56 protein-coding genes, 1 tRNA gene, 2 rRNA genes and 1 riboswitch are annotated in these 56577 nt (G+C 61.5%); of the genes, 44 read left to right on the forward strand and 15 right to left on the reverse strand.

From position 1 onward, the window contains the following. The 5 genes from rrf (B5G03_RS11515) to B5G03_RS11540 form a co-directional block, all read left to right on the forward strand. A 5S ribosomal RNA gene (rrf, locus tag B5G03_RS11515) occupies nt 1–104 on the forward strand; the annotation flags it as partial. Between the two features lie 33 nt (nt 105–137). Continuing rightward, nucleotides 138–254: ribosomal RNA gene (rrf, locus tag B5G03_RS11520) — 5S ribosomal RNA — on the forward strand. 69 nt (nt 255–323) lie between these two features. Beyond that, nucleotides 324–398 (forward strand) — tRNA-Glu (locus B5G03_RS11525). A gap of 496 nt (nt 399–894) precedes the next feature. Next, a complete protein-coding gene (locus tag B5G03_RS11535; protein WP_087181852.1) occupies nt 895–1635 on the forward strand; it encodes a DUF5058 family protein in 741 nt (246 codons plus the stop codon). Nucleotides 1636–1649: 14 nt separating this feature from the next. Continuing rightward, nucleotides 1650–2333 (forward strand): hypothetical protein, encoded by a 684-nt coding sequence (locus tag B5G03_RS11540; RefSeq protein WP_087181853.1) that lies wholly within the window; start codon nt 1650–1652, stop codon nt 2331–2333. A gap of 71 nt (nt 2334–2404) precedes the next feature. Here B5G03_RS11540 and B5G03_RS11545 read toward each other — a convergent pair whose 3' ends face one another. The 5 genes from B5G03_RS11545 to B5G03_RS11565 all read right to left on the reverse strand — a co-directional run bounded on the left by B5G03_RS11545 (nt 2405) and on the right by B5G03_RS11565 (nt 7151). Next, the gene (locus tag B5G03_RS11545; protein WP_087181854.1) at nt 2405–2923 is read right to left on the reverse strand and encodes an ATP:cob(I)alamin adenosyltransferase; all 519 of its coding nucleotides are present in this window, start codon (nt 2921–2923) and stop codon (nt 2405–2407) included. Between the two features lie 7 nt (nt 2924–2930). Next, nucleotides 2931–3686: an ABC transporter ATP-binding protein gene (locus tag B5G03_RS11550; RefSeq protein ID WP_087181855.1), complete on the reverse strand. Its 756-nt coding sequence runs from the start codon at nt 3684–3686 to the stop codon at nt 2931–2933. Beyond that, complete coding sequence (locus B5G03_RS11555) at nt 3686–4720, reverse strand: FecCD family ABC transporter permease (protein WP_087181856.1); 1035 nt, start codon at nt 4718–4720, stop codon at nt 3686–3688. Before B5G03_RS11555 ends, B5G03_RS11550 begins: the two co-directional genes overlap by 1 nt. Further along, the gene (locus B5G03_RS11560) at nt 4717–5709 is read right to left on the reverse strand and encodes an ABC transporter substrate-binding protein (protein WP_087181857.1); all 993 of its coding nucleotides are present in this window, start codon (nt 5707–5709) and stop codon (nt 4717–4719) included. Before B5G03_RS11560 ends, B5G03_RS11555 begins: the two co-directional genes overlap by 4 nt. Nucleotides 5710–5936: 227 nt before the next feature. Further along, nucleotides 5937–6130, reverse strand: a riboswitch (cobalamin riboswitch). 73 nt (nt 6131–6203) lie between these two features. After that, a complete protein-coding gene (locus B5G03_RS11565; protein ID WP_087181858.1) occupies nt 6204–7151 on the reverse strand; it encodes a glycosyltransferase family 2 protein in 948 nt (315 codons plus the stop codon). Here B5G03_RS11565 and B5G03_RS17090 point away from each other — a divergent pair. The 27 genes from B5G03_RS17090 to B5G03_RS11690 all read left to right on the forward strand — a co-directional run bounded on the left by B5G03_RS17090 (nt 7135) and on the right by B5G03_RS11690 (nt 34235). Next, nucleotides 7135–7326 carry a hypothetical protein gene (locus B5G03_RS17090; RefSeq protein WP_140401685.1) on the forward strand — a complete coding sequence of 64 codons (192 nt, stop codon included), beginning with the start codon at nt 7135–7137 and terminating at the stop codon, nt 7324–7326. The two genes, B5G03_RS11565 and B5G03_RS17090, sit on opposite strands and share 17 nt — an antisense overlap. A 62-nt stretch (nt 7327–7388) precedes the next feature. Beyond that, nucleotides 7389–7646: an AtpZ/AtpI family protein gene (locus B5G03_RS17095; protein WP_140401686.1), complete on the forward strand. Its 258-nt coding sequence runs from the start codon at nt 7389–7391 to the stop codon at nt 7644–7646. Nucleotides 7647–7666: 20 nt separating this feature from the next. Further along, nucleotides 7667–8101: an ATP synthase subunit I gene (locus tag B5G03_RS11570; RefSeq protein ID WP_162613399.1), complete on the forward strand. Its 435-nt coding sequence runs from the start codon at nt 7667–7669 to the stop codon at nt 8099–8101. Further along, the gene (locus tag B5G03_RS11575; protein WP_087181860.1) at nt 8098–8862 is read left to right on the forward strand and encodes a F0F1 ATP synthase subunit A; all 765 of its coding nucleotides are present in this window, start codon (nt 8098–8100) and stop codon (nt 8860–8862) included. The genes B5G03_RS11570 and B5G03_RS11575 overlap by 4 nt, the downstream gene beginning before the upstream one ends. A gap of 121 nt (nt 8863–8983) precedes the next feature. Then, on the forward strand, nt 8984–9250 hold the full coding sequence (gene atpE, locus B5G03_RS11580) for an ATP synthase F0 subunit C (protein ID WP_058963458.1): 267 nt from the start codon (nt 8984–8986) through the stop codon (nt 9248–9250). A gap of 37 nt (nt 9251–9287) precedes the next feature. Further along, complete coding sequence (gene atpF, locus B5G03_RS11585; RefSeq protein WP_206406390.1) at nt 9288–9794, forward strand: F0F1 ATP synthase subunit B; 507 nt, start codon at nt 9288–9290, stop codon at nt 9792–9794. Then, nucleotides 9791–10327, forward strand: a complete 537-nt coding sequence (gene atpH, locus B5G03_RS11590) for an ATP synthase F1 subunit delta (RefSeq protein WP_087181861.1) — start codon at nt 9791–9793, stop codon at nt 10325–10327. Before atpF ends, atpH begins: the two co-directional genes overlap by 4 nt. Nucleotides 10328–10343: 16 nt before the next feature. Further along, nucleotides 10344–11858, forward strand: a complete 1515-nt coding sequence (atpA, locus tag B5G03_RS11595; protein ID WP_087181862.1) for a F0F1 ATP synthase subunit alpha — start codon at nt 10344–10346, stop codon at nt 11856–11858. A gap of 13 nt (nt 11859–11871) precedes the next feature. Further along, nucleotides 11872–12723 carry an ATP synthase F1 subunit gamma gene (atpG, locus tag B5G03_RS11600; RefSeq protein WP_087181863.1) on the forward strand — a complete coding sequence of 284 codons (852 nt, stop codon included), beginning with the start codon at nt 11872–11874 and terminating at the stop codon, nt 12721–12723. A 33-nt stretch (nt 12724–12756) separates the two neighbouring features. Continuing rightward, entirely contained in the window at nt 12757–14154 is a 1398-nt protein-coding gene (atpD, locus tag B5G03_RS11605; RefSeq protein ID WP_087181864.1) for a F0F1 ATP synthase subunit beta, read from the forward strand. Nucleotides 14155–14156: 2 nt separating this feature from the next. After that, nucleotides 14157–14564 (forward strand): ATP synthase F1 subunit epsilon, encoded by a 408-nt coding sequence (gene atpC / locus B5G03_RS11610; RefSeq protein ID WP_087181865.1) that lies wholly within the window; start codon nt 14157–14159, stop codon nt 14562–14564. A 103-nt stretch (nt 14565–14667) separates the two neighbouring features. Further along, nucleotides 14668–15921 (forward strand): metallophosphoesterase, encoded by a 1254-nt coding sequence (locus tag B5G03_RS11615; protein WP_162613400.1) that lies wholly within the window; start codon nt 14668–14670, stop codon nt 15919–15921. A gap of 138 nt (nt 15922–16059) precedes the next feature. Next, a complete protein-coding gene (locus tag B5G03_RS11620) occupies nt 16060–17094 on the forward strand; it encodes an ROK family protein (RefSeq protein WP_087181867.1) in 1035 nt (344 codons plus the stop codon). After that, the gene (locus B5G03_RS11625; protein WP_087181868.1) at nt 17081–18262 is read left to right on the forward strand and encodes an MFS transporter; all 1182 of its coding nucleotides are present in this window, start codon (nt 17081–17083) and stop codon (nt 18260–18262) included. Before B5G03_RS11620 ends, B5G03_RS11625 begins: the two co-directional genes overlap by 14 nt. Nucleotides 18263–18407: 145 nt before the next feature. Beyond that, nucleotides 18408–18854 (forward strand): MarR family winged helix-turn-helix transcriptional regulator, encoded by a 447-nt coding sequence (locus B5G03_RS11630; protein ID WP_087181869.1) that lies wholly within the window; start codon nt 18408–18410, stop codon nt 18852–18854. Continuing rightward, nucleotides 18847–20229 carry an MATE family efflux transporter gene (locus B5G03_RS11635; protein ID WP_087181870.1) on the forward strand — a complete coding sequence of 461 codons (1383 nt, stop codon included), beginning with the start codon at nt 18847–18849 and terminating at the stop codon, nt 20227–20229. Before B5G03_RS11630 ends, B5G03_RS11635 begins: the two co-directional genes overlap by 8 nt. A 273-nt stretch (nt 20230–20502) precedes the next feature. Continuing rightward, nucleotides 20503–21675 (forward strand): dihydroorotase, encoded by a 1173-nt coding sequence (locus B5G03_RS11640; RefSeq protein WP_087181871.1) that lies wholly within the window; start codon nt 20503–20505, stop codon nt 21673–21675. Nucleotides 21676–21793: 118 nt separating this feature from the next. Beyond that, nucleotides 21794–22660, forward strand: coding sequence for an orotidine-5'-phosphate decarboxylase (gene pyrF, locus B5G03_RS11645; protein ID WP_087181872.1), 867 nt, complete (start codon nt 21794–21796; stop codon nt 22658–22660). Beyond that, complete coding sequence (locus B5G03_RS11650) at nt 22641–23408, forward strand: dihydroorotate dehydrogenase electron transfer subunit (RefSeq protein ID WP_087181873.1); 768 nt, start codon at nt 22641–22643, stop codon at nt 23406–23408. Before pyrF ends, B5G03_RS11650 begins: the two co-directional genes overlap by 20 nt. Continuing rightward, complete coding sequence (locus tag B5G03_RS11655; RefSeq protein ID WP_087181874.1) at nt 23405–24316, forward strand: dihydroorotate dehydrogenase; 912 nt, start codon at nt 23405–23407, stop codon at nt 24314–24316. The genes B5G03_RS11650 and B5G03_RS11655 overlap by 4 nt, the downstream gene beginning before the upstream one ends. 239 nt (nt 24317–24555) lie before the next feature. Continuing rightward, nucleotides 24556–25149, forward strand: a complete 594-nt coding sequence (gene pyrE / locus B5G03_RS11660) for an orotate phosphoribosyltransferase (protein ID WP_087181875.1) — start codon at nt 24556–24558, stop codon at nt 25147–25149. 104 nt (nt 25150–25253) lie between these two features. Next, nucleotides 25254–26345, forward strand: a complete 1092-nt coding sequence (locus B5G03_RS11665) for a carbamoyl phosphate synthase small subunit (RefSeq protein ID WP_087181876.1) — start codon at nt 25254–25256, stop codon at nt 26343–26345. A 3-nt stretch (nt 26346–26348) separates the two neighbouring features. Next, entirely contained in the window at nt 26349–29555 is a 3207-nt protein-coding gene (gene carB, locus B5G03_RS11670) for a carbamoyl-phosphate synthase large subunit (RefSeq protein WP_087181877.1), read from the forward strand. A gap of 157 nt (nt 29556–29712) precedes the next feature. After that, nucleotides 29713–30408 carry a hypothetical protein gene (locus tag B5G03_RS11675; RefSeq protein ID WP_087181878.1) on the forward strand — a complete coding sequence of 232 codons (696 nt, stop codon included), beginning with the start codon at nt 29713–29715 and terminating at the stop codon, nt 30406–30408. Then, nucleotides 30401–30886, forward strand: a complete 486-nt coding sequence (locus tag B5G03_RS11680) for a hypothetical protein (protein ID WP_087181879.1) — start codon at nt 30401–30403, stop codon at nt 30884–30886. Before B5G03_RS11675 ends, B5G03_RS11680 begins: the two co-directional genes overlap by 8 nt. A 105-nt stretch (nt 30887–30991) precedes the next feature. After that, a complete protein-coding gene (gene ftsH / locus B5G03_RS11685) occupies nt 30992–32863 on the forward strand; it encodes an ATP-dependent zinc metalloprotease FtsH (protein WP_087181880.1) in 1872 nt (623 codons plus the stop codon). 193 nt (nt 32864–33056) lie between these two features. Next, on the forward strand, nt 33057–34235 hold the full coding sequence (locus B5G03_RS11690; RefSeq protein ID WP_087181881.1) for a DEAD/DEAH box helicase: 1179 nt from the start codon (nt 33057–33059) through the stop codon (nt 34233–34235). A gap of 91 nt (nt 34236–34326) precedes the next feature. Here the strand turns inward: B5G03_RS11690 and B5G03_RS11695 are convergent, their stop codons facing one another. The 6 genes from B5G03_RS11695 to B5G03_RS11720 all read right to left on the reverse strand — a co-directional run bounded on the left by B5G03_RS11695 (nt 34327) and on the right by B5G03_RS11720 (nt 40226). Then, entirely contained in the window at nt 34327–35280 is a 954-nt protein-coding gene (locus B5G03_RS11695) for an L-lactate dehydrogenase (RefSeq protein WP_087181882.1), read from the reverse strand. Nucleotides 35281–35477: 197 nt separating this feature from the next. After that, a complete protein-coding gene (locus B5G03_RS17100; RefSeq protein WP_162613401.1) occupies nt 35478–35885 on the reverse strand; it encodes a putative signal transducing protein in 408 nt (135 codons plus the stop codon). A gap of 131 nt (nt 35886–36016) precedes the next feature. After that, nucleotides 36017–37771, reverse strand: coding sequence for an arginine--tRNA ligase (argS, locus tag B5G03_RS11705; RefSeq protein WP_481808415.1), 1755 nt, complete (start codon nt 37769–37771; stop codon nt 36017–36019). A 97-nt stretch (nt 37772–37868) separates the two neighbouring features. Further along, nucleotides 37869–38312 carry a YwiB family protein gene (locus B5G03_RS11710; protein WP_087181884.1) on the reverse strand — a complete coding sequence of 148 codons (444 nt, stop codon included), beginning with the start codon at nt 38310–38312 and terminating at the stop codon, nt 37869–37871. A gap of 26 nt (nt 38313–38338) precedes the next feature. Continuing rightward, nucleotides 38339–39154, reverse strand: a complete 816-nt coding sequence (murI, locus tag B5G03_RS11715) for a glutamate racemase (protein WP_087181885.1) — start codon at nt 39152–39154, stop codon at nt 38339–38341. Then, nucleotides 39147–40226, reverse strand: coding sequence for a D-alanine--D-alanine ligase family protein (locus B5G03_RS11720; protein WP_087181886.1), 1080 nt, complete (start codon nt 40224–40226; stop codon nt 39147–39149). Before B5G03_RS11720 ends, murI begins: the two co-directional genes overlap by 8 nt. A gap of 321 nt (nt 40227–40547) precedes the next feature. Here B5G03_RS11720 and rpmG point away from each other — a divergent pair, with 321 nt between their 5' ends. The 9 genes from rpmG (at nt 40548) to B5G03_RS11765 (ending at nt 47977) form a co-directional block, all read left to right on the forward strand. Beyond that, nucleotides 40548–40697: a 50S ribosomal protein L33 gene (rpmG, locus tag B5G03_RS11725; RefSeq protein ID WP_058963484.1), complete on the forward strand. Its 150-nt coding sequence runs from the start codon at nt 40548–40550 to the stop codon at nt 40695–40697. A 17-nt stretch (nt 40698–40714) separates the two neighbouring features. Further along, a complete protein-coding gene (gene secE / locus B5G03_RS11730; protein ID WP_087181887.1) occupies nt 40715–40966 on the forward strand; it encodes a preprotein translocase subunit SecE in 252 nt (83 codons plus the stop codon). 36 nt (nt 40967–41002) lie between these two features. Next, entirely contained in the window at nt 41003–41524 is a 522-nt protein-coding gene (nusG, locus tag B5G03_RS11735) for a transcription termination/antitermination protein NusG (protein ID WP_058963486.1), read from the forward strand. 130 nt (nt 41525–41654) lie between these two features. Beyond that, nucleotides 41655–42080 carry a 50S ribosomal protein L11 gene (rplK, locus tag B5G03_RS11740; RefSeq protein ID WP_087181888.1) on the forward strand — a complete coding sequence of 142 codons (426 nt, stop codon included), beginning with the start codon at nt 41655–41657 and terminating at the stop codon, nt 42078–42080. Between the two features lie 61 nt (nt 42081–42141). After that, a complete protein-coding gene (rplA, locus tag B5G03_RS11745) occupies nt 42142–42837 on the forward strand; it encodes a 50S ribosomal protein L1 (RefSeq protein ID WP_087181889.1) in 696 nt (231 codons plus the stop codon). A gap of 304 nt (nt 42838–43141) precedes the next feature. Further along, the gene (gene rplJ, locus B5G03_RS11750; RefSeq protein ID WP_087181890.1) at nt 43142–43654 is read left to right on the forward strand and encodes a 50S ribosomal protein L10; all 513 of its coding nucleotides are present in this window, start codon (nt 43142–43144) and stop codon (nt 43652–43654) included. A gap of 89 nt (nt 43655–43743) precedes the next feature. Then, nucleotides 43744–44118, forward strand: coding sequence for a 50S ribosomal protein L7/L12 (gene rplL, locus B5G03_RS11755; protein WP_058963490.1), 375 nt, complete (start codon nt 43744–43746; stop codon nt 44116–44118). Nucleotides 44119–44359: 241 nt separating this feature from the next. Continuing rightward, nucleotides 44360–46180, forward strand: a complete 1821-nt coding sequence (glmS, locus tag B5G03_RS11760) for a glutamine--fructose-6-phosphate transaminase (isomerizing) (RefSeq protein ID WP_087181891.1) — start codon at nt 44360–44362, stop codon at nt 46178–46180. A gap of 105 nt (nt 46181–46285) precedes the next feature. After that, complete coding sequence (locus tag B5G03_RS11765) at nt 46286–47977, forward strand: alpha-glucosidase (RefSeq protein WP_087181892.1); 1692 nt, start codon at nt 46286–46288, stop codon at nt 47975–47977. Between the two features lie 88 nt (nt 47978–48065). On the opposite strand, the gene B5G03_RS11770 is transcribed toward B5G03_RS11765, so the two are convergent. From B5G03_RS11770 to B5G03_RS11780, 3 genes are all read right to left on the reverse strand, one after another. After that, a complete protein-coding gene (locus tag B5G03_RS11770) occupies nt 48066–48458 on the reverse strand; it encodes a putative ABC transporter permease (RefSeq protein ID WP_087181893.1) in 393 nt (130 codons plus the stop codon). 60 nt (nt 48459–48518) lie between these two features. Beyond that, nucleotides 48519–49985 carry a nicotinate phosphoribosyltransferase gene (locus tag B5G03_RS11775; protein WP_206423621.1) on the reverse strand — a complete coding sequence of 489 codons (1467 nt, stop codon included), beginning with the start codon at nt 49983–49985 and terminating at the stop codon, nt 48519–48521. Nucleotides 49986–50085: 100 nt separating this feature from the next. After that, complete coding sequence (locus B5G03_RS11780; protein ID WP_162613402.1) at nt 50086–51441, reverse strand: D-alanyl-D-alanine carboxypeptidase family protein; 1356 nt, start codon at nt 51439–51441, stop codon at nt 50086–50088. 232 nt (nt 51442–51673) lie between these two features. Here B5G03_RS11780 and B5G03_RS11785 point away from each other — a divergent pair, with 232 nt between their 5' ends. Beyond that, nucleotides 51674–52333: a metallophosphoesterase gene (locus B5G03_RS11785; protein ID WP_242962441.1), complete on the forward strand. Its 660-nt coding sequence runs from the start codon at nt 51674–51676 to the stop codon at nt 52331–52333. A gap of 130 nt (nt 52334–52463) precedes the next feature. Here B5G03_RS11785 and B5G03_RS11790 read toward each other — a convergent pair whose 3' ends face one another. Then, on the reverse strand, nt 52464–54320 hold the full coding sequence (locus tag B5G03_RS11790) for a right-handed parallel beta-helix repeat-containing protein (protein WP_162613403.1): 1857 nt from the start codon (nt 54318–54320) through the stop codon (nt 52464–52466). 183 nt (nt 54321–54503) lie between these two features. On the opposite strand from B5G03_RS11790, the gene B5G03_RS11795 reads away from it, so the two are divergent. Beyond that, nucleotides 54504–55391 (forward strand): helix-turn-helix domain-containing protein, encoded by an 888-nt coding sequence (locus tag B5G03_RS11795; RefSeq protein WP_087181897.1) that lies wholly within the window; start codon nt 54504–54506, stop codon nt 55389–55391. A gap of 68 nt (nt 55392–55459) precedes the next feature. After that, nucleotides 55460–56542, forward strand: coding sequence for a GGDEF domain-containing protein (locus B5G03_RS11800; RefSeq protein WP_140401688.1), 1083 nt, complete (start codon nt 55460–55462; stop codon nt 56540–56542). Nucleotides 56543–56577 lie beyond the last annotated feature (35 nt).

The raw sequence follows: 56577 nt of genomic DNA on the forward strand, positions 1-56577 counted from the left end.
ACGCAGAGGTCCCACCTGTTCCCATTCCGAACACAGAAGTTAAGCTCTGTTGTGCCGAAGATACTTGGTTGGAGACGACCTGGGAAAATAGGTAGGCGCCGGCTTTTCTCTTCTCTTTATCCTTTTCATTCGCATCGGCCGGTGTCGATGACGCAGAGGTCCCACCTGTTCCCATTCCGAACACAGAAGTTAAGCTCTGTTGTGCCGAAAATACTTGGCTGGAGACGGCCTGGAAAGATAGGTAGACGCCGGCTTGCAAATGCGAATAAAGCCGAATGCTGATGAGCATTCCTGCTTTTGGGATTCGGCTTTTTTATATAGATGGCCCGTTGGTCAAGCGGTCAAGACGGCGGCCTCTCACGCCGCAAACGGGAGTTCGATTCTCCCACGGGTCACCACGTCGGAATGGACTACATTCCATTCAAAAAGCCCAGCCATTCGGCTGGGCTTTTTTCATACCATTTCGTCATTCCTCCTTCTCCCCACAAAACTTTGCAAGGCAAATTTTTGCGGGGGCCCCGCTTCCGAAAAGGTTGACGTGCACCCCGGCAGAGTGGACTGCATTCCATTCGAAAACTCAACCAAGTAGCTGGGCTTTTTCTTATTCTTATTAGTCAAACAATAGAGCAATATATGATTTAGAAAAGCCTGGTCGTTGACCGGGCTTTTCTGCTTAAAAGGGCCACCTTGCTTTTCCACGGTGCTGGGAGCTTTTTGTTGAAAAGCAAGGAACTGTAGTTTGAGCGTTCGGAGCGGATTTTCCACAAGAAAAGCGCGATCCTGTGGAAAAGAACAGCCGGAAAGAGCGGCTTGCCATCATAAGTTTCAGGTGCGTACTGTTTAAAAATATGCTATGATAAAGCAGTACACAATCGTGTGATAGGAGGAAGCAATATGTCATTGTTGGAGCAGCTGAACAGCCTGCCCATGTTTGCGATCGTGGGCGTTATGATCCTGTTCATTCTGGGGCTCAGCGTTGTGTTTATGGTGAAAAGCTACCGTGCGGGAGTAGCTTTGGGAATGGACCGGGTCAAGATGCGCCGGGCCATCACCTCCAGTGTCACCTTCACGCTGCTGCCCAGCATTTCGATCCTGCTGGGAGTCATTGCATTGAGCGGCAGTTTGGGTATCCCACTGCCCTGGATGCGGCTTTCGGTGGTGGGTGCACTGCATTATGAAGGAAACGTGGCGGACATCGCCGCCCGCGCCGCAGGCATGAGCGGAGGCCTGGGCAGCCAGGAGCTCACCCCCTCGGTGTTTGTGACCATCGGCCTTGTGATGACTGCGGGCATCCTTTCCGGCTGCCTGCTCTGCATCTTCTGCCTGAAGCGCTATATGAAGCGGCTCAAAAAGGCCACAGCCAAGAAGGAAAAGGGCCAGAAGAGCTTCGGCGACTATATGTTCACCGCCATGTTCGTGGGCCTGGTAAGCGCCTATATCGGCTCTTATCTGGGCGAGGGCGTGCGTCTGAACAACTTTATGCCCCTGATCGTAGCGGTGGTGAGCGCGGCCGCCATGGCGGTATTTGAGTATTTTGCACGGGTAAAGAAGGTCAGCTGGCTGGATAACTTCTCCATGGCCGGCAGCATGCTGGTGGGTATGGCCGCGGCAGTGCTGCTGGGCGGCGTGATGTAAGGGAGGCGCAACGTATGAATGAAATGGAACGCAGCGCCTTTTATGAGCGCTATGAAAATGGAATCCATGTGATCGGCCGGGTGGGTCTGAGCCTGGGCATTCTGCTGATGCTGGCGGTCCCTCTGGCCATGGGCTGGGTTCTGGGGGCAGCCCCGGACTGGGCAGCTTTCGGTATGGGCTTTTTCCAGGTGGCCATTATCTACTGGACCAGCGGCGTGGTGGAGTTTCTGGTCTATTCGCCGCTGCTGGGCTCCGGCGCCAGCTATCTGACCTTCATCACAGGCAACGTGCTGAATCTGAAGGTTCCCTGTGCGGTGAACGCCCGGGAAATCTGCGGCACCGAGGTGGGCACGCCGGAAAACGATGTGATCTCCACTTTGTCGGTGGCGGCGAGCAGCCTGGTGACCACCCTGGTGCTGGCCATCGGCGTGCTGTGTCTGGTGCCCCTCACCCCGGTGCTGGAGGCTCCGGCCCTGCAGCCGGCGTTCAACAACGTGATCCCGGCGCTGTTCGGGGCTCTGGCCTTCAAGTATTTCTACCGGAATATGAACATCGCCATCATTCCGCTGGTGTTCATGTGCATCCTGTTTGTGGCGGCGCCCGGGCTGATCGGCAGCGTATCCTTCCTGATTTTGCTGTCCGGCGCAATGGCCATCGGCATTGCATACTGGCTGTTTAAACACGGAAAATTAAACTAAAAGGAAAAGCCGAAGGGCGCGTTTGTTTTGCGCTCTTCGGCTTTTCCTGTATGAAATGGGATGAGGATGGTTTAATAATTCCGGCTGACAAACTCCGCTTCCTCCTGCCCGGCCCGGGCATTGAGAACCAGGGCCAGAAGGAAGAAATAGCCGGAAAGAAGATTGGTCAGATCCAACAGAGCGGGCTCCATCGGGTGGCCCTGATGGGCGTGGCGGTAGAGAAGACGCACCAGGGCCTTGCACTGGACGCGAAGGATGTGCGCGGTGCAGGCAGCAGTGCAGCCCTGGGGCAGCACGAACCGGGCACAGCGCCCTTCGCTTTGGCTGCGCAGCCGCTCGACTGCGGACGCCAGCCACTGAATCTCATCCGGCGTCACGGTGAAGCGGGTACGCAGTGTGGGATTGGCATGGTATACCAGCTCGCATACCTGAAGCAATTCCGCCCGCAGCGCTTCGTCCTCCAGCTGAGAGCGGAGCAGACCGGTGCGGCTGGCGATCTCATCGGTGAGCAGCTCGAAGTCACAGCGAAGGTCATCCGGAGCGTCGCTCAAGAAGGGATAGGCCTCCCAGGGGCTGTGATACAGTTCCATTTAAAATTCACTCCCATCGTTTTAAGGCGCTGCGCATGTAGCCGCGCACATCCAGACCGTAGATCTGATCCAGCAGAGCGGGGTCCAGCGCCTGGGCGCTGGTCTGGCACAGGGCCCGGCCCTCCTGCATGAGCAGCAGCTGGTCGGCATAGTTCAACGCCAGATTCACATCGTGCAGCACGCCCACCACACAGCGGTCGCCCGGAGCCACCCAGCGGCGAAGCTGCTCCATCAGTTCGATCTGATATTTCAGGTCCAGATGGTTGGTGGGCTCATCCAGCAGGATGATCTTGGGGTCCTGGGCGAACACCCGGGCCAGAAAAACCCGCTGCAGCTGACCGCCGGACAAAGCGGTGATGGGCTGATCCCGCAGCTCCCAAAGACCGGTCTGTTCCAGGCAGGAACGCACCATTTCACCGTCGCCGGGCGCGGCCCCGCCAAACAGGCCGGGAGAGCGGTGAGCATACCGGCCCATCTCTACTGTTTGATATACAGTATAGGAAAAATACAGATTGGATAACTGGCTGAGAAAGGCAACCGTCTGTGCCACCTGACGGCGGGGCGCGGTGCGCAGATCAAGCCCTGCTGCGGTGATGCTGCCGGTGCTGGGCAGCAGGCCGGACACTGCGCGCAGCAGCGTGGTTTTGCCGCAGCCGTTGGCACCCAGGATGCAGAGAATCTGTCCGCTCTGGGCCGAGAAGGAGAGGTCTTGCACCACGGGCTTGTCCCCGTAGCCGCAGGTGATATGTTCCGCGTGCAGCATCAGCGGGCCTCCTTTCGGCTGGAAAAGAAGATATAGAGGAAGAAGGGGGCGCCGATCAGGGCCGTGATAGAACCGATGGGGATCTCGGAGGGAGAAGCCAGGGTCCGGGCGGCCAGATCACACAGGGACAGAAAGCCTCCGCCGAACACGGCGCAGGCCGGAATCAGCATCCGGTGCGAGGGACCGAAGATTCGCCGCACGATGTGGGGCGCTACCAGGTCCACAAAGCCGATCACACCCACAAAGGCCACTGCGGTACCGGTGAGCAGAGCCACCAGCAGCACCAGCAGCCACTTGATCCGCTTGCGCTCCATGCCTATGGCAGAAGCCTGCTCTTCGCCGAAGCTGAGCAGGTCCAGCTCCGGGGCCAGGCGGCAGAAGGCCAGGATGCAGACCAGCGCTGCCAGCGCCACCGGCCCCAGCTGCTGCCAGGTCTTCATGGAAAGACTGCCCAGCTGCCACAGAGTGATGCGCTGGGTGTAGTCTGGGTTGGCGGAGGAAAGGGTGGTCATGATGGCGTTCAGGAAAAGCGACAGCACCATGCCGATGAGGATAATGGTGTTGTTGGAGAGGTTGCGGTCCAGCCGGGTGGAGATGGACAGCGCGCCGCCCATGGTAGCCAGACCACAGCACAGGCAGACCGCCGGCAGCAGGAAGGTGCCGGCAGCGCTGTCCGCCACGCCGGTGACGATGAGCACCGCAGCGCCCAGACCCGCGCCGGAAGAGACGCCAAGGCCGTAGGAGGAGGCCAGCGGGTTTTGCAGCAGCGACTGCATCACAGCGCCGCTCACCGCCAGGGAAGCTCCCACGAAGAAGGACAGCAGCACCCGGGGCAGGCGGATGCTCCACACCAGCCCCGGAATCACCGGGTTCATCTGTTCGGGCAGTGCCGCACCCCACAGCTTGTTGGCGAGCACTTGAAAAATCTCACCGGGGGAGATGGGCACGCTGCCCACACCGATGCCCAGGAGCACCGCAGCCAGCGCGGCCAGGCACAGCAGGCCGAACCGCGCCGGGCGGGAAAACCGGCTCATTTGCCGAACACCTCAGGATAGACAGCCTTGCCCATCTCTTCCAGAGCGCTCACGATGTTCTCGTTGGGCAGGGAAGAGGCCATGTTGTCGATCTGGTAAACGTCGCCGTTCTTCACGGCGGTCACGGCCTCCCAGCCCTCACGGCTCTTGATCTCGCCCACGGGGTCCTCCAGGTAGTCCACGTTGGTGAGGATCACATCCGGGTTGCCGCTGACAACCACCTCGCTGTCCACGCTGGTCCAGCCCTCAGCCTTGTCGGCCATCATGTTATTGGCGCCGATCAGGTTGATCATCTCGTCCATGTAGGTGCCGGAGCCGGTGCTGTAGGCGGAGGGGGCGGCGGCGATCTCGAAATAAACGGTCTTGCGCTGATCCTCGGGGATGGAAGCGCCCAGAGCGGTGATGCGGTCGATCTCGGCCTTCAGATTTTCGTTGATCTCGGCGGCGCGCTCGGTCTTGCCCATGACCTGACCCAGGAAGGTCACGTCCTCATAGATATCCTCAATGGAGGCGCTGGTGGGGATGCACACCACGGTGGTGCCCAGCTCCTGCAGGGGCTGGAAGGGGTTCTCGCCGCCGGAGGAGCTGATGGAGGACACAAAGATCACATCCGGAGCCAGGGTGGCCATCTGCTCAGCATCCGGGGTCATCATGTCAAAGGCGGGCAGGCCCTGGGGCGCGCCTTCCATGGCGGCGCTGTTGGTGTCCAGCGCGATGATCTGGTCGGTGCAGCCCAGATCCATCAGAGTCTGGGTGATGGAGGGGGCCATGGAGATCACGGTCTCAACATTATCCGGCAGGGTGATGGCGGCGCCGCTGCGGTCCTGGGTGGGCTTTGCCTCGGTGGCGGCCTCGCTGGAGGCGCTTGCCGAAGCGGCAGAGGATGCGGCGGAAGAAGCCGGGGTGGAAGTGCTGGCGGCCGGTGCGCCGCAGGCGGCCATGCCAAAGGCCAGGGCCACAGCTACAAGGGCGGAAAGAATGCGTTTCATAAATGTTCCTCCTGAAAAGATTGGAATGAGGGAGCTATTTCCATGCGGCCGGATTGCCGCAAAGAACAAAAATACGCCGCCCCGGCAAAGCGGAGCGGCGCAGCAGCAATACAGGTACGGCAGAAAAGCCCCCGTGAGGCGAAATGCCCTCGGCCGGACTGCCGCCCTGCCGCGTGTTTGGTCCGTCCACGAAGCGGGGATCCCGCGTCAGAGAAAAGATTTCCCTGAGCGGATGCGAACGGCAGGCAGGTCTTCCGGCTTGTGGACGTTAAGCGCGTACCCGGCCGGCCTTCCCATTCCTTTCGGAACAGTGGCAGATGGCCGGGACGCTGGTCCACCACGGCGGCGGTCCCGCACGGGATTGATTACCCGTTTCCCTTTTCATTCAGACAGGCTGAACACCTGCCGTTCGATTTTTTATGAGCTGACACGCAAGCGTATCAGAGAGAAAATGCAAAAAAGATCAGGCCCGGCGGCTGCGGTGAAGTGATCGGTCAGCCGTCCAGATCCTCTTCGGTCTCTCGGGTGATGTAGACCGGGCGGTGCTTGGTTTCCAGATAGGTCTTTGCCAGATACTGACCCAGAACACCCATGCAGAACAGCTGCACGCCGCTGCACAAAAAGATGATGCATACCATGCTGGGCCACCCGCTGGTGGGGTCGCCGAACAGAAGGGTGCGCACGATGATCACCACGATCATCACGAAGGCCAGCAGGCAGAAGAACAGGCCCATCAGGCTGGCAATGGCCAGCGGGGCGGTGGAAAAGCCGATGATGCCTTCCAGCGAATAGAGGAACAGCTTCCAGAAGTTCCACTTGGTCTCGCCGGCCACCCGTTCCACATTCACGTACTCCAGCCATTTGGTTTTGAAGCCGACCCAGCCGAAAATTCCCTTGGAGAACCGGTTGTATTCCGGCATGGACAGAATGGCGTCCACCATTCTCCGGCGCATCAGCCGGTAGTCCCGCGCGCCGTCCACGATGTCCGCGTCGCTCATTTTGTTGATGAGCTTGTAGAACATCCGGGCGAAAAAGCTGCGGATGGGCGGCTCGCCCTGGCGGGTGGTGCGGCGGGTGGCGGCACAGTCGTAATCCTCATGCAGGAGTGCATCCAGCATCTGGGGCAGAAGGGCGGGCGGGTCCTGGAGATCCGCGTCCATCATGGCCACATAATCGCCCTTGGCGGCCTGCAGGCCGGCCAGAATGCCAGCTTCCTTGCCGAAATTGCGGGAAAAGCTGATGTAGCGCACCCGTTCATCCTGCCGGTGAAGCTCCCGGGCGATGGCAAGGGTATTGTCCTTGGAGCCGTCGTCCACAAAAATGAACTCGAACTCCGCGCCGTGGCTCTGCTTCATCTCCGCGGCGACCCGGGTGATCTCCTTATAGAACAGCGGAAGGGATTCCTGCTCATTGTAGCAGGGCACAATGATGGAAAGAAGCATGCAAATACCGCCTTTCTCAGGTAAAACCCGGCCGCATAGCACGGGCAGTATATATTATATCACAGAGCGGGAAAAAGAACAAACCCTGCAAAATATGCATGAAAAATCATGCAGTCAGGATGAAAGATTTCATAAAATAAAACGAAAAATTATTGTTCTGGCGCTGGGTTTTTGATATACTAGGTATACGATTGTTTGCCGGATTTGTAATATAAGCACGGCGAAAGGAGCGGCGCGGTGAAAAGCTGGATGAAAGTCATGCAGGATGTTGCCTGGCTGACTCAATTGGGCATTTCGGTCACTGCGCCGCCGCTTTTGTGTGCCGGCGCCGCCTGGTGGCTTTCGGCCCGGGCGGGCCTGCCCGCATGGGTGATGCTGCCCGCGCTGTTGCTTGGCTTCGGCGGTTCAGGGGCCAGCGTGTGGGGGTTCTACCGCTATATGCAGCGCAAGGCTGCCCGCAAAAAGGCTCCGCCGGCCTTCAACCGGCATGTATAACAATAGAGGGAGGGCGTTCTATGAAGATAGCACCTGCTGTAAAAAAAGAGACCGGGCATATCGCCCTGGGCACCGCGGTGGGCGTTGCAGTCATGCTGGTGGTATTCGCCGTTCTGGGGTATTTCAGCGCCGGTGTGGCGGTGAGCGGCATTCTGGGCGGCGCGCTGGCCGTGGGGAATTTCTTCCTGCTTGGCCTGACGGTGCAGAAGATGGCCGACGGCCAGCCGGAGGACCGGGCCCGCAAGTGGATGCAGTTTTCCTACAACATGCGCATGCTGCTGATGGTGGTGTGGCTGATCGTGGCGCTGGCCGTGCCGTTTTTCAACTGGGTGGCGGCGCTTGTGCCCCTGCTGATGCCCCGGCTCACCATCGGGGTGATGCAGGCCACCGGAATGTATCACAAGGAAAAGGGCGGCACGCTGCCCGTAAATGAAGGGGGGAACGCAAAGGAATGAACGTTTCGATCAACGGCCCGCAGATCTACTGGGAATCCAGCTGGTCGGCACCGCTTTTGGGCAAGCTGCAGATCACGGCAAGCCTGGTGGACGCCTGGATCATCCTGGCGCTGATCGGCATCCTGTGCTGGTGGCTGGGCCGTGGGCTCACGGTGGAGAACATCAGCAAAAAGCAGGCAGTGGCCGAGCTGCTGGTGACCACCTGCCAGAACTTCGTGAACGGCAACATGGGCGAAAAATACGCCTACTTTGCCCCGTTCATCGGTGCGCTGTTCAGCTATTCCGCGCTGTGCAGCCTGTCCAGCCTGGTGGGGCTTTATCCCGCCACCAGCGATCTGTCCACCGAGCTGTCCTGGGCGCTGCTGGTGTTCGTGATGATCACCTACACCAAGATTCGAACCAACGGCGTGGGCGGCTATCTGAAGGGCTTCACCACACCCATCCCGGTGTTTACGCCCTTCAACATCATCAGCGAGCTGGCAACCCCCATCTCGATGGCCTTCCGTCACTTCGGCAATATCATGTCCGGCGGCGTCATCAGCACGCTGGTCTACGCGGCTCTGGCGGTTTTGAGCCAGGCGGTGTTCGGGCTGCTGCCCGGCGCGCTGGGCGAGATCCTCAGCCTGATCCCGCTGTTCCAGCTGGGCATTCCGGCCATTCTGTCGGTGTATTTTGATCTGTTCAGCAGTCTGATGCAGGCATTCATCTTCTGTATGCTGACCATGCTGTATATTGCGAACGCAGCACAGACCGACGATTGATCTTTTCGGATTCCATTGCGGCCGACCGCCGCGATCAAAGCGCTCCGCCGCCCGCAAGCAGCGGCCGGGGCAGAATAACCACAAGCGATTCCATTTGAACATTTTTTAGGAGGACATTATTATGTTGGACAAAGCTATTGTATTGGCCGGCTGCGCCATCGGCGCGGGTCTCGCCCTGATCGCCGGTATCGGCCCCGGTATCGGTGAAGGCTACGCGGTTGGTCAGGCCTGCTCCGCCATCGGTCGCCAGCCCGAGTGCAAGGGCGACGTGACCAGCACCATGCTGCTGGGCTGTGCCATCGCCGAGACCACCGGTATTTACGGCTTCGTGACCGGCCTGCTGCTGATCTTCGTGGCACCCGGCATGTTCACTGGTATGCTGGGCTGATTTTGGCCCGCAAGCCAGCCAGAAAGGGGAATGACCATTGCAACAGTTTAAAGACCTGGTGACGCTGACGCCCTGGCATATGATCTTCATGCTGGGCAACCTGCTGATCCTCACCCTGCTGGTCAAGCATTTCCTGTTCAAGCCCGTGCAGAAGATTTTGAACGAGCGCCAGCGCAGGGCGGACGCCATGCTTGCCGACGCCAAGCAGGCCAAGGAACAGGCCGAGGCGATGCAGGCGGAATATGAGAAGAGCCTGGCAGGCGCCAAGGAGGAGGCAGCCCGGCTGCTGAATCAGGCCAGCCAGACCGCCGCCCGCAACAGCGAGGAAACCCTGAACGCCGCCCGCGCCCAGGCTGCTGAGCTCAAGCGCAAGGCGGGCGAGGAGATCGAGCAGCAGCGCAAGAAGGCGCTGAACGAGGTGAAGGACGAGATCGGCGGCATGGCCATGGCCATCGCCAGCAAGGTGGTGGAACGGGAGATCCAGGAGAAGGATCACCAGCAGCTGATCGATGAATTCATCGAGAAGGTAGGAGACGCCTCATGACCAAGATCGGCACCATATACGGCGGCGCGCTGTATGAGCTGGCCGTCGAGGAAGGGCTGGAGGCCGAAATGCTGGACGAGCTGGAGCAGGTAGAGCAGCTGCTTGCCGCCTGGCCGGACTACGAAAAGCTGCTGGCGCTGCCCAGCGTGCCCAAAGCCCAGCGCTGTCAGGCGCTGGACGAGGCGCTGCGCGGGCGCATCCAGCCGTACCTGTTGAATTTTTTGAAGATTTTGACCGAGCGGGGCCAGATCCGTGCCCTGCGTGACTGCCGCAAGGAATACCGGGCCCGCTACAACGAGGCCCACGGCATTCTGGAGGCGACGGCGGTGGCGGCGGTGCCGCTGAGCGAGGCCCAGAAGACGGCTCTGACCGAAAAGCTGAACAAGCTCACCGGCAAAACGGTGCAGCTTGCGGTGAAGGTGGACCCGGCCTGCCTGGGCGGCGTGCGCCTGGAGATGGGCGGCGCCGAGTTCGACGGTACGGTGCAGGCCCGTCTGGACGCACTGCGCCGCAGCCTGGCCGCCACGGTATAAGTGAGAAGGTGAAACGATGCAATTGAAACCGGAAGAAATTTCCAAGATTATAAAGGCCCAGATCAAGCACTATGAAAACTTCATTCAGCAAAGCGAGACCGGCACCGTGATCCTGGTGGGCGACGGCATCGCCCGGGCCACCGGCCTGGAGGAGTGCATGAGCGGCGAGCTGGTGCAGTTCTCCAACGGCGAATACGGCATGGCCCAGAACCTGGAGGAAAACTCGGTGTCCATCGTTATGCTGGGCAGCGACGTGGGCATCAAGGAGGGCAGCGTGGTCAAGCGCACCGGCAAGGTGGTAAGCGTGCCGGTGGGCGAAGCCATGATCGGCCGCGTGGTGAACGCCCTGGGCCATCCCATCGACGGGAAGGGTCCCATCGACGCCAAGGAGTACCGGCCCATCGAGTCTCCCGCACCGGGCATCATCCAGCGCAAGAGCGTTTCGGTGCCCCTGCAGACCGGCATTAAGGCCATCGACTCCATGATCCCCATCGGCCGCGGTCAGCGCGAGCTGATCATCGGCGACCGGCAGACCGGTAAAACGGTCATCGCCACCGATACCATCATCAACCAAAAGGGCAAGGACGTGATCTGCATCTATGTGGCCATCGGCCAGAAGCAGAGCACCGTGGCCCAGCTGGTGAATACCCTCACCGAGAACGGCGCCATGGACTACACCATCGTGGTGTCCGCCACGGCCAGCGAGCTGTCGCCGCTGCAGTACATCGCGCCCTATTCCGGCTGCGCCATGGGCGAATACTTCATGGCCCAGGGCAAGGACGTACTGGTAATCTACGACGACCTGTCCAAGCACGCGGTGGCTTACCGTGCGCTGAGCCTGCTGATCCGCCGCCCGCCCGGACGTGAGGCCTACCCCGGCGACGTGTTCTATCTGCACAGCCGCCTGTTGGAGCGTGCGGCCCGTCTCGCCCCGGAATACGGCGGGGGCAGCCTGACCGCTCTGCCCATCATCGAGACCCAGGCGGGCGACGTTTCCGCCTACATTCCCACCAACGTGATCTCCATCACCGACGGCCAGATCTTCCTGGAGACCGAGCTGTTCCACTCCGGCGTCATGCCGGCGGTGAACCCGGGCATCTCGGTGAGCCGCGTGGGCGGCAACGCCCAGACCAAGGCCATGAAGAAGGTGGCCGGTTCCCTGAAGCTGCTCTACAGCCAGTACCGTGAGCTGCAGAGCTTCGCCCAGTTCGGCAGCGATCTGGACGCGGACACCAAGGCCCGTCTGGCCCAGGGCGAGCGCATCGTGGAGGTGCTCAAGCAGGACCGCAACAGCCCCATTTCCATGGAGCATCAGGTGTGCATCCTGTACGCCGTCACCCACGACCTGCTCAAGGAGGTAGCCGTGGAGGACGTGAAGGAGTACGAGCGTGGTCTCTACGCCTACATGGACGGCCATGCCGCCGACGTGCTGGAGACCATCCGCACCAGCGGTAAGCTGGAAAAGGAGACCGAGACCGCGCTGGCGGCCGCTCTGGCAGAGTATACCACGGAGTTTTTAAAGACCAAGTAAGGAGGAGATCCCAATGGCAGGTGCGTCCATGAAGGACATCAAGCTGCGCATCAAGAGCGTGGAAAGCACCATGCAGATCACCAAGGCCATGGAGCTGGTGGCCTCCTCCAAGCTGCGGCGTGCCAAGGAGCGGGTGGAAAAAAGCCGCCCCTATTTTGAGGTGCTTCACGCGGCCCTTTCCGACATCGCGGCCTCCAATACCGAGCTTTCCTCGCCCTACATCGCCAAGCGGACGGTGAAAAAGACCTGCTATGTGGTGATCGCGGGCGACCGCGGCCTTGCGGGCGGCTACAACGCCAACATTCTGAAGGCGGTGGCTGCCGAGGCCGAGGGCAAGGAGATCTGCGTGCTGCCGGTGGGCAAAAAGGCGCTGGAGCATTACCAGCGCCGGGGCATCCAGCGCGTCACCGAGGAATACGCGGTGGCGGCGGACGTGACGGTGAGCGACTGCTTCTCCATGGCGCGTCTGCTGGCCAAGGGCTTTCTGGCCGGAGAGTACGACGAGATCCGCCTGGCCTACACCAATTTCGTGTCCATGCTGAGCCAGCAGCCGGCCACCCTGTGCCTGCTGCCGCTGAATGTCTCCCGCCCCGAGCCGGGCGCGGGTCCCCGGGGGCTGACCATCTACGAGCCCTCCAGCGAGGAAGTGTACGACGCCATCGTGCCGGAATACCTGGCGGGGCTGATCTACGGAGCGCTGTGCGAATCCGTGGCCAGCGAGCTGGGCGCCCGGCGCAGCGCCATGGACGCGGCCACCAAGAACGCGGGTGAGATGATCGACTCGCTGAGCCTGCATTACAACCGGGCCCGGCAGGCGGCCATTACCCAGGAAATCACAGAGATCGTGGCGGGCGCCGAGGCCTGACGGCCTTTTCCCGCCAGTAAAGGAGATAGATCCATGCCGAATAACCACGAAGGCATCGTGGCCCAGGTCATCGGCCCGGTGCTGGATATCAAATTTGCAGACGGCGAGCTGCCGGACCTGCTCAACGCGATCGAGGTGGGCGAAGGCGAGCACAAGCTGGTGGCCGAGGTGGCCCAGCTGATCGGCGACAATGTGGCCCGCTGCATCGCCATGAGCAGCACCGACGGTCTGGTGCGCGGCACCAAAGCCGTGGACACCGGCGGCCCCATCACTGTGCCCGTGGGCGAGGAATGCCTGGGCCGTATTTTCAACCTGCTGGGCGAGCCGGTGGACGATCAGCCCGCGCCTCCGGCCAAGGAGCGCTGGCCCATCCATCGCGATCCCCCCAGCTACGAGGAGCAGCAGAACACCACCGAGATCCTGGAGACCGGCATCAAGGTGGTTGACCTGATCTGCCCCTACGCCAAGGGCGGTAAGATCGGCCTGTTCGGCGGCGCCGGCGTGGGCAAGACCGTGCTCATCATGGAGCTGATCAACAACGTTGCCAAGCAGCACGGCGGCCTGTCGGTATTCACCGGCGTGGGCGAGCGTACCCGTGAGGGCAACGATCTGTACAACGAGATGAAGGAGAGCGGTGTTATCAACAAGACCGCCCTGGTCTACGGCCAGATGAACGAGCCCCCGGGAGCCCGTATGCGCGTTGGCCTGAGCGGTCTGACCATGGCCGAGTACTTCCGTGACCGGGAGCACCAGGACGTGCTGCTCTTCATCGACAACATCTTCCGCTTCACCCAGGCGGGCAGTGAGGTGTCGGCTCTGCTGGGCCGTATGCCCAGCGCCGTGGGCTACCAGCCCACCCTGGCCACCGAAATGGGCGCTCTGCAGGAGCGCATCACCTCCACCAAGAACGGGTCCATCACCTCGGTGCAGGCCGTTTACGTGCCCGCCGACGACCTGACCGACCCGGCCCCCGCCACCACCTTCGCCCATCTGGACGCCACCACCGTTCTGAGCCGTGCCATCTCCTCGCTGGGCATCTACCCGGCGGTGGACCCGCTGGATTCCAGCAGCCGCATCCTCACCCCGGACGTGGTGGGCATTGAGCACTACGAGGTGGCCCGCGGCGTGCAGCAGGTGCTGCAGCGCTATAAGGAACTGCAGGACATCATCGCCATCATGGGTATGGACGAGCTGAGCGAAGAGGATAAGGTCACCGTAAACCGGGCCCGCAAGATCCAGCGCTTCCTCAGCCAGCCCTTCACCGTTGCTGAGCAGTTCACCGGCATGGAGGGCAAGTATGTTCCGCTGAAGGAGACCATCCGGGGCTTCAAGGAGATCCTGGAGGGCAAACACGACGACCTGCCCGAGTCCGCCTTTTTGTTTGCGGGCACCATCGACGAGGTGGTCGCCAAGGCAAAGCAGGGTGAATGAGTATGAACACCTTCCATCTGCAGATCGTTACGCCGGACGGCCAGCTCTACGACGGGCCCGCCGCCCGGGTGCTCTGCCGCACCATCGCCGGGGATGTTTGCATCCTGCCCCGCCACTGTGATTACATTACAGCGCTGGGTATGGGCGAAGCCCGGGTGACTCTGGAGGACGGCACGGTGCGCCGGGCCGCCTGCATCGGCGGCATGCTCACGGTGCGCTCCGGCCAGGTGCGGCTGGTGGCTACCACCTTTGAGTGGGCCGAAGACATCGACAAGGCCCGGGCCGAGGATTCCCGCAAGAGGGCCGAGACCGTTCTGGGTCAGAAGGGCGTTGATGCCCGCGAGCTGGAGCTGGCCCAGGCCCGCCTCAAGCGCGCGCTGGTGCGCACCCACGTGGCGGATCTGGTATAACAAAACCGGCATTTGCGGCAGGCCCTGCCTTTCTGGCAGGGCCTGCTTTTTTATGCGCAAAGCGGAAGGTCGCGGTGTGACCTTTCAAAAGGAGGAACAGGAAATGAAACAGGCGAGAAAGCGGGGCGCTCTGCTGGCCGGGGCGGTGCTTTTGCTGGTGCTGCTGGCGGTGGGCGGAGCGCTCTGGTTCCGGGGCCGCCCGACCAAGATTTTGCTGGCGACGGACCTTCACTATCTTTCGCCCGAACTGAACGACCACGGGGCCTGCTTTGAAAAGACCATCCTGAACGGCGACGGCAAGGCACTGGCCTACATTGACGAGCTGACCGACGCCTTTGTGGAGCAGGTCATCCGGGAAAAGCCTGCGGCGCTGATCCTCTCGGGTGATCTGACCCTGAATGGGGAAAAGCAGAGTCATCTGGACCTGGCGGAAAAGCTGCGCCAAATTACCAAAGCGGGCATCCCGGTGCTGGTAATACCGGGCAACCACGACCTGAACAGCGGGTACGCGGTGCGCTTCACCGGAAAAACCTACGAACCGGTGGAGAACCTGAAGCCGGCCCAGTTTGATGAGGTGTATGCGGAATTCGGCTACGACGGAGCCAGCGCCCGGGACGAGGAATCCCTGAGCTATGTGTTCCCGCTGAGCGATGAACTGCGGGTGCTGATGGTGGATGTGAACACGCTGGGCAGCGAGGGCGTGCTGGAACCGGAGACGCTGGACTGGGTGAAGGCCCAGCTGGAGGAGGCCCGGCAGGCGGGCGCCCGGGTGATTGCCGTGAGCCACCAGAACCTGCTGGCCCACAGCGAGCAGATCAGCGCGGGCTTTGTGATGGGCGGCGCGGAGGAGCTGCTGGCGCTGTATGAGGAATATGATGTGATCTGCAATTTGAGCGGGCACATCCACATGCAGCACACCGCCAAAAGCGAGAACGGCTTTTTTGAAGCGGCCACCGGATCGCTGGCGGTATCTCCCAACCAATATGCCCGGCTGATGGTGCGGCCTCACCGGATGGACTACCAGACGGTGCCGGTGGATGTTTCCGGCTGGGCCAAAGAGCAGGGAAGCACCGACGAAAACCTGCTGGATTTTGCAGCCTACTCGGCGGACTTTTTCCGCCAGGTGAACCGGGGCAAGGTGATCGGCTGGCTCCAGAAGGAGGAGAACGGCGAAGAAATGGCGGATTTCTTTGCTCAGGTAAATCTGGATTACTTCCAGGGCAGGCCGGACCGCTACGACCGGGAGGACCCGATGTTTGATGTGTGGCAGGAGTCCGGCGCCTTTTATGCCGATTATGTGGAGAGCATGCGGCAGGAACCAGCGGTGAACCACAACCAGGCCACTGTGGAATATTGAAAAGCGAATGGGGAAAGCCCCGGCCAACGGCCGGGGCTTTCCTGTACAAATACTCGTTTTTCTTGACAAGAGGGGCAGAACGGAATATTATTTAACTATATTTTAAAACTGTTTTAAAAATGAGAGGAGAGAGGCCGCATGTTTACCCGGGCGGTAAAAAGTGCGAATGAGCGGCAGGTGATCCAGGTGCTGCGGCAGGGCCGGGTGGTGACCAAGCAGGAGCTGGCGGAGGCCTGCGGGCTGAGCTTTCCCACGGCGGGCAAGCTGGTGGACGAGCTGGTGGAGCAGGGCGTAGTACTGGAGGCCGGGCTGGAAACGGGAGCCGGCGGGCGGCGGCCCATGCGCTACCGCTTCAACGAGGCCAGCGCCTATGCATTGACCCTCTTTTTTGAGGACGGCACCCTCTGCTGGGCAGTGGCGGACGCACTGGGTGAAACCGTGTGCTCCGGCAGTTGTGGACCGGAAGAGGGCGGCTATGTGTCCACCATCCTGGCGGTGACCGAGCGGCTGCGCCGGGCGTATCCTGCGCTGGCTGCGCTGGCGGTGGGTGTGCCCGGCGGCGTGGCCGATGGCCGGGTGCTTTACATCGACCGGTACGACGAGCTGGCTGGGCGGGCGCTGCGGGCCGAGCTGGAAGAGGTATGCGGCCTGCCCACCGCAGTGGAAAACAACATGCGGGCGGCAGTCTATGGCATGGCGGCCCGGCGGGGCTGGCTGGACCGGGAAAGCGTGGTCTGCCTGCACCTTACCGGCAACGGTCCCGGCTGCGGTGTGCTGGTACACGGCAAACCGCTGAGCGGGTTTGCGGGCCTGGTGGGCGAGGTGGGCTATCTGCCCGGCCAGGGCGAGGAAACCATGCAACATGCAGCGCTGCGGGGGCTTACCGGGGTGGACCCGGTGGACTACTTTGCCCGGCTGGCGGCCAGCGCCTGCGTGTTTTTGAACCCGGAGGACCTGGTGGTCTACGAAACGCCATACCTGCAAAGCGGCGGACAGCTGGAGCAGGCCTGCGGGCGGTATCTGCCCGCCCAGGCGGTGCCCCGGGTGCATATTTCCCGGGAATATCGGCAGGACTATCTGGCCGGGCTGACCCGCCTTGCCATGGATCTTTTGTACCCGGGCGGCGGTCTGCGGGAAACTCAGGAAAGGAGACGAGGAAATGCACAGTTATAAAACCACGGTGTATGCCTGCTATCTGGGCAGCATAACCCAGGCGGCGCTGATCAACCTGACCCCGGTGCTGTTCGCGGTGCTGCTGCGGGAATACGGGCTGAATTATGGAGCGCTGGGCTTTCTGGTGCTCACCAATTTCGTGACCCAGGTGGGGGCGGATGTGGCCTTCAGCAAGGCGGTGGATCGCCACGGATTCCGGCCCTTTGTGCTGGGGGCGGGAGTGCTGAGCCTGGTGGGGCTGGGAGTATTTGCGGCCGCGCCGCTGCTGTTTCCGGCCCATCCATTGGTGGGCTTTTTTGGGGGCACGGTGATCTTCTCCGGCGCAGGGGGATTGCTGGAGCTGCTGCTCAGCCCCATTGTGGATGCGCTGCCCGGCGAGGAAAAGACCCGGGCCATGGCGCTGCTCCATTCCATGTACTGCTGGGGGCAGGCGGGCACGGTGCTGGTGACCACCGCCGCGCTGGCGCTGGGCGTGCCCTGGCAGGCCGTTGTGCTGGGGTGGATGCTGCTGCCCGCGGCGGATCTGGTGCTGTTCCTGCGTGCGCCGCTGAACCACAAGCCGCCGGAGGAAACGCTGCCCATCCGGGGGCTGGCCCGGCAGCGGGTGTTCTGGCTGGCGCTGGGGGCTATCGTGTTCGGAGCGGCGGCAGAAGTCACCATGTCCCAGTATATCTCCTCCTTTTTGGATCTGGGGTTGGGCATCCCCAAGCTGATCGGCGATGTGGCGGGCATGTGCGGCTTTGCTCTGATGATGGGTCTGGGCCGCACCCTGCTGGGCCTCTGGGGCGACCGGTGGGACCTGCCCCGGGTGCTGGGGGCCAGCGCCCTGCTGGCGGCGGGCTGTTATCTGGCGGCGGCCGCATTGCCCGCCGCAGCGGTGGTGGCCTGCGCTGCCACCGGTCTGTTCGTGGCGGGGCTGTGGCCGGGTACGCTGGTGGTGGCATCCCGTAAGATGCCGCTGGCCGGGGCGTCCATGTTCGCGCTGCTCAGTGCAGGAGGCGACCTGGGCGCTTCGCTGGGCGGCTGGCTCACCGGTGTCGGGGCGGATGCTCTGCTGGCGGCGGGCTTTTCCCAGCAGACCGCGCTGCGGGCCGCGGTGGGAGCGGCGGCGCTGTTCCCGCTGGGAGCATGGCTGTTTTACCGCCGCTTGCGCAAGCAGGAACAATAAATAAGCGAAACACACCCTCGGGCAGGGGACCGGAAGGTTCCCGTTGCCCGGGGGTGTTGACTTGCCGGGGAAAAGGAGTATAATGGCAAATAGTTATAAAAACAAACTATTTGCTTAACGAACAAGAAGAAAGGGGCGAGGGGCTGTGAACAACCACATGGAGCTTGTGAACGGCCTGCGGGTGATTACCCGCTTTTATGATACCCAGCGCCGGGCGGTCTGCCGCAAGCTGAGCATCTCCCAGATGGAATTCGACATTCTGGTTTTCCTCCATAATAACCCCGGCCGGGATACCGCCCGGGACATCGTGGCCCTGCGGGGGCTGCCCAAGAGCAATGTGTCTCAGGCGGTGGAGGTGCTGATGGGTAAGGGCCTGCTGGCGCGCAGCCAGGACGCTGAGGACCGGCGGCGGGTACACCTGAGCTTGACCGAGGCAGCGGAGCAGCTGATGCCCCAGCTGCTGGAGGCTCAGCAGACCTTTTGGGAGCAGGCCTTCCGGGATTTTTCTGCCCAGGACGCCGAATGCTTTGCCGCTCTGTATGGGCGGATCGTGAAGAATCTTTCTGAAAAGGGAGGCAACGGGAATGAATGAGGACAAGAGCCAGCTGGGGACCCAGCCGGTGGGCCGGCTGCTGGTGAAGATGGCCGCCCCGGCGGTGGTGGCTCAGCTGATCAACATGCTGTACAACCTGGTGGACCGCATCTACATCGGCCACATCCCCGGCGAGGGGGCCTACGCCCTCACCGGTATGGGCGTTTGCATGCCGGTCATCATGATCGTGTCCGCCTTTGCCATGCTGGCGGGCGCGGGCGGCGCGCCCCGGGCTTCCATCGCCATGGGCCGGGGCGACAACAAGTCCGCCGAGCAGGCGCTGGGCAACTGCTTCTGCCTGCTGCTGATTGTGTCGGCGGTGCTTACCGGGGTACTGCTGGTGTTCAACCGGCCGATCTTGATGGCCTTCGGCGCCACCGAAAATACCATCGGATATGCCATCGCCTACATGGACATCTACGCGCTGGGCACCGTGTTCGTGCAGCTCACGTTGGGCATGAACTCCTTCATCATCGCCCAGGGCTTTTCCAAAACGGGTATGCTGTCGGTGCTGATCGGCGCGGTGTGCAATATCGTGCTGGACCCCATCTTCATCTTTGGCTTCTCCATGGGTGTGCGGGGCGCGGCCCTGGCCACTGTGCTGAGCCAGGCGGTAAGCTGTGCGTGGGTGGTGAGTTTCCTGCTGGGCAAGCGCACCATCTGGCGCATCCGGCCCCGGAACATGGTCCTGCGTCCGGCGGTGATCCTGCCCTGTGTGGCTCTGGGTTTGGCCACCTTCATCATGCAGGCCAGCGAGAGCGTGATCTCGGTGTGCTTCAACACCTCGCTTCGGGAATACGGCGGTGACCTGGCGGTGGGCGCCATGACCATCCTCACCAGTGTGATGCAGTTTGCGCTGCTGCCGCTGCAGGGCCTGGGCCAGGGCGCGCAGCCCATCGTGAGCTTCAACTACGGTGCAGGCAACGCCGCCCGGGTGAAGAAGGCCTACTTCCTTCTGTTGCGCACCAGTCTGACCTACTCGGTGGTGCTGTGGGCGTTTCTGATGCTGTTCCCCCAGACCTTTGCCGGGGTGTTCACCTCGGATCAGCAGCTCATCACCTTCGCGGTCCCGGCCATCCGCTGCTACTGCGCGGTGCTGCTGGTGTTCGGCGCGCAGATCGCCTGCCAGATGACCTTCACCTCGCTGGGTTATGCCAAGGCTTCCATCGCGGTGGCGGTGACCCGCAAGTTCGTGCTGCTGGTGCCGCTGATCTACCTGATGCCCCGGCTCTTCCCGGCGGACAAGACCATGGCAGTTTACATGGCCGAGCCGGTGGCAGACGCGCTGGCTGTGACCTTCACGGTGATCCTGTTCAGCTTCCAGTTCCGCAAGGCGCTGCGCCAGATCGGCGTGCCGAAGGAACAGGCGAAATAAAGGTAAGGGCGGCTTCTTTCGGGAAGCCGCCCTTTTTGCCCGGCAGAATATGACAATTGTCTTGACAAGCAGGGCGAACTGTGGTAGAATCAGACGATTTAAATTGACCCGGCAGCAAGGAGGCGAAACCATGAGCAAGATGATCGGCAAGCAGTCTGCATTTGTTCTAGCTTCGGTATTCTTCTTGCTGGCGCAAGGGGTCTTTGTTTGACTTTTCCTTTTTTGGGAAGAGTCATTTTTTTTAAGCTTTTTTCGCTGAGAGGAGGCGCTTTAATGCTCATCAAAAACGCAAAACTGTCGGACGGGACCCAGGTGGATGTGCTGATCCGGAACGGCAAGATCGCGGGCCTGATGCAGGATATGCCCGCCCACGGGGAAGAGGTGATCGACGCGGCCGGCCGCACTCTGTTGCCCGGTTTCATCGATCTGCACTGCCACTGGCGCACCCCGGGCTTTGAATACAAGGAGGACATCGCCACCGGCAGCGCGGCCGCAGCCGCGGGCGGCTACACCTTCGTAAACCTGATGCCCAACACCAAGCCGGTGTGCTCCAGCGCCGCGCAGGCCCACGCCGTGATGGACGAGGCCGAGCGCCTGGGCATCTGCGGGGCCAACCAGACCATCTCCATCACCGAGAACTTCGACGGCCACACCCTGGACCATCTGAAGAGCCTGCCCGAGGACCTGCGCTTCATCACCGAGGACGGCAAGGGCGTGCAGAACAATCAGGTGATGGCCAAGGCCTTCGCCATCTGTGCCCAGCGGGATCTGGTGCTGATGAGCCACGCCGAGGACATGGAGATCTCCAAATGGGATTATCGTCTGGCCGAAAACATCGAGACAGTGCGCAACCTGCACCTGAGCGAGTACTACGGCACCCGGCTGCACATGTGCCACGTGAGCACCAAGGAAGCCGTGGCCGCCATCGGCGACGCGAAGCGCCGGGGCGTGCCGGTCACCTGTGAGGTGACCCCCCATCACCTGTGGTTCGCGGATACCGACTATCGGGTGAATCCGCCCATCCGCCAGGCGGAGGACGTGGAGGCCCTGGTGGAGGCCATCCGCACCGGCGTAGTGGACGCCATCGCCACCGACCACGCCCCCCATTCCCCTGAGGATAAGGCCAACGGCGCGGCGGGCATGATTGGTCTGGAGACCGCCTTCGGTGTGTGCTACACCAAGCTGTGCCGGGAAAAAGGCCTGGATCTGTACTACCTGGAGGCGCTGATGAGCCGCTTCCCGGCCGCCATCCTGGGTCTTGCAGGCAAGGGCGCCATCCAGGTGGGCATGGACGCCGACCTGACTCTGGTGGAGCTGGACACTCCCTATGTGGTGGACGCCGCCGCCATGCACTCCAAGAGCCACAACACCCCCTTCGATGGGGTGACGCTCTACGGCCGGGTGGATCTGACCATCCGGGGCGGGCGCGTAACCTACCAGCGCTGAGTCTGGCGAAAACTGTCGCCATCCTTTATAATAGAGGAAGAGAATCCTCGCACTTGAATATGAAACAAAAACCGGCTTTTGCCGGACCAAAGATGAAGATGAAAAGGAGAGGTTCACAATGACCAACATGGACAAACTGTACGAAGCTGTTGCCGCCCGCGGCCCGGTGTGCGTGGGACTGGACACCGATTTTTCCTATCTGCCGGAGGGCTTTGCCAAGGCCGAGCTCACTGCCGGTGAGAACATCGTGCGCTTCAACCAGGCCATTGTGGACGCCACCAAGTCTGTGGCAGGCTGCTTCAAGGTGCAGATCGCTTACTACGAGAGCCTGGGTCTGGACGGCCTGAACGCCTACAAGAAGACCCTGGACTACGTGAAGGCCACCGGCGTGCCGGTGATCGCCGACATCAAGCGCGGCGACATCGCCAAGACCGCTGAGATGTACGCCAAGGCCCACTTCGAGGGCGATTTCGAGGCCGACTTCATCACCCTGGCCCCCTACATGGGCCTGGATTCCATCAAGCCCTACATGCCGTTCGTGGAAGAGAAGGGCAAGGGCGTGTTTGTACTGGTGCGCACCTCCAACCCCGGCGCCAAGGACTTCGAGTACGAGAAGCTGGCCGACGGCCGCCACGTATACGACATGGTGGGCGACAAGCTGAACGCCATGGGCAAGAGCTGCATGGGCGAGCACGGCTACTCCAGCCTGGGTCTGGTGATCGGCGGCACCCACATTGAGGAGGCGGCCGAGATCCGCGCCCGCTACAAGGACAGCTTCTTCCTGATCCCCGGCTACGGCGCCCAGGGCGGCACCGCCGAGGACATCGCCCAGTACCTGAGCGCAGGCAACGGCGGCGTGGTGAACTCCAGCCGCGGCATCCTGCTGGCTTACAAGAAGCAGCCCGGCGTGGAATTCGCCCAGGCTGCCTACAACGAGTGTGTAAACATGAAGGAGGCCATCAAGAATGCCTGTGATCGCCTGTGATGTAAAGGTTCTGGAGCACCAGCGCCTGACCGATACCATCCGCCTGATGACCGTGAGCTGGCCCCGGCGGGACAAGGCCCCGAAGGCTGGCCAATTCTTCATGCTGCGCTGCTGGCCCGCGGATGTGGCCCCGGTGCTGAGCCGCCCCATCAGCGTGCACTCCTACGACCCGGAGCTGGCCACCCTGGAATTTCTGTATGAGGTGCGGGGCAAGGGCACCGAAAAGCTGGCGGCTCTGGTCCCCGGCGATACCCTGAGCCTGGTGGGCCCGGCGGGCAACGGCTTCAACGTGGCCGAGGCCGCGGGCAAGCGTGTGGCCCTGGTGGGCGGCGGCATCGGTACCGCCCCCCTGTACCAGCTGGCCAAGGAGCTGTGCGAGGCGGGCACCAAGGCCGATTACTTCTGCGGCTTCCGGGACGAGCCCTACGGTATGGACCGCTTCACCCAGGTGTGCGGCAAGGTCCAGCTGGCCACCGACAGCGGCCGCTTCGGCTTCCATGGCTTCGTGACTCAGCTGCTCAAGCCCGAGGAGTACGACCTGGTACTCTGCTGCGGTCCCGAGCCCATGATGCGGGCAGTGGCCAAGCTCTGCGATGAGGCGGGCACCCGCTGCATCGTGAGCCTGGAGCGCAAGATGGCCTGCGGCATCGGCGCCTGCCTGGGCTGCACCTGCCACACCGAGACCGGCGGCAAGTGCGTGTGCAAGGAAGGCCCTGTATTTGATTCCAAGGAGGTGTTCGGCGCATGAGCGTATCCCTGAAGGTAAACCTGCTGGGCAAGGAAATGGCTGGCCCGGTGGTGGGTGCGTCCGGCACCTTCGGTTTCGGCGAGGAATACGCCGGTATGGTGGACCTGAAAAAGCTGGGCGGCATCAGCGGCAAGGGCATCACCCTGATCCCCAAACCGGGCAACCAGGGCGAGCGCCTGTTGGAGACCCCCAGCGGACTGATCAACTCCATCGGCCTGCAGAACCCCGGCGTGCAGCACTTCATCGACCATGAGCTGCCGGTGATGGAAACCCTGGGCACCACCATCTGGGCCAACCTGGGCGGCGGCTGCATCGAGGACTACGAGAAGGGCGCCGAGCTGCTCAACCCCACCAGCGTGGATTTTGTGGAGCTGAACATCAGCTGCCCCAACGTGAAGCAGGGCGGCATCGCCTACGGCATCAAGGCCGACAGCGCCAAAGAGGTGGTCAGCCGGGTACGGGCGGTCTGCAAAAAGCCCCTGATCGTCAAGCTGAGCCCCCAGGCCGAGGACATCTGCCAGATGGCCGCCGCCTGTGTGGAGGCGGGCGCGGACGCGCTGAGCCTGGTGAACACCTTCCAGGCCTGCGCCATTGATCTGGAAAAGCGCCGTCCGGTGTTCAACAACATCTTTGCGGGCCTGTCCGGCCCGGCCATCAAGCCCATCGCCCTGCGCATGGTCTACCAGGTCTGCGGCGCGGTGAACGTGCCGGTGATCGGCCTGGGCGGCATCCTGACCGGTGCCGACGCGCTGGAATTCATCATGGCGGGCGCCACTGCTGTGCAGGTGGGCACCGCGAACTTCATGAATCCCCGCGCCTGCGAGACCATCACCGACGAGATTGCCGCCTGGATGGAGGCCCACGGGGTAGAGACCCTGGACGAGATCCGCGGCTGTGCCCGGGTATAAAATTGGCGGCTTTTGCGTTCATCGTTCCCTTGTGTATCCAGATACACGGCGGGCGCTGCTTCGCGCAAAATCCATCCAATTTCTGACCGGCGGCTTTTGCGTTCATCGTTCCCTTGCGTATCCAGATACGCGGCGGGCAGCTTGTGTAAAATGCAGATAATTTAAAACTGATAGTATAAAAGCTGCCAGAGACAGATCAGTTATCAATTGTTTTCAGATAGAGTAGAGGAGAGGTTACCATGAACAACACCATCGAGATTTTGAAAGAGTGCGAAGCCTTTCTGGAGGGCCACTTCCTGCTGAGCAGCGGCCGCCATTCCAGCGCCTACTGCCAGATGGCTTTCCTGCAGCAGTACCCCGACCAGTGCGCCAAGGTGATGGCGAACGTGGCCGAGCAGCTGAAGGATATGGACATTGACGTGATCGTCGGACCCGCCATGGGCGGCATCGTGTACGCCTACGAGCTGGGTCGCCAGCTGGGCAAGCGCGCCATCTTTACCGAGCGTGTGGACAATGTGATGACTCTGAAGCGCTTCGCCATCAAGCCCGGCGAGAAGTGCATCATCGCCGAGGACGTGGTGACCACCGGTATCTCCAGCCTGGAGACCAAGCGCGTGATCGAAGAGGCCGGCGGCGAGTGCCTGGGCATCGTCTGCGTGGTGGACCGCACCAAGGCTGACGCTCCCTCTCCCATTCCCATCCTGGCCAGCGCCGCCAAGCTGGACCTGCCCAACTACCTGCCCGAGGAGTGCCCCATCTGCAAGGAGGGCAAGCTGCCTCTGGTGCACCTGGGCAGCCGCAAGATGAAGGAGCAGGCAAAGCAGACCCTGTGATCACTTTTCTGAGCCCGACCGGGTATTTTTCGCCCGGCCGGGCCGGCCTTTGTCACGCAAGGGCGACCATTTTGCAACAACGCTGAAAGCGAGGGATTAGAGCCTTGAAAACATTTTTGGTTTTGGCCAACGGAACCGTGCTGGAGGGCCAGCAGTTCGGCGCCACCGGCACCCGCGTGGGTGAAGTGGTGTTCAACACCGGCATGGTGGGCTACGAAGAGACCCTGACCGACCCCAGCTACTATGGTCAGATCATCACCCAGAGCTATCCTCTGGTGGGCAACTACGGCATCAACGGCGAGGACGCGGAGTCCGGCCGCATCTGGGCCTTTGGTTATATCGTGCGCGAGCTGTGCGACGCGCCCAGCAACTTCCGCTGCAAGAAGACTCTGGATCAGTACCTGAAGGAGCAGAACATCATCGGCCTGGCGGGCATCGACACCCGCAGCCTGGTGCGCCTGCTGCGTGAGAGCGGCGTCATGAACGGCGCGCTCACCACCGAGTACGCCACCGCCGAGGAGGCCCTGGCGGACGAGGCCCTGATGAAGGCCATCCGGGAGTACAACGTGACCGAGGCCGTGGCCAACGTGACCCGCACCGAGACCACCGTGCTCAACGAGGGCGGCAAGTACCACGTGGCCCTGTTCGACTTCGGCTGCAAGAACAACATCCAGCGCAGCCTGGTCAAGCGGGACTGCAAGGTGAGCGTTGTGCCCGCCACCACCACCGCCAGCCAGCTGAAGGAAATGGGTCTGGACGGCATCATGCTCTCCAACGGCCCCGGCGACCCGGCGGAAAACGTGGAGATCATCGAGAACCTGAAAGAGATCGCAAAAATGGGCCTGCCCATCTTCGGCATCTGCCTGGGCCATCAGCTGATGGCGCTGGCCCAGGGCGCCAAAACCGAAAAGCTGAAGTACGGTCACCGCGGTGTAAACCAGCCGGTCACCGACCTGGCCCACGGCCGCACCTATATCACCAGCCAGAACCACGGCTACGCTGTGGTGGGCGACAGCCTGGACAAATCCCTGGGCGAGGTGAGCCACGTGAACGCCAACGACGGCACCGTGGAGGGCATCCGCTACAACAACATGGACTGCTTCACCGTGCAGTTCCACCCGGAAGCCTGCGGCGGCCCCAAGGATACCGACTACCTGTTTGATGAATTTGTGGACATGATGAAGGGAGGCTGCTGAGCCATGCCAAAGGATACGAGCATTAAAAAAGTTCTGGTGATCGGCTCCGGCCCCATCATCATTGGCCAGGCGGCCGAGTTCGACTACTCCGGCACCCAGGCCTGCCGCGCGCTGAAGGCCGAGGGCATCGAGGTGGTGCTGGTGAACTCCAACCCCGCCACCATCATGACCGACCCCAACATCGCCGACCGGGTGTATGTGGAGCCCATGACCCCCGAGGTCATCAAGCGCATCATCCGTAAGGAAAAGCCGGACTCCATCCTGCCCAACCTGGGCGGCCAGACCGGCCTGAACATGGCTATGACCCTGGCCCGGGAAGGCTTTTTGGAGGCTGAGGGCGTGCGTCTGCTGGGCTGCAAGCCCGAGACAATCGACCGGGCCGAGGACCGCCAGCTGTTCAAGGACACCATGGAAAAGCTGGGCGAGCCCTGCATCCCCAGCAAGGTGGTGGAGAACCTGGACGACGCTCTGGCTTTCGCCAAGGAGATCGACTACCCCGTGATCGTGCGCCCCGCCTTCACCATGGGCGGTACCGGCGGCGGCATCTGTGAGGACGAGGCCCAGCTGCGCGAGATCGGCACCAACGGTCTGCGCCTGTCTCCCATCCATCAGGTGCTGATCGAGAAGTGCATCGCCGGCTGGAAAGAGATCGAGTACGAAGTGATGCGGGACGGCAAGGGCAACGTGATCACCGTCTGCAACATGGAGAACTTTGACCCCGTGGGCGTACACACCGGCGACTCCATCGTTGTGGCTCCCAGCCAGACCCTGTCCGATAAGGAATATCAGATGCTGCGCTCCAGTGCGCTGCGCATCATCACCGAGCTGGGCATCGAGGGCGGCTGCAACTGCCAGTTCGCCTTAAAGCCGGACAGCTTTGAATATGCGGTCATCGAGGTAAACCCCCGCGTGAGCCGCTCCTCCGCGCTGGCCTCCAAGGCCACCGGTTACCCCATCGCCAAGGTTGCCACCAAGATCGCCATCGGCTACAGCCTGGACGAGATCACCAACGACATCACCGGCCAGACCTGCGCCTGCTTCGAGCCCGCGCTGGACTACTGCGTAGTCAAGTTCCCCAAGTGGCCCTTCGATAAGTTCGTTTACGCCAAGAAGGACCTGGGCACCCAGATGATGGCCACCGGTGAGGTCATGGCCATCGGTCAAAGCTTCGAGGAGGCCCTGATGAAGGCTGTTCGCTCCATCGAGCTGGGCCTGGATACCATGGACCTGCCCCACCTGGCCGAGTGCAGCGACGAGGAGATCCGTCAGAAGCTGCACGTCTGCGACTCCGACCGCAGCTTCGTGGTGTTCGAGGCCATCAAGCGCGGCTTCAGCTTTGAAGAAATCTACGCCGCCACCAAGATCGACTACTGGTTCCTGTCCAAGCTCGCCAAGCTGGCCGACACCGAGAAGCGTCTGGCCGCCGGTGAGATGAGCATGGGGCTGTACAAGCTGGCCAAGCGCCAGGGCTTCACCGACAAGGCCATCAAGCGCATCAGCGGCTGCACCGAGCTGCCCGCCCGTCTGCGCGCCGGCTTCAAGATGGTAGATACCTGCGCCGCCGAGTTCGCTGCCCGCACTCCCTACTTCTACTCCAGCTTTGACGAGGAGAACGAGGCCGCTCAGTTCATCGCTGACCATCCCACCGACAAGAAAAAGGTGCTGGTATTCGGTTCCGGCCCCATCCGCATCGGCCAGGGCATCGAGTTCGACTACTGCAGCGTACACTGCGTGTGGACTCTGAAGAAGTTCGGCTACGAGGCCGTGATCGCCAACAACAACCCCGAGACCGTTTCCACCGACTTCGACACCGGCGACCGGCTGTACTTTGACCCGCTGGACCCCGAGAGCGTGGAGAACATTCTGGAAACCGAGAAGCCCTGGGCCTGCGTGGTCCAGTTCGGTGGCCAGACCGCCATTAAGCTCACCAAGCACCTGACCGAGCTGGGCGTGAAGCTGCTGGGTACCCCGGCGGATGCCATCGACGAGGCCGAGGACCGTGAGCGCTTCGACGAGCTGCTGGAGCGCTGCGGCATTCCCCGCCCGAAGGGACACACCGTGTTCACCACTGAGCAGGCGCTGGCCGCGGGCAGCGAGCTGGGTTACCCGGTTCTGCTGCGTCCCAGCTATGTGCTGGGCGGCCAGAACATGATCATCGCCTACGGTCCCGAGGATGTGACCGAGTACATGGCCATCATCGCCGAGCACACCGACATGGAGAACCCGGTTCTGGTGGACAAATACCTGATGGGTACCGAGTGTGAGGTGGACGCCATCTGCGACGGCGAGGACTACCTGATCCCCGGCATGATGGAGCACGTGGAGCGCGCCGGCATCCATTCCGGCGACTCTATCAGCGTCTACCCGCCCCGCACCCTGTCCGCCCGCATCAAGCAGATGCTGGTGGAATACACCGGCCGTCTGGCCCGCGAGCTGAAGGTGGTGGGCCTGGTGAACATCCAGTATGTGGTGTACAACAACCAGGTCTACGTTATCGAGGTGAACCCCCGTTCCAGCCGTACCGTGCCCTACATCAGCAAGGTGACCGGCGTTCCCATGGTGGAGCTGGCTGTTCGCTGCATGCTGGGCGAGAAGCTGAAGGATATGGGCTGGGGTACCGGCATCCGTCCCGACGCTCCCTATGTGGCCGTCAAGGTACCCGTGTTCAGCTTTGAGAAGCTGCACGGAGTGGACACCCAGCTGGGACCCGAGATGAAGAGCACCGGCGAGGTGCTGGGCATCGCCCGCAACTTCAGCGACGCACTGCTGAAGGGCCTGGTGGGCGCCGGCTACAAGTTCCAGAAGCCCCGCAGCGGCAGCTGCTGCCTGATCACCGTGAAGAATGCGGACAAGCTGGAGATTCTGGACACCGCCTGGCAGCTGAAGGACATGGGCTACAAGCTCTATGCCACCAGCGGCACCGCCAAGACCCTGAACAGCAACATGATCGCCTGCAACACCGTGCGCCGCATCAGCGACGAGCATCCCAACATTCTGGACCTGCTGGAAAGCGGCCTGGTGGACTACGTGATCTCCACCTCCGACCACGGCCGTGACCCGGATCTGGACAGCGTGAAGATGCGCCGCAAGGCCGTGGAGCTGAGCGTGCCCTGCCTGACCGCCATCGACACCGCCAAGGTGCTGGTGGAGACTCTGCGCAGCGGCGCCACCCTGGACGATGTGGAGCTGATCGACATCTCCACCCTGTAAGGGCACAAAATCCCCGCTTTTTCAAACGCCGCTGGCTTGGCCAGCGGCGTTTTCTTTATGCATTTTGCTGACAGAATCTGTTCGAACCGGTATAATAAAAGAAAACGAAAACCGGCGCGCCCCCGACGGGGCAAGTGCCGGAACAGGAGGCGGGGTCATGAAGCGAAACGCACCGGAAAATGCCTGGAACGCCCAGACGCCGGAACAAGAGCCCTGGAACGAGCCGGACTACACGCCGGACCAGCTGCCGGAGCGGCGGAGCGGGGGTTCGGCCAGACTGCTGCCGCTGGCCGTCTGCGCCGTGCTGCTGGTGGTCCTGCTGGTGGAGGGAGCATTTTTCTGGCTGAAAGGCCGTCAGCTGGCATGGCAGAACGCGGTCTATGTGCCGGATGCTCAGCAGAGCATGTACCAGGCGGATGAGAGCTTTGCCTTCGGCCCGTATCAGCGAGCCGTGAAGGTGAGCGGTCAGGGGGAGGACCTGGGGCCGATCACCGGCATCGCCCAGAACGAAAAGATCGTGCGGGCGGCCGTGAGCCTGGGTGTTATGAACGATGCCGCCTGGGACTGCGACGGGGCGTTTTATCTGCAATGCGACGGCGTGTATTACCGCAATCTGGGCGGTTATGAGCTGGAAGAGGAACACCCGGAATGGGCCATGCGGGCGCTGGAGGGCTTTGAGCTGTGCGGTCCTGGAATGGAGGAGGGCTGGGTGTACTTCCTGGTGCCGGAATCCGTGAGCGAGGGAACTCTCTGGCTGCACTGGCTGGAAAAGAACGACGATTACGATACCGAAAGCGTGCAGACGGCGGGCGTGGCCGTGCAGTTTGACCAGGAGGTGACCGGCAATGATTGAGGATACCCGCAAAGGAATGGGCCTTTGGGTGCTGGCCGGTCTGCTGGTGCTGGCAATCCTGGGCACAGGCATCTGGGGTGCGATGCGGCTGAGCGCACTGAGCGTCGCACCCGGCTGGTATGCCTCCATGGATGGCGCGCAGATCGAGCCGGTACAGCCGGAAGGCGCAGAGGAGGGGCATGATTATTACCGACTGCGCTTTGTGCTCACCAACAACAGCGACCAGGACATCTATGTGGCAGGATGGAACCTGGGCGTGCGCCCGGCGAAGGGCTACGAGTATGCGGTGGATGTGTGGCATCCCTGGGACGAGAGCATCACCCTGGAAAAAGAGCCCTGCGTGCCGGTGGGCTGCATCGGTGATGTGGAGCTGATTTTAGAGGTGGACCCGGAGGAATTGGAGACCAAAACCCTTCGCGTTGCCCTGGACCCCTATGGGGAAACGCCCCTGGAATTGGGGGAAGTGGAGCTGCCCTGAACCGTGCGCGAAATCTTTTAGAAACGTTCATATATTCTTCATATCGGGAATGTATCCTAGAATAGTAGACTTGAACTGATACCACTTGAAAAAGGCGGAGTGAATATGAAAACAACAGGACCCCAAAACCCCAAAAAGGCACTGATCTATTACTATGTGGCCGCGGTGGTGATCCTGCTTTTGCTCAATGCGCTGGTGTTCCCCAACATCATGCGCGGTTCGATGACCGAGGTGAGCTACAACCGCTTCGTCACCGACCTGGAAGAGGGCAAGGTAAGTGTGGTGCAGGAGGATGCGTCCAACGGTACCATCACCTACCAGGCACTGGACGAAAACGGCAAGGAGCGGATCTATCAGACCGCGTGGGTCAATGACCCGGACCGGGTGGAGCGGCTGCTGGAAGCCAAGAACCCGGAAGGCGGCGAGGTGGAATACGGCGGCGTGATCCCCACCAAGACCTCGCCCATCATGAATCTATTGTTCAGCGTGGTGCTGCCGGTGCTGTTCATGGTGCTGCTGGGCCAGCTGCTCATGCGTTTTATGATGAAGCGGATGGGCGGACCCAATGCCATGAGCTTTGGCAAATCCAACGCGAAAGTGTATGTGGAGGCCCAGACCGGCAAGACCTTCGCGGACGTGGCCGGCCAGGATGAGGCCAAGGAAGCCCTGGCCGAGATCGTGGACTTCCTGCATAACCCCAGCAAGTACAACAGCATCGGCGCTACCCTGCCCAAGGGCGCGCTGCTGGTGGGCCCTCCGGGTACCGGTAAGACCCTGCTGGCCAAGGCCGTCGCCGGTGAGGCGGGCGTGCCCTTCTTCAGCATCGCCGGTTCCGAATTCGTGGAGATGTTCGTGGGCATGGGCGCGGCCCGTGTGCGCGACCTGTTCAAGCAGGCAGCGGAGAAGGCCCCCTGCATCGTGTTCATCGACGAGATCGATACCATCGGCAAGAGCCGTGACAACGCGGCCGGCATCAGCGGCGGCAACGACGAGCGGGAGCAGACCCTGAACCAGCTGCTCACCGAGATGGACGGCTTCGACGGCAGCAAGGGCGTTATCATTCTGGCGGCCACCAACCGGCCCGAGACCCTGGACAAAGCCCTGCTGCGCCCCGGCCGGTTCGACCGGCGCATCCCGGTGGAGCTGCCGGACCTGGAAGGCCGTGCGGCCATCCTGAAGGTACACGCCAAAAAGGTTATGGTGGACGAGAACGTAGACTTCATGGCCATTGCCCGGGCCACCAGCGGCGCTTCCGGCGCTGAGCTGGCCAACATGGTGAATGAGGCCGCGCTGCGGGCGGTGAAGCAGAACCGCCGCATCGTGAACCAGAGCGACCTGATGGAAGCGGTGGAGACCGTGATCGCGGGCTACCAGCGCAAGAACAAGGTGCTCAACCCCAAGGAAAAGCGGATTGTGGCCTACCACGAGATCGGCCATGCCCTTGTGGCGGCCAAGCAGACCAACAGCGCCCCGGTGGCCAAAATCACCATCGTGCCCCGCACCTCCGGCGCTCTGGGCTATACCCTGCAGGTGCCCGAGGAGGAGACCAACCTACTGAGCCGTGAGGAGGCCTTCAACAAGATCGCCACCTTCACCGGCGGCCGTGCCGCCGAGGAGCTGATCTTCGGCAGCTACACCAGCGGGGCCTCCAACGACATCGAGCAGGCCACCCGACTGGCCCGGAACATGGTCACCCGGCTGGGCATGAGCAAGGAATTCGACATGATGGCTCTGGCCACCGTGAACAGCCAGTATCTGGGCGGCGACGCCTCGCTGGCCTGCAGTGAGGGCACCGCGGAGAAGATCGACCAGGAGGTCCTGGAGCTGATCAAATCCGCCCATGCCAAGGCCATGGAGATCCTGAAGGACAATGTGGACAAGCTGCACGAGCTGGCCGCTTTCCTGATGGAGCGGGAGACCATCACCGGCGAGGAGTTTATGGAAATTCTGAACCGGCAGCCCGAACCCCACGCATAATAAAAGCAAAGCCGCAGTCACCGTTAGTGACTGCGGCTTTTTGCTGCCGGTGCGGCAGGCGGAGAGCTATTCCGTTTCCGCCCCGGGCATGCTATAATAATTATGTATACACAAAAAATAAAGCCCCCGCGGCCGGTGGTGCGCGCCTGCGCACGGGACCGGGCGGGAATATACGAAACGGAGAAAACAAACTATGTTATACAGTGAGCTGAAATGCAGCCCCGAAATTTTGCAGGCCGTGGAGCGGATGGGCTTCACCGAGATGACCGAGGTGCAGGAGAAGGCCATTCCGGTGATGATGGCCGGTAAAGATGTAATTGCCAAGGCTCCCACAGGCACCGGCAAGACCTGCGCCTTCGGTATTCCCATCATCGAGCGGATCAACCCCGAAAGCAACAAGCCCCAGGCAGTGATCCTGGCCCCCACCCGTGAGCTGGCCCAGCAGATCGCTGAGGAGCTGACCGAGCTGGCCCACTTCCTGCCCAAGGTGCGCATCGTCTGCGTGTACGGCGGCGCCAACATCCAGCGCCAGGCCGAGAAGCTGAAGAAGGGCTGTCAGATCGTGGTGGCCACCCCGGGCCGCCTGATGGACCACATGCACCACAAGAACATCGACGTGAGCGCCGTGACCAGCATCGTGTTGGATGAGGCCGACGAGATGTTGAACATGGGCTTCTACAAGGACGTGCGCCGGATCATTGATTCCATGAAGGCGCGCAAGAGCCTGTGCATGTTCAGCGCCACCATCAGCCGTGAGGTGATGGACATCGGCTGGCTTTACCAGCGAGACGCCGAGGAGATCAGCGTGCAGCCGGTGCTGGAAAGCCAGCCCAAGATCCACCAGTACAAGCTGCTGACCACCGGCCGCAACAAGCTGGCGGACCTGGCCCAGATCATCATCTCCGGCGAGTACAAGCGGGTGATGGTGTTCTGCAACACCAAGTTCACCACCGCCATCCTGACCAACCAGCTGGCCCGGCTGAACTTTGTGGTGGACTGCCTGCACGGCGATCTTTCCCAGAGCGACCGGAACAAGATCATGGCCAGCTTCCGTGAGGGCAACATCGCCGTTCTGGTGGCCACCGACGTGGCTGCCCGTGGCATCGACGTGGACGACGTGGACGCGGTGGTCAACTACGACGTGCCCGGCGCCAATGAGCACTACACCCACCGCATCGGCCGTACCGGCCGCGCCAAGCGGGAGGGTGTGTCCTACCTGATGTACACCGCCGAGGAGACCAAGCGGGTGGACGAGCTGCTGCGGCTGACCCGCAACGAGGCCATTCCGGTGCACTGGAATGAGGACCACACCGCTCTCATCGAGGAAAAGGTGGAAAAGGTGGATAAGTTCCAGATCCGCAGCTACTTTTAAACAATCTTCGGGCGAGTTTGTGGAAAACCTGCCCGGATAAAAAAGAAAGCGCATCCCAAACGGGATGCGCTTTTTGTTTGCGTGATAGAGATTACAGGCCCAGCTGCAGCAGCATCTTCTGCAGGCTCTCGCAGCAGGCGGCCAGCTGATCCTGCTCTTCCGGCAGCAGGGATACCTCAAGTACCCGCTCGCGGCCGTTGGCGCCGATCACGCAGGGCACGCTCATGGCTACCTGCTCCAGGTCGTACTCGCCCTGCAGCACGCAGCTCACCGGCAGCACGCAGCGCTCGTTCAGCACGATGGCGCGCACTAGACGGGCCACGCTCTGGGCAATGCCGCTGGAGGTGAAGCCCTTCAGCTTCAGCACCCGCAGGCCGGCGGCCTTGGTGTCCGCCAGGATTTTTTCCTTGTCCAGGGCAGAGCTCAGGCCGAAGGCACGGGGCAGCTCGTCCACCGGGATACCGGCCACGTTCACCATGCTCCAGGGGATGAAGGCGCTCTCGCCGTGCTCGCCCAGCAGGTAGCCGTGCACGTTCTTGGAGTCCACGTCGCACTGGGCGGCGATAAGCTGGCGCATGCGGGCGGTGTCCAGCAGGGTGCCGGTGCCGAAGATCTTGTCGGCGGGGTAGTTGTATTTGGTCTGGGCGAAGTAGGTGACCAGGTCCACCGGATTGGTGACCACGATCAGGATGGCGCTGCGGGTGTAGCGGGTGATCTCGGTCATCACCGCGTCCATCACGGCGATGTTCTTCTCCGCCAGCACACGGCGGTCGTTGTCACCGGCCTGGATGCTGGGCCCGGCGGTCATCACGATGATGGAGGCGTCCGCGCAGTCGGCGTAGCTGCCCACCCGGATGGTGGTGTTGGTGGAGTAGGCGAAGGAGGTGGTGTGCAGAGCGTCCAGCACCTCGCCCAGGGCCTTGTCCTCGTTGGCGTCGATCACCACGATCTCGCTGACCACACTCTGGGCCAGGATGGCGTTCAGGGTGGCGCTGCCCACCATACCGGCGCCGATCAGAACCAGCTTGCCTTCTTTCATACGCATAAGGGATTCCTCCTAACATAATCTCATGAAACCTGCGCAAAAAGCGCAGAAAAAAACCAGGGTGCGGGCCGTGAGGCTTCCAAGACACCCTGGTTTTTATTATGAATCAGAACCGCTGCCTTTGTCAATCTGCATAAAACAGGAAAAAGATTTTTGGCAGACCGGCCAAAGCGCTGGCTGAGGCAGCGGTACCTCGGTCAGTCAGAGGGAGAGTCGGAATCCTCCGGTTCAGTGGTGTCGCCGGGCGCATTCAGGAAGGCATCCATCCATTCCTGTGCCTCCTGCTGCTGGCTGCGCTCCACATACAGGTCATACCCCAGCAGGGAGGTGCCCAGATAGGTGCTGGAAGCCTTTCCCAGCGTGCCGGATTCCCGCAGATAGCTGGGGATGCCGTTGTCTTCCAAAAGTTCGGCCAGCATCCCAGCCAGTGCATAATCCGGCAGATTGACCAGATGGACCGGGTCCTGGGGCATATGGTGACCGGGTCGGTCCTTGAGAGAAAAATTCCATTCCGCGCGGGGCATCGGTTCCAGGGGGCCGCCGCACTGGGGGCATAACGAAGAGCAGTCCGGTACGCTGCAACGGCAGCGAGAACACCAGAGCATACAGACACTTCCTTTCCGGAGAAAACACTTTTTCTTTATTATAGCATGCGGCCGCACACCGTGCATACAAATGAAACGGCCCGTTCCCCTGAAAGGAACGGGCCGTTTGGAATTATTGAGCGTTTGGCAGATTACATGCTCTCGGGTACGGTGACCTTGAACATGGTCAGCACGTTGGCGATGACCTGCTTCACCGCCAGGCACAGGGCCAGACGGGCCTGACGGGCAGCGGGCTCCGCGTCCTTGATGCGGCAGGCGTTGTAGAACTTGTGGAAGGAACCGGCCAGGTCGATCACGTAGCGGGTGATGCGGGCGGGCTCGTAGTTCTTGGCGCTGGTCACGATCTCGGCGGGGAAGGCGCTCACGGCACGGATCAGCTCCAGCTCGGCGGGCTCGGTGAACTGGTAACCGGCCCAGGCGGTGTGACCCTCGTAGGAGATGCCCTCGCTGGCCAGCTTCTTCACGATGGAGCAGATGCGGGCGTGGGCGTACTGCACGTAGTATACCGGGTTTTCGCTGTCCTCCTTCACTGCCAGATCCAGGTCGAAGTCCATCTGGCTGCCTGCCTCACGCAGGTTGAAGAAGAAGCGGGCGGAATCGATGGGCACCTCGTCCAGCAGGTCGGTCAGGGTGATGGCCTTGCCGGTCCGCTTGCTCATGCGCACCTGCTGGCCGTCCTTCACCAGCTTGACCAGCTGCATCAGGATCACGTCCAGGTCCTCGCCGTTCAGGCCCACGGCGTCCATGGCGCCCTTCATGCGGGCCACGTGGCCGTGATGGTCGGCACCCCAGATGTCGATGGCCTTGTCGAAGCCGCGCACGGCCAGCTTGTTGTAGTGGTAGGCGATGTCCGCCGCGAAGTAGGTGGGGATGCCGTTGGCACGCACCAGCACCTCGTCCTTGGCCTCGTCCTCGTCCTTGCGCTTGTTGGCCGCGCCGTACTTCTCGCTGTACTGGGCGCTCTTGTACATGATGGCGCCGTCCTCAGCCTTGTAGCAGGCGCCGGTGGCCAGCAGCTTGTCGATCACGGCCTGCACCGCGCCGGAGTCGTGCAGGGTGCTCTCGCGGAACCACACGTCGTAGGTGATGCGGTACTTGGCCAGGTCACGCTCCAGACCGGCCACGTTCTTGGGCAGGCCGTAGTTGATCAGAGCCTGCTTGCGGGTCTCCTCGTCGGCGTCCACGTACTTGTCGCCCTCGATGGCGGCGAACTCGGTGGCCAGAACCTTGATGTCCTCGCCCTGGTAGCCGTCCTCGGGGAAGGGAACAGCGTCCTCGCCCTTGAAGTGCTGCAGGTAGCGGGCGGACAGGCTCTTGCCGAACTTCTGGATCTGGTTGCCCGCGTCGTTCACGTAGAACTCACGGGTCACGTCGTAACCGGCCCAGTCCATCACAGCGGCCAGGCAGTCGCCCAGCGCGCCGCCGCGGGCGTTGCCCAGGTGCATGGGGCCGGTGGGGTTGGCGGAAACGAACTCCACGTTGATCTTCTTGCCCTCGCCGAAATCGGTGCGGCCGTACTGCTCGTTCAGGGTGGCGCCGTAGACCACGCTGGAGAACCAGCCCGGAGCCAGGAACAGGTTGATGAAGCCGGGGCCGGCCACCTCCACCTTGGAGAAAATGCTGCCCTCCAGGCTGGGCAGATGGGCCAGAATGGCGTCGGCGATCTGGCGGGGAGCCTTCTTGAAAACGCGGGCACCGGCCATGGCCAGATTGCTGGCCACGTCGCCGTTCTTCACGTCGCCGGGAATCTCCACGATGAAGTCGGGCAGCTCGGTCTGGGGCAGCTCACCGGCGGCCATGGCAGCCCGAGCGGCCTGGGTCAGCAGGGCGCGGGCCTCGTCCAGCGCATTCTTGCGGGGATTGTAGTTCTTGTAGGTTTCCTTCATCTCGGCCAGCATGGCCTCGTGTTCCGTATTGGTCATAGTGATCGGTAATTCCTTTCCTTTTAAACTTGAAGGCGCGCGCCGCGCCGGGAAAAGCAAATCAAAGGGGCGTGCGCTCGGCCCGCTTCACGGTGATGGTCACCAGATTGCGGCTGAGCACGGTGTCCTGGTCGGCGTCCAGCGTGTAGCTGAACTTTATCTGGCCGCCCTCGTCGGACAGCTGGCTTTCGATCTCGTCGGCGGCCACGCCCAGGGTCATGGAGCCGTAGCCGGTCTCGTAGTGGCACAGATGGCGGGTGCACTTTTCAATGACCAGCTGGCTGGCGGCAGGGCCGAAGCGCAGCATGGACACCTTCTGGGCGTCCTCGGCCACCTTCACGGTGGTGGTGCATCCGGCATAGCCGGTGGTCTCGCTCTCCTTGTAGGTGATGAAGAAGCTGCCGCCCCGGTGCACAAAGCTGCCGCGGGTCATCAGCTCCACCGAATCGGTCTCACCGGCCTGTTCCATCCGGCCGTCGATGCGGATGAGAAAATCCTCGTTCATAAACTGGCGGGGACCTCCTTTTGGGTTCAGTATTGCTCAATGGCGATCTGGCTGGCTGTGCCCTCCCCCTGGGGGCCGATGAACAGCCGGACCGCCGCGGAAAAGCTCTCCGGGGAATCGCTCATGAAATAGCGGGTTTCGCCCGTTGCGGAGCCGTCGTCCAGAAGGTCCAGCCGGGTGAGCATATCCCGGGCCTTGAGGGCGGCCTCCCGGCCGGAGTCGATCAGGGTCACGTCCGGGCCCATCACCTGCGCGATGATGTGAGCGATCAGGGGATAGTGGGTGCAGCCCAGGATCAGGGTGTCCACCCCTTTGGCGCGGATCTCGTCCAGATATTCGTGGGCGATGGCGGTGGTGATGGGGTCATTGGGCCCCACATAACCGTTCTCCACCAGCGGCACGAACATGGGGCAGCTTTTGGTGAAGACCTCGGCGCCGGGCAGGATGCTTCGGATGCGGTTCTCATAGCTGCGGCTGCGGATGGTGGCCGGGGTGGCGATTACACCGATGCGGCCGTTCTTGGTGGCCGCCGCCGCTGCGGATACCGCCGCGCCCACCACGCCCACATAGGGCACCGGCAGGGCTTCGGTGTAGGACTTGGGCAGCGTGCTGCTCACGGTGCCGCAGGCGGCCAGCAGGAATTTCACGTCCTGGCTGAGCAAAAAGCGGATGTCCTGCTCGGCGTACTGGCGAATGGTTTCCGGGCTGCGGCTGCCGTAGGGCACCCGGCCGGTATCGCCGAAGTAGACGATGTCCTCCCCGGGCAGGATGGCCTGCAGCTGGCGTACCGCCGTGAGACCGCCCATGCCGGAATCGAACACGCCGATGGGCCGCTTATCCATGGCGGACCCCCGCGCGCTGCAGCGCAAGGCCGATCAGTTCATCCAGCAGCTGGTCGATGGGCTTGCCCGCCGCTTCCATCAGCTTGGGATACATGCTGATGGAGGTGAAGCCGGGCAGGGTGTTGATCTCGTTGAGCAGGATGGTGTCGCCGTTTTCCACGAAGAAGTCCACCCGGGCCAGGCCCTCGCAGCCCAGAGCCCGGTAGGCCTTTTCCGCCTGGGCCTTCACCTTGTCCAGCACCTCCTCGCTCAGGTGAGCGGGGATCACGGTGCGGCTGGTGCCCAGCACGTATTTGTCCTCGTAGGTGTAGAAGGCCTCGCTGGCCAGGATCTCGCCGGGGCGGGTGGAAACGCAGACCTCGTTGCCGATCACCGCGCACTCCACCTCCTGGCCCTGCACAAAGCGCTCAAAGACCACCTTGCTGTCCTCGGCCAGGGCCACCTGGATGGCCTTTTCCAGCTCGGCCTTGTCGGCCGCTTTGCTGATGCCCACGCTGCTGCCCGCGTTGGCGGGCTTCACGAAGATGGGGTAGTGGAGCTTTGCTGCCAGGCGGGCCTCCAGGGCCTCAAAGTCGGCGCAATCGTAGCGGCTGGCCCAGTCCCAGGCGCAGCGGTCGATGCCCGCCGCGTCCATCAGGGTGTTGGCCACTGCTTTGTCCATGCAGACGGCGCTTGCCAGCACGCCGCAGCCCACATAGGGGATACCGGCCAGCTCCAGCAGGCCCTGGATGGTGCCGTCCTCACCGTTCTTGCCGTGCAGAGCGGGGATGACCACATCCATGGGAAGCACCGCCCAGGTGCCGTCATGACGGCAGAGCACCAGGCCGTGGTCCGAGCGGTCCGGGCTGATCATGCAGGGCACGCAGGAGGGGTCCTGCTCCCAGCTGCCGTCCGCCATTTTCTCAATGGGGCCGGAGTAGTACAGCCAGCGGCCATCCTTGGTGATGCCCACGGTGTAAAGATGGTACGAGGAGGGCTTGAGCGCCCGGGCGATGGTACTGGCCGAAACGCGGCTCACCTCGTGTTCGCTGGAAACGCCGCCAAACAGCAGCGCGACATTCAGTTTGTTCATAGCTGCAAAGACCTTTCTCTCCAAGGAAATAAACACAAATTGATCCAACATTGACCCAGTCGAAGAGACCGGTCAAGGGCGGTTGCACATAAGTACTCTAATAATACCATAAAAATGCCTGGCAGGCTATGGGCAAAAGGTAAAAGCCTTGGCGGCAGGCCGCGAAAAAATCTGTGGGATTGGTCTTGACGGCCCCGGCGGGATGTGCTATGATGATTACACCTCATTTTGCAGGCTTATTTTTTTGTGCCTTTTTTCAGGGTACGGCCTGCAAGCACGAGGGAGGCTAAACAAACCGTTAAATGGAGGTGCCGAAGACAAATGAGAGTGAAAATCACCCTGGCCTGCACTGAGTGCAAACAGCGCAACTACAACACCATGAAGAACAAGAAGAACAGCCCTGACCGGCTCGAGATGAAGAAGTATTGCCGTTTCTGCAAGAAGCATACTGTCCATCGCGAGACCAAGTAAGAAAGGCGGGAACATCCATGGCTGAAAATACTGCCAAGAAGCCCGGTTTTTTTGCAAAGGTCAAAAATTGGTTCAAAGGGATCGGGAAGTTCTTCCGCGACACCAAGAGCGAACTGAAAAAGGTGGTTTGGCCCTCTAAGAGCCAGATCATCAACAACAGCATCGTGGTGCTGGTGGTAATGATCATTTCCGCCATCGTCATCCTGCTGCTTGACCTGCTGTTCGGCGAGGTCATGCATCTGGTGCTGCAGGCCGCTGCAAGCTTGTAAGCGGCTGCATCCTGAAAAGCGGAAGGGAGTAAACGTATGGCAGAACAGGCAATGTGGTATGTTGTGCATACCTATTCCGGTTATGAAAACAAAGTGGCACAGAACCTTGAGACCATCGTGGCCAACCGCCGCCTGCAGGATCTGATCCATGAAGTGAAGGTTCCCGTTATGATGGAACCCGAAATCAAGGACGGCAAGGAGCGCATGGTCGAGCGCAAAATCTTCCCCGGCTATGTGCTGGTGAAGATGGTCATGACCGACGAAAGCTGGTACATCGTACGCAACTGCCGCGGGGTGACTGGTTTCGTGGGCCCCTCGTCCAAGCCGGTGCCCCTGTCTCAGGCAGAGGTGGACAAGCTGGGCGTGGAGACCGTGGCCGAGCCTACTGTAGACTACGAAGTGGGCGACAATGTGGAGATCAACGCTGGTCCTCTGGAGGGCTTCGTGGGTCTCGTGGAAGAGATCGACATGGAGCATCGCAAGGTGCGCGTGAAGGTCTCGATGTTCGGGCGCGAAACGCCCGCAGAACTGGAGCTGGATCAGGTCAAACCCCTGTGACAGCAAAAACCCTTATGGTAAGAGCCGCTATATGCGGTTTTTATAGGGCGCTGGCGGTTGCCGGTGCCCGTGGGAGGGCCGGATAAGCCCGGCCCGCTAGCTTACCACAAATTTTGGAGGTGCATTTAAAATGGCGCAAAAAGTAACTGGCTATATTAAGCTGCAGATCCCCGCCGGCAAAGCGACTCCGGCTCCCCCTGTTGGTCCCGCTCTGGGCCAGCACGGCGTGAACATCATGGCGTTCACCAAGGAATTCAACGAGCGTACCCAAAAGGATATCGGCTACGTGATCCCCGTTGTGATCACCGTTTACGCTGACCGTTCCTTCAGCTTCATCACCAAAACTCCTCCGGCCCCCGTGCTGATCAAGAAGGCCTGCGGCATCGAGAGCGGTTCCGGCGTTCCCAACAAGACCAAGGTGGCCACCATCACCAAGGCTCAGCTGGAAGAGATCGCCAAGACCAAGATGCCCGACCTGAATGCTGCCAACCTGGAAACTGCTGTCAGCATGATCGCCGGCACCTGCCGCAGCATGGGTGTTACCGTAACCGAGTAATCACCCCGCTGGATTCGTGGGAGGAACTTAAATCCGATAGACCACACAGGAGGAAAAAGTAATGAAACATGGTAAACACTATGTCGACAGCGCCAAGCTGATCGACCGCTCTAAGCTGTATGAGGCCGACGAGGCTCTGGCTCTGTGCTGCCAGACCGCTAAGGCCAAGTTCGACGAGACCGTTGAGCTGCACGTCCGCCTGGGCGTTGACAGCCGCCACGCTGACCAGCAGGTTCGCGGCGCTGTTGTGCTGCCTCACGGTACCGGCCGCGACGTTCGCGTTATCGCCATCTGCAAAGGCGATGCCGCTAAGGCCGCTGAGGAAGCCGGCGCGATGATGGTTGGCGACGCCGACCTGATCGCCAAGATCCAGAACGAAGGCTTCGTTGACTTCGACGTTCTGGTCACCACCCCCGACATGATGGGCCAGGTTGGCCGTCTGGGTAAGGTTCTGGGCCCCCGTGGTCTGATGCCCAACCCCAAGGCCGGCACCGTTACTCCCGACATCGGCCGCGCTGTTACCGAAGCTAAGGCCGGTAAGATCGAGTACCGTCTGGACAAGCAGAACATCATCCACGTGCCCGTGGGCAAGGCCAGCTTCGGCGCTGAGAAGCTGGGCGAGAACCTGCGCACCGTGATGGACGCCATCGTGAAGGCGAAGCCCGCCGCTGCGAAGGGCCAGTACATCAAGAGCGCCACCGTGGCTACCACCATGGGCCCTGGCATCAAGATGAACGGCGCCAAGTTCGGCGGCTAATCACAGCCTGCCGGCTGCGAGTAAGCAGTCCGCTGCCCCGCGCAAACCGCGGGGCGGCTTTTTTGCGAAAAAATCGCAAAAAGCACTTGACAAACCCGCGCGCTTTGCGGTATACTATTCATGCTGTTTTTAAGACAGCAGGTGCTCATGTGATATAAGGAGCATAAGAGGCTATCCCGCCCGCCTGCCGAGAAGCCGCGTAAATTTGCCTTGTGTATGTTTATGCCCCTTTCTCGGCCAAGCTGGGAAAGGGGCTTTTTGTGCGAAGTAGAAGTTACGAAGGTTTGAAACGAGGTGAATCGAAATGCCCAGTGCAAAAATTCTGAGCGAGAAGCAGGCTTATGTTGCCGCTCTGAAGGAGAAGATCGCCGCTTCCGTTGCTGGTGTGGTCGTTGACTACAAAGGCATCAACGTGGCCGATGATACCAAGCTGCGTAAGGAGCTGCGTGAGGCTGGCGTTGAGTATGCGGTTGTGAAGAACACCATGCTGCGTCTGGCCCTGAAGGATACCGAGCTGGAGGCTATGAGCGAAGTGCTGGAAGGCACCACCGCCATCGCCATCGCCCACGAGGACCCCATGGCTGCTGCCCGCATCCTGTGCAAGTACGCCGAGGCTTCCAAGGGCGCTTACAGCGTGAAGATCGGTTACATGGAAGGCGCTGTTATGCCCAAGGAAGAGGTTGAGGCCATCGCTAAGCTGCCCAACCGCGAAGGCATGCTGTCCATGTTCGCCGGCGCTCTCACCAGCACCCTCAGCGGTCTGGCTGTTGCTATGCAGGCCTACGCCGACAAGTGCGAGGAAGAGCCCGCTGCGTAAGTTACGCAAATCCCCGTCCGTGCGGTGCGCATAAGCGCTGCCGCTGAACGAAATTATTTTGAAATTAAGTACATTGGAGGTATATGACAATGGCTTCTGAGAAAATCACCAAAATCATTGACGCTGTTAAAGAGCTGACCGTTCTGGAGCTGAAGGAACTGATCGACACCTACTGCGAAGAGTTCGGCGTTTCCGCCGTGGCTGCTGCTGCTCCCGCTGCTGCTGGCGCTGCTGCTCCCGCTGCTGAGGAGAAGACCGAGTTCGACGTTGTGCTGGCTGAGGTTGGCGCCAACAAGATGGCCGTTATCAAGGCTGTTAAGGAAGCTACCGGTCTGGGCCTGAAGGAGGCCAAGGAGCTGGTTGACAACGCTCCCAAGACCCTGAAGGAAGCTGCTTCCAAGGCTGACGCCGAGGAAATGAAGAAGAAGCTGGAAGAAGCCGGTGCCAAGATCGAGCTGAAGTAAGTTCTGCTTTTTGCCTGATTGAGCATCTGCAAGGCCGCCGCCCGTTTGGGCGGCGGCTTTTGTTTTGCCCATTTTGCGGGGATATTGCCCAAGGGCCGGGTGGGCGCGTCGAAAACTTGTGTATGAAAATATAAATTTTGAGGATGAAATTGAAAACTGAAAACGCATATGCTATACTGATTCACATGTTTTGCAAAAACGTGCGCAAAATTTATATTTTCAGCATAGGGAGGCGATCGCCATGTGCGGCATCGTTGGATATTCGGGAACGGCCGGCAGCCTGAACGTGCTGCTGGAAGGGCTTCATAAACTGGAATACCGGGGCTATGACTCGGCGGGCGTGGCGCTCAGCTATCCGGACGGCATCCGGGTGGCCAAGGCCCAGGGGCGGCTGAACGCTTTGGAGGAAAAGCTGGCCGGGATGCACCTGCCGGACAGCGGCTGCGGCATCGGACACACCCGCTGGGCCACCCACGGCGCGCCCAGCGACGTGAACAGCCATCCTCATTCCGCGGCCCGGGTGAGCCTGGTCCACAACGGCATCATCGAAAACTACGCCGAGCTGCGGGAATATCTGGTCCGCAAAGGGTATGAATTCTGCAGCGAGACCGACAGCGAGGTGCTGGTCAAGCTGATGGACCACAACTACCAGGGCGACCCACTGGACGCTATGCGCCGCACTCTGGCCCAGGTACGGGGCAGCTACGGCCTGGCCATCCTGTTCCGGGACCGGCCGGGCGTGATCTACGGCGCCCGGAAGGACAGCCCGCTCATCGTGGGCTGCGGCGAGGGCGAGAATTTTCTGGCCAGCGATATCCCCGCGCTGCTGCGCCATACCCGCACCTACATTGCCCTGGAGGAGGGCGACATGGTGGAGCTGAAGCCGGACAGCATCCGCCTGTTTGACCGGCTGGGCCAGCCGGTGGAACGGCCCCGCATGGAAGCCCAGTGGGAGATGGAGGCCGCAGAAAAGGGCGGTTACCCCCACTTTATGCTCAAGGAGATCCACGAGCAGCAGGCGGCGTTGCAGGCCACCATCGGTCCCCGCATCAAGGACGGCCTGCCCGACCTGAGCGAGTGCGGCCTGACCGACGAGTATCTGAAAGGTCTGACCGGTGTTCACATCGTGGGCTGCGGCACGGCCATGCACGCAGGCATGGTGGGGCGCACCGCCATTGAAAAGATGGCCCGTCTGCCCGCTTTCACTCAGATTGCCAGTGAATTCCGCTACAGTGATCCCATTCTGAATCCGGGAGATCTGGTGGTCATCATCAGCCAGAGCGGCGAGACGCTGGACACCCTGGCCGCGCTGAAATTGGCCAAGGAAAAGGGTGCAAAGACCCTGGCCGTGGTGAATGTGGTGGGCTCCTCCATCGCCCGCGCGGCGGACTGGACCCTCTACACCCACGCCGGGCCGGAGATCGCGGTGGCCAGCACCAAGGCCTACAGTGTGCAGCTGGCGGTGATGTACCTGCTGGCGCTGCGGCTGGCCCTGGCCCGGGGCACCCTGGATGAGCACGAGGTGGGCTACCTGACCGCGCAGCTGCAGAAGGCTCCCGCCCTGCAGCAGCCGCTGCTGGAAAACTGCGATCAGATTCAGTACCTGGCCAGCCAGTTCATGAACAGCAGCGATTTGTTCTTCATGGGCCGAGGCTTCGATTACTCTCTGTCACTGGAGGGCAGCCTGAAGCTGAAGGAGATCAGCTACGTGCACAGCGAGGCCTATGCCGCGGGCGAGCTGAAGCACGGCACCATCTCGCTGGTCACCGAGGGCACTCCGGTGATCGCCCTGGCCACCCAGGACGACGTATTTGAAAAGACCCTGAGCAACGTGAAGGAGGTCAAGACCCGGGGCGCGAGGGTGATCCTGCTGTGCAAGGAGGAGGCGGTGGTGCCCGAGGGCGCGGCGGACTATGTGGTGCGCCTGCCCCGGTTGGAAAGCGTATTCATGCCGCTGTTGATGATCGTGCCGCTGCAGCTGTTTGCCTACTACATGAGCGTGCTGCGGGGCTGCGACGTGGATAAGCCGCGCAACCTGGCCAAGAGTGTGACCGTGGAATAAGCGGTTCCCGGAAATTTACCGGAAACGGGCAAAGGGCTTGCAAAGGCCGCTGCCGGTGTTTATAATGGGCCTGAAAACGATTCCAGAAAAGGAGTGTGCAGACCTATGGAACGGCAATGGTGGCACAACAAAGCGGCCTATCAGATCTGGCCGAAAAGCTTTTACGATTCCAACGGCGACGGGGTGGGCGATCTGCCCGGCATCACCGCCAAGCTGGATTATCTGAAGGACCTGGGCGTGGATATCATCTGGCTTTCGCCGGTGTATCAGAGCCCGCTGGCGGACCAGGGCTATGATATCTCGGATTATCAGGCCATCGACCCCCGTTTCGGCACCATGGAGGACATGGACCGACTGCTGGCAGAGGCCAAACGACGGGACATCCGCCTGGTGATGGACCTGGTGGTGAACCACTGCTCGGATGAGCACATCTGGTTCAAAAAGGCAGTGGAGGACCCGGAGGGCCCCTACGGGCAGTATTTCTACTTCCGCAAGGGCAAGAACGGCAAGGCGCCCTGCAACTGGCGGGGTTACTTCGGGGGCAGCGCCTGGAGCCTGGTGCCCGGCCAGACCGATCTGTATTATTTGCACCTCTTCCACGAAAAGCAGCCGGACCTGAACTGGGAGAATCCGGCGCTGCGCCGGGAGATCTACAAGATGATCAACTGGTGGCTGGACAAGGGCGTGGCGGGCTTCCGCATCGACGCCATCGTGAACATCAAAAAGGACCTGGCCTTCCGGGATTACCCGGTGGACCGGCCGGATGGCCTTTCGGACTGCCGCCAGATGCTTTCGGAACCCGGCGTGGCCGAGGGGCTGGGAGAATTTTTGGAGGAGATGAAGCGGGAGACCTTTGCCCCCCACAAGGCGTTCACGGTGGGCGAGGTTTTCGATACCGACCCCGCACAGTTGGCGGAATTTATCGGTCCGGATGGGCACTTTTCCACCATGTTCGACTTCGCGCCTACCTGCCTGGGGAAGGATGCCAAAGGCTGGGGCTGGGCAAAGCAGCCCACCACCACCCAGTACCGGGACGCCTGCTTTGCTTCCCAGCGGCAGGCGGAGGGCGTGGGCTTTCTGGCCAACATCATCGAAAACCACGACGAGCCCCGGGGCGTGAGCCAGTATCTGCCGAAGGAAGCGCAGGACAATGAGCAGGCCAAGACCTGCCTGGCCACGGCCAGCGTGCTGCTGCGGGGCATTCCGTTCCTGTATCAGGGCCAGGAGCTGGGTATGACCAATACCCGCTTTGAACGCATTGAGGACGTGGACGACGTGAGCACCCACGGCGAGTATGCGGCCTGCCTGGCGCTGGGACTGACGGAAGAACAGGCGCTGGCCGCCTGCGCTCAGTACAGTCGGGACAACGCCCGCACCCCGGTGCAGTGGACGGACGGGGAGAACGCCGGATTCACCACCGGAACCCCCTGGATCGGTGTGAATCCCAACTATACCCGCATCAACGCAAGGGAGCAGCAGGCCCGGCCGGATTCGGTGCTGAACTGGTACAAGAAGCTGCTGGCCCTGCGCAAAGATCCCCAGTGGGAGGAAGCCCTGGTATGGGGTGATTGCGAGCCGGTGATGGAGGACCAGGAGGGCCTGATGTCCTTCGTCCGCACCGGCGGCGGCAAAACGCTGCTGGTGGTCTGCAACCTGAGCGAGCTGCCCCGCAGCCTGGCGCTGCCGGGAACCATCCGGCAGGTGCTGCTCAACAACCAGGAGGGCGGCCCGCAGCCGGGCTTCGACCGGTATGCCGCCCAGCCCTGGCAGGCCGTGGTGCTGGAGCTGGAGCAATAAGAAAAAGTCAAACGGATTTTCAACAACAAAAGCCCTCCGCCGTGGAAAACTCCGCGGCGGAGGGCTTTTGTGTGTTTGGCTAAGCGGCTCAGGCGGGCCGCAGGGCAGCGTGCAGCCGGTCGGCACAGGCAAAGCCGAGAAAGACCGGGATACACAGCAAGAACCAGTACAGGCTGAAGCGGGGGCAGATCTGGCCCCACAAATTGCCCCATCGGTCCGAGTAATCCCAGATGCCCATGCCCAGCAGTCGGTTGCACACAAGGCCCATGGCAAGCTCCAGGCCGGTGATGCAGCCAGCGCCCGCCGCACAGCGGGCCAGCAGCGGCACCCGGCGGGGCAGCACCCGGTCCAGCGCATGCAGCACCAGCAAAAGCACTCCGCCCGAAGCCAGCATGGTCCAGTGGGTATAGCCCCGGTAGAGCAGTTCGATCTGCCCGTAACCGAAGGCGCCCACAAAAAATAATGTGGTATTTCGCAGCATAAAAACATCACCCGGGGAATAGTTTTCCCCGGGTGATGGCGTTTTATGTACGGGCGGGTGTTATTCCGCCGCTTTTCCGGTGACCTTGCTCAGCTCGGTGAGCATCTTGTGCTGGCAGTCCCACAGCTTCTGGGACAGGTCCACATAGTACTTGTGGGGATACTCGAAGCGGCGCATCTCCTCCCACAGGTTCTCCAGCTGCACGGTGCATCGCTCCCGGATCTGGGTCACGTTGGGCCGGTCGTAAACCAGCTTGCCCTTCTCATAGATGGGAGTGGTCAGGCAGACCGCAGAGCAGTTGGTGTAGGTGCGTTCCTTCCAGGTCTGGAAGGGGTCAAACAGGGTCAGGCCGTCGCCAACCTCCACCTCTTCGTCAAATACGGTCACATAGTCGGCCATGGCCTTCTTGGTGTAGTGATCGTAGATACGCCACACCTTTTTCAGCAGAGGGATGGTCAGCTTCTCGGTGCTCTCGCTTACCTTGATCTTGGGGATGTAATCCTCGCCGTCCTTCACGGCGGCCAGCTTGTACACGCCGCCGAAGACCGGGTCGCTCTTGGCGGTGATCAGGTTCTCGCCAATGCCGAAGCTGTCGATCTTGGCCTCCTGCAAAATCAGGTCCCGCACGATGTACTCGTCCAGGCTGTTGGAGGCGCAGATGCCGCAGTCCTCATAACCGGCGGCGTCCAGCATCTTGCGGGCCTTCTTGGACAGATAGGCGATGTCGCCGGAGTCGATGCGGATGGCCACCGGGCGCTTGCCCTGGGGCTTCAGCACCTCGTCGAAGACCTTGATGGCGTTGGGCACGCCGCTCTTCATCACGTTGTAAGTATCAACAAGCAGTACACAGGAATCGGGATACAACTCAGCGTATTTCTTGAAGGCGTCGTATTCGCTGGGAAACATCTGCACCCAGCTGTGGGCCATGGTGCCGGAAGCGGGGATGCCGAAGTCCCGGGCGGCCATCACGCAGCTGGTGGAGGAGCAGCCGCCGATATAGGCGGCACGAGCACCGTAAACGGCAGCGTCATAGCCCTGGGCGCGGCGGGCGCCGAACTCCATGACCGGGCGGCCCTGGGCGCTGCGCACGATGCGGTTGGCCTTGGTGGCCACCAGGCACTGGTGGTTGATGGTGACCAGCAGCAGGGTCTCCAGCAGCTGGCATTCGATGGAGGGGCCCTCCACCGTCACGATGGGCTCCCGGGGGAAGATGGGAGTGCCTTCGGGAATGGCCCAGATGTTGCAGTGCAGCTCAAAGTGGCTCAGATAATCCAGAAAGCGCTCGTTGAACACGCCGGTTCCCCGCAGATACTCGATGTCCTCCGGGGTGAATTTCAGGTTCTCCACAGCGTCGATGAAGGTGTCCAGACCGGCCATGATGGCGAAGCCGCCGCCGTCCGGGATCTTGCGGAAGAACATGTCGAACACGCTGATCTTGTCCTCGTAGCCTTCCTCCAGGTACCCGGCGGCCATGGTGAGCTCGTAAAAGTCCATGATGGTGGTCAGGTTGCGTTTCACATCCAACATAAAGCTCCAACTCTCTCTCAAATGAATTTGGGCCGGGCCGCGGCAAGGGCGGCGGGGCCCTTCACAGCACCCAATGGGCGCGGGAAGCAACGGGTCGCGATTACAGCGAGGGGCGGCGGGGCCGGCGATTGCTCTTGCGGGTGGCCTGATGGCGGTAATAGAGGATCACATAGGCCACGGCGGTCACCGCGCTCACGCAGAGCAGAACCTTGAAGTACAGTCCGCCGAAGAATTCCCCAATCTTGGACAGGGTGAACAGCAGCATGTTGCGGTCCAGGTCCCGGTCGGCGGTCAGCTCCACCACGCCGATGGTCTGGCCGGAAAGGGAAAGGGTCACGGTGCCGATCACGTCGCCCTTTTTCACCGGGGCAGTGACGTATTCCGGCAGCTGGAAGGTCTTCTGGGTCACGCTCTCGTCGGTATTTTTGGGCAGGATGGTCATCATGTCGTCTGCCGGGTAGAGCTTCACGGTATCGGCGTCGGTGGAATATTTCACCTTCACCTCGGCCAGAGGCTCGCCCACCTGCATGGCGGGCTGGATGGCGAAGCTTTCAAACACCCAGTCCATGAGCAGGCCGGTCTCGTACAGGGCCGGACGCTTGGTGGGGTATTCGTAGGGGTCGATGGAATTGGGGCTGTTCAGCACCACGCTGATGTAGCTTTCGCCGGTGTCGGTGCTGGTGTGCCAGCCCGCGAAGTTCTGCCAGTCCTCCAGGGTGCCGGTCTTGCCGCCCTGGTTGTAGGCCCGGTAATATTTTGCGCCCAGGTCCTTGTCGTGCATCTTGTTGGTGCTGTAGAGCATGTAGGGCGAAGAAGAGGAATAACGGCTGGGCATGTAATCCTGGCCCATGTCCCATTTCAGGGTGCCCATGGCCTCCTTGAGGGTGTCAAAGCTCAGCGCGTAGCGCAGGATCAGATACATGTCCCGGGCGGTGGTCACATTGTCCAGGCTCATGCCTGCCGGGTCCACAAAGGTGGTGCCGGTGCAGCCGATCTCCTTGGCCTTGCTGTTCATCATGTAAACAAAGTTGTCGATGCTGCCGCCGCTCACCGTGTTGGCAATGATCATGGCGGCATCCGCCGCGCTGGGCACCAGCGCCGCATACATCAGGCTGCGCAGGGTATGGGGCTCGCCCATCAGGATGTCCGCGTTGGCCATGCCCTTGCCGTAGAGCGAATCTCGGATGGAGGCGGTGAGCTCGGCGGTCACGGTGTCCAGCTGGTCTTCGTACTGCTCCACCAGCAGGATGCAGGTCATGATCTTGGTCAGACTGGCGGCGGGCAGCGACTCCTCGCTGTTCTTTTCGTATACGATGATGTTGGTGTCGGTGTTCACGATGTAGGCGGCCTTGCCGGAGATCTCGAAGGGGGGCTCAAACCCCACCGCCCCGGCGGGCAGCGCGAAAACCGCGGCCATAAAAACCAGGGCGAGCAAAAGCGCGATGAATTTTTTCATGTGGACTTTTCCTTTTAAACGCGTTAAAATGTTTAGAGCGAAACTGCGCATTATCCGGCCCGGGCAATGCCGGAGGAAGAAACACGCGCGGTGGGGCAAACGGGCAAAATGCCCGAAAAAAGCGATTGATTCCCGGGCAGATTGCCCAGTGATTTACCTTGTATTATAGCATTTTTTACAGGGTTTATAAAGTGTTTTTCTGGTGAAAGGTGGGCGGCAAGGCTTGATTTATGTGACCGGCGATATCCACGGCGAGGTGGAGCGCTTTTCGGAAAAAGAGATAAAGCGGCTGAAAAAGCAGGATACCCTGATCGTTCTGGGGGATTTCGGCTTTTTGTGGAGCGGCGACAAGGCGGAAAAGAAAAAGCTGAAGTGGCTGGAAAAGCGCCGGTACCAGCTGTTGTTCATTGACGGCTGCCATGAGAATTTCGACCTGTTGAAGGAATACCCCGAGGTGGATTACATGGGCGGCAAGGCCCGGCACATCGGCGGCAATCTGTATTACATCCAGCGGGGCAGCATTCTGGAGATCGAGGGCAAAAAGCTGCTCTGCTTCGGCGGCGCCGAAAGCTGGGACAAGGAGGACCGGGACGAGGGCATCAACTGGTGGCGGGCGGAGCTGCCCACCAGCGAGGAGCTGAAGACCTGCGCCGACAACCTGGAAGCCGCCGGCTGGCAGGTGGATTACATCCTCACCCACGATGCGCCGCTGAAAATTCTGGAGTTCGCCCAGCTGATGCAGGGCCAGCCCAACTGGCTGCACACCTTCTTCGGCCAGATCATGGACAAGGCCCAGTATAAAAAATGGCTGTTCGGCCGCTACCACAAGGACCGCAAGCTGGGCACCAAGACCCAGGCGGTGTTCTGCGATGTGATTCCGCTGGAGGATTGAACGCTTCCCTGAAAGTATGGGCCGCAGGCAGAGTGGGCAAACCGCCGCTGTGCGCCAAAACCAAAAATGAAAACGCCGAGGGCGGTCTCCCCATCAAAGGGAGACCGCCCTCGATTTTTTGCAAGGGAATTCAGGTCAGTTTCAGACGGGCGGGCCAGTGTTCCAGCGGGCCCACCCGGGGCAGAGCACCGCGGGCTTCGCCCAGCAGGTCCCGGTTCAGCTGTACGGGCGTGCCGTCCCGGTCCTCAAAGGGCTGGTCCGGCTGGAAGGCCCGGCCCAGCGCCCCGGCGGTGACCGGTTCGGCCCGCAGATCGCTGGAATACTGCTCCAGATCGTTTTCCAGCCAGAAATGGCCGTCCTTTTCCACCAAGCGCAGCACTGCGTTTGCGTCGGGCAGGACCCGGGCGTCGCCTTCGTGGGTCCAGGGCTTTGCCCCGTTCAGATAGGCATTGCCGCCCATGGTCACCGGCAGGGTACGGCCCAGATCGGCGGCGGGGGTGTCGTCGCCGGTTTTGCGGGCGGGGAATTCCGCGCTGTAGGTGTCGTAGGCGTCGGTGCCGCAGCTGCCGCAAAGGCGGCCGTCCTCTCCCACGCGGACAAACAGGTTGTTGAAGAATCGGTCGTCGCCGCCGTAGATCAGCATCACACCGCCCACCTGGGTGGAATGGGGCAGATGATACAGGGTGAAGCGGTTGGTATCCGGCACGGCGTGGATCTTGCCGCCGAACAGATTGTGCACACAGGCCGTTCCCTGAGACATATCCAGAAAACTGCGGGGAGAGAGCAGGAGATTATTCTCCACCAGGCAGGGACCGTGGCAGACCTCGATGAACAGGTCCTCCTCCCGGTCGTTGGCAAAGCACAGGTTGTTCCGGAACATGGCCCCCTGGGCCTGCCAGTCCAGCCATACGCCCCGGGAGCAGTGGTGGATCACATTCCCGGTCAGATGGGTGTCCACGGCGGCGTGCAGCTTGATGCCGGCAATCTCCGCCCCGTAGAATTCTCCCCGGATGTTGATGTGATGAATGTGATTTTCGGTGATGTCGCAGAAGGCGCCGCCCATACAGCCCACGATTCCGGCCTGACCGCAGTTCCAGATCTCGTTTCCGCGCAGGGTGTGCCCGCCCACGCGCTCCCGGCTCCAGCCTCTTTGCAGGGTGGAGAAGACCATCTCGGTGTAGGTCTGGGTGCCGCCCTTGCAGGGGTCCTTGCTCCAGCTGTTGTCCTTGGGATCGTGATTTTTGCCCAGGCTGATGCCGCAGCATTTGGAGTCGTGGATGCGGCAGTTCTCGATCACCCAGCCCCGGCTCCAGTGGGGGCCGACCGCGCCGGGCTGGAAGGCCGTAGGCGGGGCCCATTGGGTAGCGGCGCAGCAGCATTCCAGGCCGGACAGTGTGATGTAGTCGATGCCTTCCTCCCTGGGGAAGAAGCAGAAGGGGCGCACGCTGATCTCGGTTTGCAGGCCGTTGGGGTCCTGCTCGCCGAAGCGGGCATGAAAGACCGTCTGCTGTTCCTCTACCTGGGCGAACCATTCCCGGTCCTTGCCGGAGCGCTGTTCCATTAGAGCGGACAGAGAGGCGGCCTCGTCCAGCGGCTGGCCGTCTGCGAACAGCTCGCCGGTGTGGTGGGTCTGGCCCAGGCCGTCGTACCAGTCGCCGAACAGCTCGTCCGCATAGGGATTGTATTCGCCGAACAGCGCGTTGTCCACAGTGGCGCGCCAGACTCCCTTTTCACAGTGCGTCCAGCCGGTGACCGGCTCCGCGCCGGTGATGACCGGCCGCTCACCCTCGGCGGCTTGGTAGACGATGCGCTTGTCATCGCAGTCGCCGCCCCGGGGCGGGGCGACCCACTCCCGATAAACGCCCTCATGGATGAGAACGGTGTCGCCGGGCCGGGCAGCTGCCGCGGCCTGCCCGATGGTTTGGAACGGCCGGGCGGCGGAGCCGTCGCCGTCGGCGGGAGCGTGCTGGGAAACGGAATAAATCATGGTCAGGGTCCCTCCTGTGTGATTTGCTAAAAGCTTATCCTCAGGGTACCACGGCAGACAGGCACTTCCCATTCTCGATCTTTCGCAGCTCCTACACGATTTTGTCCTTCTGTGCTATAATGGGGCCGAAACAAAAAGCGGGCGGCGAAAACCGCCGCGCTTCAGAAGGGACTGGATGTTTTTTTGGAGAAAACACTGCTGCAAAGCCTGTCGCCGCGGTTTGTTGGCTGGCACGATTCCGGCGCAGTGCTGCACACCGACAGCCGCCAAAGCTACGGACGGCGGGTGGTGGAGCATTATGAGATCGAATATATTGTCTTTTCCCGCAGCGGCTGTATCGTCACAAACGGCATCCCGGTGCAGACCATTCCCCAGTTGGTGTTCCTGCGCAGCCCCGGCATGGAGGTGGAGGGGATCGGGGTGTATCGGTCCCTGTTTGTGGAGTTTGACCTGAACGACGGGGCGGACCGGCTCCAGGCGCTGGACCGGCTGACGCCGGTGCTGTTCAATGGGGAGGAGCTGGACCTGGACGAAGCCTTTTTCCTGGGGCTGGCACTGCCCGCCCAGCCGGAGCTGTGGCAGCTGCTGGACTGGAAGGCGAAGCTGCTGCGCCTGCTGGCGGTGCTGCTCCGGCAGGGCGGGGCCAGCCCGGAGACAGCGGGGCAGGAGGGCAGCGCGGCGGTGCGCCGGGCGCTGCGCCACATCCGCCGCCACTATGCGGAACCCATCACGCTGGAGCAGCTGGCGGGGGCCGCGGGTTACAGCAGCTGCTATTTCTGCAAGCTGTTTAAAAAGGTCACCCAGCTCACGCCGCTGCAATATCTGGTACGTTACCGGCTGGAACAGGCCAAAAGGCGGATGCTGGATTCAGACGAGCCGCTGGAGGCGGTAATGCTGGAGGCAGGCTTTCACAATTACGGCTATTTCTGGCGGGCCTTCCGGGAGGTTTACGGGCTTTCCCCGCAGGCATTCCGGCGGCAGGCGCGGCAAAGCCCCGGGCAGCTGACCGAGCCGGGGCGGGGAATTGCGGAGAGCGGCTCCGGTTGTGCCGGTCCGTGGGATTTGGTATAATGAAAGGTACAAAAAAGTATATGAAAACACGTGAACGGGCGTGGACACAGGGCAAAAGGAGAATGCGGATGCACCCGGTAAACGGTCAGCAATGGAACACGGTGAATGAAAAATGGATGCGGCTCCATTGGGGGATGACCACCAGCCTTGCGCTGGCCGCAGCGCTGCTGGAGCTCATTATGGCCTTTGCGCTGAACCGGATCGAGGGCTTTGTGAACTCGGACCCCACCCGTTACATGATCAAGTATCTATTGATCCCGGTGCTGCTCAACAGCATTCTGGTGCTGGCAGGTATGCTGGCGGCGAACAGCCGGCTGAAGGGACAGATACGGCAGCTGCTCGTCTCGCTGTGTATGGCGGGGGTGTGCCTGGTGCTGTACGGGGTGCACAGCCTGTTCCCGGCGCTGATCCTGCTGCCGGTGGTGGCCATCATGCTCACCATCTCCTATGGCGATTACCGGCTTACCTCCATCACGGCGGCGGTGTGCCTGCTGGGCGTGCCGGTGGTGGACCTGGTGGTGGTGTGGGATTCCACCCAGCGTCACCGGCTGGAAAACATCGAAAACCGCATCAACTGGCTGCTTGGGCTGGTGCTGCTGCTGGGCTGCTATCTGCTGAGCCTTGCCTCCATTTATTATGAGCGGGAACGCATCCGTGAGGCGGCCCGGCGGGAGTGCGAGCTGCGGCGGGACAGCCTGACCGGTCTGCTGAACCGGACGGCGCTGGACGACCGGCTGGGCCAGCTGTGTGCCGGCGGGCAGGGCGTTGTGGTGATGATGGATCTGGACGGCTTCAAGCAGCTGAACGATACGTTGGGCCATCTGCAGGGCGACGCCTGCCTGCAGATGGTTGCGGGCATCCTGCGCAGCTATGCGGGGGAGAACACGGCTTTCCGTTATGGGGGCGACGAATTCTGCATGGTGTTCCATGCGCCAGAGCCGGGCCAGATCCTGCGCACCTGCGAGCGGATTCGCAAAAGCCTGGAGGGCATCCATCTGTTCTCGCCCTGCCAGGTGGGAGCCAGCTTCGGCATGGCGGAGTGCCGGCCGGGCATGAGCCCGGAGCAGCTGCTCAAAAACGCCGACAGCGCCCTCTACCAGGCCAAGGAGGAGCGGGGCTGCATCCGCCGGTGGGAGCAAATGGCGACTTGAAAAAAGAGCGCCGCAGAGAGCAAATGTGCTCTCTG

Source organism: Gemmiger sp. An50, assembly GCF_002161595.1.
Taxonomy (GTDB): Bacteria; Bacillota; Clostridia; order Oscillospirales; family Ruminococcaceae; genus Allofournierella.

Coding starts and splice junctions, on each gene's coding strand:
- atpH (WP_087181861.1), top strand. CDS start 9,791: ATGACCAAGATCGGCACCATATACGGCGGCGCGCTGTATGAGCTGGCC.
- rpmG (WP_058963484.1), top strand. CDS start 40,548: ATGAGAGTGAAAATCACCCTGGCCTGCACTGAGTGCAAACAGCGCAAC.
- pyrE (WP_087181875.1), top strand. CDS start 24,556: ATGAACAACACCATCGAGATTTTGAAAGAGTGCGAAGCCTTTCTGGAG.
- rplL (WP_058963490.1), top strand. CDS start 43,744: ATGGCTTCTGAGAAAATCACCAAAATCATTGACGCTGTTAAAGAGCTG.
- rplA (WP_087181889.1), top strand. CDS start 42,142: ATGAAACATGGTAAACACTATGTCGACAGCGCCAAGCTGATCGACCGC.
- B5G03_RS11710 (WP_087181884.1), bottom strand. CDS start 38,312: ATGAACGAGGATTTTCTCATCCGCATCGACGGCCGGATGGAACAGGCC.
- B5G03_RS11720 (WP_087181886.1), bottom strand. CDS start 40,226: ATGAACAAACTGAATGTCGCGCTGCTGTTTGGCGGCGTTTCCAGCGAA.
- nusG (WP_058963486.1), top strand. CDS start 41,003: ATGGCAGAACAGGCAATGTGGTATGTTGTGCATACCTATTCCGGTTAT.
- B5G03_RS11640 (WP_087181871.1), top strand. CDS start 20,503: ATGCTCATCAAAAACGCAAAACTGTCGGACGGGACCCAGGTGGATGTG.
- B5G03_RS11625 (WP_087181868.1), top strand. CDS start 17,081: ATGCACAGTTATAAAACCACGGTGTATGCCTGCTATCTGGGCAGCATA.
- B5G03_RS11775 (WP_206423621.1), bottom strand. CDS start 49,985: ATGTTGGATGTGAAACGCAACCTGACCACCATCATGGACTTTTACGAG.
- B5G03_RS11765 (WP_087181892.1), top strand. CDS start 46,286: ATGGAACGGCAATGGTGGCACAACAAAGCGGCCTATCAGATCTGGCCG.
- pyrF (WP_087181872.1), top strand. CDS start 21,794: ATGACCAACATGGACAAACTGTACGAAGCTGTTGCCGCCCGCGGCCCG.
- carB (WP_087181877.1), top strand. CDS start 26,349: ATGCCAAAGGATACGAGCATTAAAAAAGTTCTGGTGATCGGCTCCGGC.
- atpG (WP_087181863.1), top strand. CDS start 11,872: ATGGCAGGTGCGTCCATGAAGGACATCAAGCTGCGCATCAAGAGCGTG.
- B5G03_RS11575 (WP_087181860.1), top strand. CDS start 8,098: ATGAACGTTTCGATCAACGGCCCGCAGATCTACTGGGAATCCAGCTGG.
- B5G03_RS11675 (WP_087181878.1), top strand. CDS start 29,713: ATGAAGCGAAACGCACCGGAAAATGCCTGGAACGCCCAGACGCCGGAA.
- B5G03_RS11615 (WP_162613400.1), top strand. CDS start 14,668: ATGAAACAGGCGAGAAAGCGGGGCGCTCTGCTGGCCGGGGCGGTGCTT.
- argS (WP_481808415.1), bottom strand. CDS start 37,771: ATGAAGGAAACCTACAAGAACTACAATCCCCGCAAGAATGCGCTGGAC.
- rplJ (WP_087181890.1), top strand. CDS start 43,142: ATGCCCAGTGCAAAAATTCTGAGCGAGAAGCAGGCTTATGTTGCCGCT.
- B5G03_RS17090 (WP_140401685.1), top strand. CDS start 7,135: ATGATGGAAAGAAGCATGCAAATACCGCCTTTCTCAGGTAAAACCCGG.
- B5G03_RS11555 (WP_087181856.1), bottom strand. CDS start 4,720: ATGAGCCGGTTTTCCCGCCCGGCGCGGTTCGGCCTGCTGTGCCTGGCC.
- B5G03_RS11650 (WP_087181873.1), top strand. CDS start 22,641: ATGCCTGTGATCGCCTGTGATGTAAAGGTTCTGGAGCACCAGCGCCTG.
- glmS (WP_087181891.1), top strand. CDS start 44,360: ATGTGCGGCATCGTTGGATATTCGGGAACGGCCGGCAGCCTGAACGTG.
- B5G03_RS11680 (WP_087181879.1), top strand. CDS start 30,401: ATGATTGAGGATACCCGCAAAGGAATGGGCCTTTGGGTGCTGGCCGGT.
- B5G03_RS11545 (WP_087181854.1), bottom strand. CDS start 2,923: ATGGAACTGTATCACAGCCCCTGGGAGGCCTATCCCTTCTTGAGCGAC.
- B5G03_RS11780 (WP_162613402.1), bottom strand. CDS start 51,441: ATGAAAAAATTCATCGCGCTTTTGCTCGCCCTGGTTTTTATGGCCGCG.
- B5G03_RS11535 (WP_087181852.1), top strand. CDS start 895: ATGTCATTGTTGGAGCAGCTGAACAGCCTGCCCATGTTTGCGATCGTG.
- B5G03_RS17100 (WP_162613401.1), bottom strand. CDS start 35,885: ATGCTCTGGTGTTCTCGCTGCCGTTGCAGCGTACCGGACTGCTCTTCG.
- B5G03_RS11790 (WP_162613403.1), bottom strand. CDS start 54,320: ATGATTTATTCCGTTTCCCAGCACGCTCCCGCCGACGGCGACGGCTCC.
- B5G03_RS11635 (WP_087181870.1), top strand. CDS start 18,847: ATGAATGAGGACAAGAGCCAGCTGGGGACCCAGCCGGTGGGCCGGCTG.
- secE (WP_087181887.1), top strand. CDS start 40,715: ATGGCTGAAAATACTGCCAAGAAGCCCGGTTTTTTTGCAAAGGTCAAA.
- B5G03_RS11695 (WP_087181882.1), bottom strand. CDS start 35,280: ATGCGTATGAAAGAAGGCAAGCTGGTTCTGATCGGCGCCGGTATGGTG.
- atpD (WP_087181864.1), top strand. CDS start 12,757: ATGCCGAATAACCACGAAGGCATCGTGGCCCAGGTCATCGGCCCGGTG.
- atpA (WP_087181862.1), top strand. CDS start 10,344: ATGCAATTGAAACCGGAAGAAATTTCCAAGATTATAAAGGCCCAGATC.
- rplK (WP_087181888.1), top strand. CDS start 41,655: ATGGCGCAAAAAGTAACTGGCTATATTAAGCTGCAGATCCCCGCCGGC.
- B5G03_RS11620 (WP_087181867.1), top strand. CDS start 16,060: ATGTTTACCCGGGCGGTAAAAAGTGCGAATGAGCGGCAGGTGATCCAG.
- atpC (WP_087181865.1), top strand. CDS start 14,157: ATGAACACCTTCCATCTGCAGATCGTTACGCCGGACGGCCAGCTCTAC.
- ftsH (WP_087181880.1), top strand. CDS start 30,992: ATGAAAACAACAGGACCCCAAAACCCCAAAAAGGCACTGATCTATTAC.
- murI (WP_087181885.1), bottom strand. CDS start 39,154: ATGGATAAGCGGCCCATCGGCGTGTTCGATTCCGGCATGGGCGGTCTC.
- B5G03_RS11560 (WP_087181857.1), bottom strand. CDS start 5,709: ATGAAACGCATTCTTTCCGCCCTTGTAGCTGTGGCCCTGGCCTTTGGC.
- B5G03_RS11800 (WP_140401688.1), top strand. CDS start 55,460: ATGCACCCGGTAAACGGTCAGCAATGGAACACGGTGAATGAAAAATGG.
- B5G03_RS11550 (WP_087181855.1), bottom strand. CDS start 3,686: ATGCTGCACGCGGAACATATCACCTGCGGCTACGGGGACAAGCCCGTG.
- B5G03_RS11655 (WP_087181874.1), top strand. CDS start 23,405: ATGAGCGTATCCCTGAAGGTAAACCTGCTGGGCAAGGAAATGGCTGGC.
- B5G03_RS11565 (WP_087181858.1), bottom strand. CDS start 7,151: ATGCTTCTTTCCATCATTGTGCCCTGCTACAATGAGCAGGAATCCCTT.
- B5G03_RS11770 (WP_087181893.1), bottom strand. CDS start 48,458: ATGCTGCGAAATACCACATTATTTTTTGTGGGCGCCTTCGGTTACGGG.
- B5G03_RS11690 (WP_087181881.1), top strand. CDS start 33,057: ATGTTATACAGTGAGCTGAAATGCAGCCCCGAAATTTTGCAGGCCGTG.
- atpE (WP_058963458.1), top strand. CDS start 8,984: ATGTTGGACAAAGCTATTGTATTGGCCGGCTGCGCCATCGGCGCGGGT.
- B5G03_RS11570 (WP_162613399.1), top strand. CDS start 7,667: ATGAAGATAGCACCTGCTGTAAAAAAAGAGACCGGGCATATCGCCCTG.
- B5G03_RS11540 (WP_087181853.1), top strand. CDS start 1,650: ATGAATGAAATGGAACGCAGCGCCTTTTATGAGCGCTATGAAAATGGA.